We start from the raw sequence: 55,426 nt of genomic DNA, 5'->3' as shown, positions 1-55,426 counted from the left end.
CCGGGCCAGCGGACCACGCCCCGACCTCAACGGTCCGATGCCCAGGCTCACCGCCTCGTCGAGCCCGCGCTGGTCGCCCATCGTCGCGACGACAGGCAGGCCGAGGACGCTCGCCGCCTCGCCCGGAGCCACGCCGGCGACGCCACCGCGCAGGACCAGCCCCGCCGGCACGGCGGGCGGCAGCCTGCGGACCACCCGTGCGGCGGCACTGACCGCCGGCACGGTGAGGGTGGACACGACGAACAGGTGGTCGCAGCGCGCCAGCACCTCGTCGACCACGGGGTCGGGCTGGCGGGGTACGTCGACGACCAGCGTGCCGAACCCGCGCCGCCCGGCCGACAGGGCCTCGCGCAACGCATCGGCCTGCAGGCTGGCCGCGCGGTCGACCGGCCAGGTCAGGACGGAGAGGCGGTCCCGTCGCGGGAGCGCCTCGCGCAGCGACCGGGCGCTGAGCCGACCGGTCGCCTGCAGCAGGGCGTCCCAGCGGATCCCGTCGACGTCCTCGAGGCCGAGCACCCGGTCCGCTCCCGCACCGAGTGCGTCGGCATCCACGAGCAGCGTGCTGCCGTCGCGCGCGCAGGTCTGGGCGAGCGCGGCGGCGAAGACCGTCGCTCCGACCCCGCCCGCACCGCCCACGACACCCACCGTGACCCCGACCCGGCCACCACCGTCACCGACGTCGGTGAGCACCTCGACGAGCCAGGACTCCGAGGCCGGCAGGGGCACGACCGACTCCGCACCGACCTGGAGCGCGACCCGGAACAGGTCGTCGGCCAGGGGGCCACGAGCGACCACGTGCACCCGGTCGCGGCGAGGCGGGTGGCACGCGGCCAGGTCGTGCGCCCGGTCGGCGCCGACCAGGACGACGGGAGCCGCCGACCACGCGCGCAACGCCGCTCCTCCGCCGCGGGCCACCTCGGGCGCCACCCCGGCCGCCGCCGCGAGGCGCACGACGTCGGCGAGCAGGAGCTCGTCGTCGGTCACCAGCAGGGCAGCGCGCACGTCGTCCATGCCCCGAGCCTCCGCACCCCGAGCCGGTACGACGACCCGCGACCGCGACCCTGTGGGCGGACACCGGGCGCCCCGGGCTGTGGAGACGAAACGGCCTCACCAGACGCCGAGCAGTCCCCCGCCGATCCGGACCACGAAGGCCCCGACCACGACGATGAAGAACACCCGCACGAACCGGGCCCCGCGCGAGACCGCGACCCGGGCGCCGACGTACCCGCCGACGAGGTTGGCCGCGCCCATCACCAGCCCGACCCGCCACAGCACGGCGTCCTGGGGCGCGAAGACGCACAGCGCGGCCAGGTTGGTCGCCCAGTTCGCCATCCGCGCCTTCGCCGACGCCTCGAGGAAGGCGTAGCCGAGCAGGCCGACCAGGGTGAACACGAAGAAGGAACCGGTGCCCGGCCCCAGCGCCCCGTCGTAGGCGCCGACCACGAGCCCGGCGCCCATCGCCGCCGCCGTGTGCCGGTGGCCGGTGAACCGGAGCCGCGTCGCCGACCCGAGCTCGGGACGGAGCAGCACGTAGCCGCCGACGGCGACCAGCACGACCAGCACGATCGGCTGGAACGCGGCCTTCGGGATGTGCGAGGCCAGCAGCGCACCACCGAACGAGCCCACGAACGCGAACGCCATCAGCGGCACGAACGTCCCGGCGTGCGGGCGCACCCGCCGGTAGTAGGTGACCGAGCTGACCGACGTGCCGCAGATCGACCCGAGCTTGTTCGTCGCGAGCACCTGGACCGGGCTCGCGCCGGGCAGGCCCAGGACCAGGGCGGGCAGCTGGATCAGGCCACCGCCACCGACGACCGCGTCGACGAACCCCGCCGCCACCGCGGCGAGCGCGAGCAGGACGAGCGTCGTCGGGTCGGGCACCGACCGACCCTAGACTTCCCGGCATGAGCCCCGTCGCTCGGCCCACCGCGGCGTTCTTCGACCTGGACAAGACGATCATCGCCAGGTCGAGCACGTTCGCGTTCAGCAAGGAGTTCCAGGCGAGTGGGCTGATCTCGCGCGGGGCGGTGCTCCGCTCGGCGTACGCGCAGTTCGTCTACCTGGTCGGCGGCGCCGACCACGACCAGATGGAGAAGATGCGGCAGTTCATGTCGCAGCTGGTCACCGGTTGGGACGTGCAGACCGTGCGCGACATCGTCGCCGACACGCTGCACAACATCGTCGAGCCGCTCGTGTACGACGAGGCCGTCGACCTGATCGAGGAGCACCACGCGGCCGGTCGCGACGTGATCATCGTGTCGACGAGCGGCGCGGAGATGGTCGAGCCGATCGGCGAGATGCTCGGCGCCGACCACGTCGTCGCGACCCGGATGGAGGTCGCCGACGGCAAGTACACCGGCAAGATCCGCTTCTACGCGTACGCCGAGAACAAGGCCAAGGCGATCAGCGACCTGGCCCGCAAGCGCGGCTACGACCTCGACGGCTCCTACGCCTACAGCGACTCGATCACCGACGTGCACATGCTCGAGATCGTCGGCCACCCGTTCGCGGTCAACCCCGACAAGGAGCTGCGCCGGATCGCGAAGGAGCGCGGCTGGCCGGTCCTCGTCTTCGAGCGCCCCGTGGCACTCGGCAGCCGGGTCCGGCTGCCCCCGGCGAAGCCCACGCTGGCGGCCCTGGCCGTCGCCGGGATCGCCGGAGTGGGCGCGGCCGTGTGGATCAACGCACGACGCGGGCGGCGCCGTGGGTTCAGGCTGTAACGCCGAAAAGTCAACCCTCGAAGGTCCTTGAAGTGCTCCGGCACCGGGCGTAGACAGGAGTCAGGCAGAACAACTCAAGACCAGCACATGGATGCGGAACCCACGCTCCGATCTACCCTTCCTACAGGGCGCTTGCATCCGGGACACTCCCGGGGCAACAGTTGGATTCCGTGCAGCTTGGTACCCGTGCCCATGTGTTCGAGCGGCATCGAGGATCTCTTCGATGCCGCTCAGCCTTTCCGGGGTTTCGAGGCTCGCTGCGCTCGCACCTCAACCACCTGAGAGCGGTGAGTGCTCCACGCCCGCGGTGACGGCCTCGGCGGCGTACAGCAGCCAGGCGTGCAGTCCCCCTCGGCCGCCGTCGCGGTAGCCCCGGAGGTTCGACTCGTACTGCGGCCGCAGCGCCAGGTGCCCCGCCTCCGGTACGACGACCGACGCCGGGTCGACGCCGCGGGCGACCATGACGAGCCGCTCGGCCGCCCGCGCGACGATGCCGTTGTGCGAGGCGAACGGCGCGACCGTGACGATCTCGGCGTGCACGAGGGCGGCCACGATCAGGGCCGGAACCGAGGTGCCGAGCAGGGTGGTCGCGAGGGCGTTGAGCCGCTCGGCCCCCTCCGCCGAGACCGGGCGACCGAGCCGCTCGTCCTCGACGACTCCCTTGCCGGCGAGAGCGTGCAGCCGGGCGAACGCCTGCAGCGGCGACGTGCCGATCACCGGCACCAGACCGAGCACGCCGGTGCTCACCCGGACCGCCGCCTGGGCGATCTCGTCCCCGCTGCCGTCGCGCACCTCCTCGAGCGACGAGGTGGAGCCCTCGAGCACCCCCGAGGCGTGCGCACCACGCAGCAACGACTCCGTGGTCTGGTCGGGGCTGGTGCGCCGAAGGCCCCGGTCGCGCAGCAGCGCGTCGATGCCGTCGCGCGCGGCGGCGAACGCCGACGGGACCCCCTCCAGCTCGGTCAGCCAGGTCAGCGGGTCGGGCGCGGCGTCAGGCACACGGGGAAGGCTATCGGGTAGTTTCGAGCGCACGATGAGCGACGAGATGCGTGAGCACGCCCTCTCCTTCGCCACAGTGGCCGAGGCCTACGATCGTGCGCGTCCCTCGTACCCGCCCGAGGCCGCGGAATGGCTCGTCGGCACCAGCCGGTCGACCGTCGTCGAGCTCGGCGCCGGCACCGGCAAGCTCACCGAGCTGCTGGTCGCCGCCGGTCACGACGTGATCGCGACCGACCCGCTCCCGCAGATGCTCGCCCACCTGCGTGCCCGCGTGCCCCGGGCCCGCGCGGCGGTCGCCACGGCCGAGCACATCCCGGTCGCCTCCCAGTCGGTCGACGTGGTGGTGTGCGCGCAGTCGTTCCACTGGTTCGACCACGCGACCGCCCTCCCGGAGATCGCGCGCGTGCTGCGCCCCGGCGGCGTGCTCGCGCTGGTCTGGAACGCCCGCGACGAGGGCATCCCGTGGGTGCGCAAGCTCGGCGCCATCATCGGCAGCGCCGAGAACGCCACCGACCTGTCCTGGCCCGCCGCGCAGTCGGAGCACTTCGGCCCGGTCGCGCACCAGGAGTTCCGGTTCTGGCAGAGCCTGCGCCGTCCCGAGCTCTTCGACCTGGTCCGCTCCCGCTCGTACGTCGCGCTGCTCGAGGAGCAGGAGCGCGAGGAGCTGCTCGCCCGTGTCGGCGCCCTGTACGACGACTACGGCCGCGGCCCCGACGGCATGCAGCTGCCCTACCTCACCCGGTGCTACCGGGCCGAGGTCCGGCACGTCGTACCTCCCCCGCCGCCGTCGCCGGGCCGGGTGGACTGGGCCGACCTGGTCGACCCCGACTCGACCCAGCCGCTCGTCCGGGTGCCCCACCAGGCCGGTCCGCCGGAGGACTCCGGCACCCTCCTCTTCGACTTCCGGTAGCCGGTTGATGGCACCGCGGCGCTGGCGGCTTCCCGGCCTCGGACGCACGCCCCGGGCCTCGCGGCACCTCGGCACCGAGGCCGACCGGGCGACCTTCCGCACGCTGCACACCGCCGCACTGGCCTCGCCCGCCCTGCGCGAAGGGCTCAACGCCGCGTCCGTCGAGCGCAGCCTGCGGCACCTGCGGGTCCTGCTCGGCACGCCGGCGGTCGCGATCGCCGACACCGAGGGCCTGCTCGGGTACGACGGGCAGGCCGACCACCACGCCGACCAGGCCCGCGCCCTGGCACAGCGGGTCATCCGCGAGGGCGGCACCGCCGTGGCCGGTCGGGCGGAGCTGGCCTGCGAGCACCCCGGTTGTCCGGTCCGGCACGCGATCGCCAGCCCGCTGGTGATCGAGGACCGGGTCGCGGGTGCCCTGGTGGCGCTCGCCGAGGAGCGCTCCGCGGGCCTGCTGCGTGCCACCGAGGAGGTCGCCAACTGGGTCTCCGGGCAGCTCGAGCTCGCCGAGCTCGACCAGTCGCGACACCGGCTGGTGCAGGCGGAGGTGCGTGCGCTGCGCGCACAGATCAGCCCGCACTTCATCTACAACTCCCTGGGCGCGATCGCCTCCTTCGTGCGCACGGATCCCGACCGGGCCCGTGAGCTGCTGCTGGAGTTCGCCGACTTCACTCGCTACTCCTTCCGGCAGCACGGTGAGTTCACGACGCTGGCGGAGGAGCTGCGCTCCGTCGAGCGCTACCTGCTGCTCGAGCAGGCCCGGTTCGGCGACCGGCTCACGGTGACGCTGAAGATCGCTCCGGAGGTGCTCGGCGTACGGGTTCCCTTCCTGTGCCTGCAGCCGCTGGTCGAGAACGCCGTGCGCCACGGCCTGGAGCGACGTGCCGCAGGCGGCACCATCACGATCGAGGCCCGCGATCGGGACCGGGAGTGCGAGATCACCGTCGAGGACGACGGGGAGGGCGAGGACCCCGAGCGGGTTCGTCGGGTGCTGGCCGGCGACCCGAGCTCGGACTCCGTGGGCCTGGCCAACGTCGACGAGCGGCTCCGCAACACGTTCGGGGACGCGTACGGTCTGGTCGTGGAGACCGCACCCGGCGCAGGCACCAAGGTGCTCGTGCGCGTGCCGAAGTACGCGCCCGGGGTGCATCCGTGACCGGCGGGTCCGCGGCCGTCGGCGGGCTCCGGGTGCTCGTGCTCGACGACGAGACCCCCGCCCTCGACGAGCTCGGCTGGCTGTTGCGCCAGGACCCCCGCATCGCCGAGGTCCACGCGACGGACTCCCCGACCGAGGCGCTGCGGATGCTCAAGGAGCGCGAGATCGACGCGGTCTTCCTCGACATCCAGATGCCCGGACTCGACGGGATCGAGCTCGCCTCGGTGCTGGCCCGGTTCAAGAGCCCGCCGGCGGTGGTGTTCGTGACCGCGCACGAGAAGCACGCCGTCGAGGCGTTCGAGCTCGACGCCGTCGACTACGTGCTCAAGCCGGTGCGCCCGGACCGGATCGCCGAGGCGGTGCGCCGGGTGCTCGGCGGGACCCGCACCGACACCACCGTCGACCAGGTGCCGGTCGAGCGCGGCGGGGTGACCCGCTTCGTACCCATCTCGGAGATCCGGTACGTCGAGGCCGAGGGCGACTACGCGCGGCTGCACACCGACGCCGAGAGCCACCTGGTCCGGATCCCCCTCAGCCAGCTCGAGCAGCAGTGGGCCGGCGCCGGGTTCGTGCGGATCCACCGGTCGCTGCTGGTGGCCCTCCCGTACGTCGAGGAGCTGCGGGTCGACGCCGGCCGGTGCAGCGTGGTCATCGGCGGTCGGGGAGGGCAGGTCGAGCTCGCCGTCAGCCGCCGGCACACGCGGCAGCTGCGCGACCTGCTCGTCCGCGACCCGCGGCGCAGCGAGTCATGAGCGACCGGGGCGAGCCGCGGCCGGTCGGCCGGCCGGCCCGGGTCCGGGTCACCAGCCCGCACACCGAGCGTCCCCGGCGCGGCCCCCGGCCCACCGTCGCGTCCGAGATCGATGCGCAGAGCGAGCTCGGCGAGATCTATCTCGCCGCGCTGCTCCGCGCACAGCTGCGGCTCGCGGTGAGCACCGTGTCGGTGCTCGGCCTCACCATCGGCGCCCTCCCGGTCCTGTTCTGGCTCGTTCCCGGCCTCACGTCCCACCACGTGCTCGGGATGCCGGTGTCGTGGGTGGTCCTCGCCTTCGGCTGCTACCCGGTGCTGGTGCTGCTCGCCTGGCGCTACGTGCGCTCGGCCGAGCGCAACGAACGGGAGTTCACGCAGGTGGTCGAGCGCTGGTGACCGCGTGAACATCGCCTACGGCATCGGCGCGGTCGCCGTCGTCACCGTCGCGACGCTGGTGATCGGCACGTGGGGGTTGCGGTTCAGCCGCACCACGTCGGACTTCTTCGTCGCCTCCCGGTCGGTGCGCCCCGGGCTGAACGCGTGGGCGATCAGCGGCGAGTACCTCTCCGGAGCGTCGTTCCTCGGGGTCGCCGGTCTGGTGCTCGCCTACGGCGGCGAGATGCTCTGGTACCCGGTCGGCTGGACCGCCGGCTACCTGGTCCTGCTCGCACTGGTCGCCGCGCCGCTGCGCCGCTCCGGCGCCTACACGCTGCCGGACTTCGCCGAGGCGCGGCTGGACTCCCGCGTGGTCCGCACGCTCTCGTCGGTGCTGGTCGTGGCGATCGGCTGGCTCTACCTGATGCCGCAGTTCCGCGGCGCCGGGGTGGCCCTGCGCTCGGCGACCGGGATGGCGCCGTGGGCCGGTGGCGCGGTCGTGGCAGGCGTCGTCCTCGCGAACGTGCTGGCCGGCGGCATGCGCTCGATCACGTTCGTGCAGGCCTTCCAGTACTGGCTGAAGCTGACCGCACTGCTGGTGCCGCTGATGTTCCTGCTCGTGGTCTGGCTGCACGACGGGGGGACCTCCCCGGCTGCCTCGTCGACGGTCGTCGGCGGTGCCTCGGGGTTCGACTGGGCGAACCCGCTCGACGTGGCGGGCGACCACCCGCTCTACACGACGTACTCCCTGATGGTGGCGACGTTCCTCGGGACGATGGGCCTGCCGCACGTGGTCGTCCGGTACTACACCAACCCCGACGGCCGGGCCGCTCGGCAGACGACCCTGGTCGTGCTGGCCCTGCTGGGCCTCTTCTACGTGCTGCCGCCCGTGTACGGCGCCCTCGGGCGGCTCTACGCCCCGGACCTCGTGTCGCGCGGCGCGACCGACAGCGTGGTCCTCGAGCTGCCGCAGCGGATGGTCGGCGGCGTCGGCGGCGATGTCCTCACCGCACTGCTCACGGGCGGTGCGTTCGCAGCGTTCCTGGCCACGTCCTCCGGTCTCACGGTGGCCGTCGCCGGCGTCATCTCCCAGGACGTGGTGAGCCGTCGATTCGAGGGGGTCACGTCGTTCCGGATCTCCGCGGCGGTCGCCGTCGCCGTCCCGCTCGCGATGGCCCTGGTCGCCCGCGACGTCTCGGTGGCCACGGTCGTCGGCCTCGCGTTCGCGATGGCCGCGGCGACGTTCTGCCCGCTGCTAGTGCTCGGGATCTGGTGGCGCGGGCTGACCGCCGCCGGAGCGTTCGCGGGGCTCGTCCTCGGCGGTGGCCTCACCGGCTTCGCCGTCGTCGACCGGCTCGTCGTCGGCCGCGACAGCGGGTGGTTCGCCGCCCTGGTCGCCCAGCCGGCCGCGTGGGCGGTGCCGGCCAGCGTGCTGACCATGGTGATCGTCTCCCGCCTCACCCGGCATCGCGTGCCCGCCCACGTCGGCCGGTTCATGGTCCGGCTGCACACGCCGGAGGCGGTCCAGCTCGACCGCTCGTGACCGTTCGTCGTACCGAACCGACCGCTCGGCGAATGCCGACCGCCACCGACCGCACCAAGCGGTTCCAGGACTGCCTCCCCTGGGTACGAGGTTCCTAGCGTGACCGCCATCACACGCATGGCTGCCCACACACGGAGGTTGCTGACCATGTCCACACGCTCACCCGTACCGGCGGACCGCCGGGCACACGACCAGGCCGCGCGCCACGACCCGATCTACGACGAGCTCGTCCAGACCGCCGAGTTCAAGGAGGTACGCCGGCGTACCGGCATCTTCACGATCCCGGCGACGGCCGCGTTCCTCGGCTGGTACCTGCTCTTCGTCGTGATGTCGAACTGGGCACACGGCTTCATGAGCCAGAAGGTCTTCGGCCACGTGAACGTCGCGCTGATCTTCGGCCTGCTCCAGTTCGTGTCCACGTTCCTGATCGCCTGGCTCTACGCCCGGCACATGAACAACAACGTCGACGACCTCGCGCACGACCTCGACGTGCGCTACAACGAGGAGAAGACCCGATGAGTGCACACACCCTGTCGGCGGTGCTGTTCATCGTCGTCGTCGCGATCACGATCGCGATCACGTTCTGGGCCAGCCGCGCCACCGCCGGGACCACCGACTACTACGCCGGCGGACGCAGCTTCACCGGCTTCCAGAACGGCATGGCGGTCTCGGGCGACTACATGTCGGCGGCATCGTTCCTGGGCATTTCGGGGCTCATCGCGCTGAACGGCTACGACGGGTTCCTCTACTCGATCGGGTTCCTCGTGGCCTGGCTGGTCGCGCTGCTCCTGGTGGCCGAGCTGCTGAGGAACTCCGGCCGTTACACGATGGCCGACCAGCTGGCGTTCCGGATGCGACAGCGGCCCGTGCGCACCGCGGCGGCCACCTCGACGGTCGTCGTGTCGATCTTCTACCTGCTGGCGCAGATGGTCGGCGCCGGCGCCCTGGTCGCCCTGCTGCTCGACGTGCAGTCCGACTCGTTGAAGGCGCTCACGATCGCCGGCGTCGGCGCGCTGATGATCTTCTACGTGACCGTCGGGGGCATGAAGGGCACCACCTGGATCCAGATCGTCAAGGCGGTGCTGCTGATGAGCGGCACCGTGCTGATCACCGTGCTGGTGCTCGCGAAGTTCAACTTCAACATCTCCGACATGCTGCACACGGCCTCGACGAACACCGGCAAGGGTGAGGCGTTCCTCCAGCCCGGCCTGAAGTACGGCGTGAGCACCACGAGCAAGATCGACTTCCTGTCCCTGGGCCTGGCGCTGGTGCTCGGAACGGCGGGCCTGCCGCACATCCTGATCCGCTTCTACACCGTCCCGTCGGCCAAGGCCGCGCGCAAGTCGGTGCTCTGGGCGATCGGGCTGATCGGCAGCTTCTACCTGATGACGCTGGCGCTCGGGTTCGGCGCCGCAGCGCTGCTCGACACCGGCCCGGGCAGCAAGGTCGCCGCATCGGGCGGCAACCTGGCCTCACCGCTGCTGGCCGAGGAGGTCGGTGGAGGCTCCGGCACCAACGGCGGGGCGATCCTGCTGGCGCTGATCGCGGCGGTTGCGTTCGCCACGATCCTCGCGGTCGTCGCCGGCCTGACCCTCACCTCTGCGTCGTCGGTCGCCCACGACCTCTACGCCACCGTGTTCAAGCGGGGTGCTGCGACGGAGGAGAACGAGGTCAAGGTGGCGCGGATCGCGGCCCTGGTGATCGGCGCCATCGCGATCGCCCTGGCGATCCCGGCGCAGAAGCTGAACATCGCCTTCCTGGTGGCGCTGGCGTTCGCGGTCGCGGCGTCGGCGAACCTGCCGTCGCTGCTCTACAACCTCTTCTGGCGACGGTTCAACACCCGCGGGGCGGTGTGGGCGATCTACGGCGGCCTGATCTCGTCGGTGGGGCTGGTGATCTTCTCGCCGGTCGTCTCCGGCAAGGGCGTCGACCCCACCGGCAAGAACCTGTCGCTGCTGCCGACGAGCATCGACATCTCCTGGTTCCCGCTGGAGAACCCGGGCATCGTCTCGATCCCGCTCGGGTTCCTGCTCGGCTGGCTGGGCACGATCACCTCGAAGGAGCCGGAGACCGAGGACCGGTACACCGAGCTGGAGGTGCGCGCCTTCACCGGAGCCGGCGCCGAGGGGGCCATCCTGCACTGATCGGTCCTGCATGCGGGCCGGGCGCAACCCGGTCGCAACGTCCCACCCTGTTGCATCCTCCCGGCGACCCCTCGTCGCCGGGAGGATGCGCGCCTAGGCTGGCTCGAGAGGAGCCGGCCCCACCCCTGACTCACCCGTTCGAGGAGTGCAACGTGAGCGAGCAAGCCGAGACCCTGGCCAACCTGTCCTACGAGGAGCGCCGGTTCGAACCCCCGGCCGACCTCGCTGCGGACGCGAACCTGAAGGCCGACGCCTACGAGGAGGCCGCCGCCGACCGGCTGGCCTACTGGGAGAAGCAGGCCGACCGGCTCGACTGGGACACCCGCTGGGAGCGGGTGCTGGACTGGGACGACCCGCCGTTCGCGAAGTGGTTCGTGGGCGGCAAGCTGAACGCGGCGTACAACTGCGTCGACCGGCACGTCGAGGCCGGTGCGGGCGACAAGGTCGCGTTCCACTGGGTCGGCGAGCCGGAGGACGACACCCGTGACCTGACCTACGCCCAGCTCAAGGACGAGGTCTGCAAGGCGGCCAACGCTCTGACCGAGCTGGGCGTGCGCACCGGCGACCGGGTGGCGATCTACATGCCGATGATCCCCGAGACCGTGGTCACGATGCTCGCCTGCGCCCGGCTCGGCGCCCCGCACACCGTCGTGTTCGGCGGGTTCTCCGCCGAGGCGCTGGCCAGCCGGATCGAGGACTGCGACGCCCGCGTCGTGGTGACCTCCGACGGCGGCTACCGCCGCGGTGCGCCGTCGGCGCTCAAGCCCGCCGTCGACGAGGCCTGCGCGATCGCGGAGAAGACCGGGCACACCGTGACCAAGGTGCTCGTGGTGCGGCGTACCGGTCAGGACATCGACTGGACCGACGAGCGCGACGTCTGGTGGCACGACGTCGTGGACCCCGCGTCGACCGAGCACCAGTGCGAGTTCTTCGACTCCGAGCACCCGCTGTACGTGATGTACACCTCCGGCACGACCGGCAAGCCGAAGGGCATCCTGCACACCACGGGCGGCTACCTGGTCGGGGCGGCGTACACGCACTGGGGGGTCTTCGACCTCAAGCCGGAGACCGACGTGTTCTGGTGCACCGCCGACATCGGCTGGGTCACCGGCCACTCCTACGTCGTCTACGGTCCGCTGGCCAACCAGGCCACGTCGGTGATGTACGAGGGCACCCCGGACAGCCCGCACAAGGGCCGCTGGTGGGAGATCGTGGAGAAGTACGGCGTGACCATCTTCTACACCGCCCCGACGGCGATCCGCACGTTCATGAAGTGGGGCGACGACATCCCGGCGAAGTTCGACATGTCCAAGCTGCGGGTGCTCGGGTCGGTCGGTGAGCCGATCAACCCGGAGGCCTACGTCTGGTACCGCAAGGCGATCGGCGGCGACCGGACGCCGGTCGTGGACACCTGGTGGCAGACCGAGACCGGGATGATCCTGATCTCCCCGCTGCCCGGCGTGACGGCCGGCAAGCCGGGGTCGGCGATGACCCCGATCCCCGGTGTCGTGGCCGACGTGGTCAACGACGAGGGCCAGTCGGTGCCCGACGGCAGCGGCGGCTACCTCGTGCTCAAGGAGCCGTGGCCGGCGATGCTGCGCACGCTGTGGGGCGACGACCAGCGGTTCAAGGACACCTACTGGTCGCGGTTCCCCGGCATGTACTTCGCCGGCGACGGCGCCAAGAAGGACGAGGACGGCGACATCTGGCTGCTCGGTCGCGTCGACGACGTCATGAACGTCTCCGGGCACCGGCTCTCCACCACGGAGATCGAGTCGGCGCTGGTCTCGCACCCGAAGGTCGCCGAGGCCGCCGTGGTCGGCGCCACCGACCCGATGACCGGCCAGGCGCCGTGCGCGTTCGTCATCCTGCGCGAGTCGGCCGGCGACGGCGGCGAGGACATCGTCGCCGAGCTGCGCAACCACGTGGCCAAGGAGATCGGCGCGATCGCCAAGCCGCGGCAGATCATGGTCGTCGCCGAGCTGCCCAAGACCCGCTCGGGCAAGATCATGCGCCGGCTGCTGCGCGACGTCGCCGAGAAGCGCGAGATCGGCGACGTGACCACGCTGGCCGACAGCACCGTCATGGACCTCATCGGCCAGGGCATGGCCGCCTCCAGCGAGGACTGAGCCCGGCACGCGAGAGGCGCGGGACCCGGACGGGTCCCGCGCCTCTTCGTGCGGCGGATGGCGGCGCTGTCTTCGAGCGTCGTCAGACGTCGTGCCGTCCTTCGGCGGAGCGCAGCGGAGCGGACGTCGAGCGAGGACAACGCCGCCAGGTGCGGCGGATGACGGCGCTCGTCAGCCCTGGCAGAAGACGCCGCCCCAGGGGCCGTGGGACTCCTGGTGCTCGGTGACCTTGCCGTCGACGGTGACCGTGCACCACACCACGGAGGAGTCGGGGCCGACCCGGGTGTAGAGCTGGGCGTAGTCGGGCTTGCCGAAGGCCGTGGTGGAGTGGCGGAACCAGTTCTTGTAGCTGAGGTCCTTGCCCTTGCGGGGCCCGTTGGCCGTGGGGATCCGCCAGCCGACACCGAGGAGCGGGCCGTCGGAACCGGCCTCGATCACGACGCGGTGCGGCGGCAGCCCGAAGGAACCGCCGGAGCCGGCCAGCCCCGGGCCGATGTTGCCCATGCCGGCAGAGGGGAACGCCGCGATCGCCTGCTCGACGGAGGTCGGGGTCGCCGACGGCGCGGCGAGCCCGGTGAGCGCGTGGGTCGGCGACTTCGTCGGGGTGGCCAGGGCACCGGGGCTGCTGGGCAGTCCGAGCGTGGGGTCCTCGGCGGGCTTGGCCGACCCGCCGGACATGCCCCAGACGAGGATCACCAGGCACAGCACCGCCAGCGCGGACAGGCCGGCGGCCTTCTTGGGATTGCGTCGGAACCACTCCATGGTCACGTCAACGACGCAGCCCACCCCCGGTTAGGCGATTTGGCCGGAAAACTCCCGAGTACTGGATCACACCCCGCCCCGCCGGGCCTCAGTGGCCGCGTGGACCGGTGGCCTCGTCGCGTGCAGCGGGGTCCAGCCGGCGCGACGCCACCAGGCTCGCCACGGTGGTGATCGACAGGGTGCCCACGATCACCACCAGCGAGAACCAGGTGGGGATGTCCGGTGCCCAGTCGACGTGCTCGCCGCCGTTGACGAAGGGCAGCTCGTTGCCGTGGAGCGCGTGCAGGATCAGCTTGACCCCGATGAAGCCGAGCAGGACCGACAGCCCGTAGGACAGGTAGACCAGCCGCTCGAGCAGGCCGCCGATCAGGAAGTAGAGCTGGCGCAGGCCCATCAGCGCGAAGATGTTCGCGGTCATCACCAGGTACGGCTCGCTGGTGAGCCCGTAGATCGCCGGGATCGAGTCGAGCGCGAACAGCAGGTCGGTGGTGCCCAGCGCCAGCACCACGATGAACATCGGGGTGATCACCAGCCGGTCGTCGACCCGCAGCAGCATCCGGGTCGCGTGCCAGCTCGAGGTCGCCGGGAGGTGCCGCTCCACCCACTTCACCAGCGCGCTCTCCTCGTACTCGTCCTCATCCTCGGCGCCCTCGCGGGCGAGCTTGATCGCGGTGTACACGAGGAAGAGCCCGAACAGGTAGAACACCCAGCTGAAGTTGTCGATCGCGGCGGCGCCGACCGCGATGAAGACACCGCGCATCACCAGGGCGATCACGATGCCGATCAGCAGGGCGGTCTGCTGGTAGGCCCGGGGGACACCGAACTTGCTCATGATCACCAGGAAGATGAACAGGTTGTCGACCGACAGGGAGTACTCGGTCAGCCACCCGGCGAAGAACTCCGTGCCGTAGCGGTTGCCGGAGAACACGAAGACGCCGACGCCGAAGAGCACGGCCAGGCCGATGAAGCAGGCGAGGGCGATCGACACCTCCCGCCGGCTCGGCTCGTGGGGCCGGCGGCCGATCACGACGACGTCGACGAGCAGCAGGACGGTGGTGATCGAGAGCGTCAGCCACCAGACCAGCGGTGAGACGTGCATGGTGCGTACCTCCGGACGGCTGGACAGGGTCTTCGTCCGGAGGTCTCTTCCGCCCGGTACGACGGCCGTGGTGCGCCGCGTCGTACGGACCGACGGCCCCGGGGCGCCGGTGGTGCGGGCGCCCGTGATGACGATGCCGTCGCGAAGGAATACTCCCCTCCAACAGGTCGATTCTTGCACAGCGCGCCGGCGCCCGGACCGGGCAGGTCGAGTCGCGGTACGGCGCGGCCGCGTACGCCGTGCGGCGTGACGGTAAGGTGCGCAGGGTCGGCCCGGAGAGCACCGAGGGCCGCCTCGAGGGTCGCTGACTCAGGGGTCGTTGACGCACACGAAGGGAACCCGCGCATGGCGCACCGCGAGCCGGCCGACGAGCAGGAGCCGACGATCGGGAAGCTCGTCGTCGATGCCTTCGACGACTTCGGCACCCTCGTCCGGCACATGATCGAGCTGGCCAAGTCCGAGCTCCGGGTGAGCGTGCGGGCCGGCGGCATGGCGATCGTGCTGTTCCTGCTCGCCGGGTTCATCTCGCTGCTCGCGATCATCATGGTCTCGATCGCGATCGCGTTCTTCATCCACATGACCGGCCTGGGCCTGGCCTGGTGCTTCCTGATCGTGTTCGGCGCCTACCTGCTCCTCGCCGCCCTGCTCGGCCTGATCGGCTACCGCAAGATCCGCAAGGTGCGCGCTCCCGAGCGCACGATGGCGGAGGCGCGGGAGATGCGCGCACTCAAGCCCGGGGCCTGAGCGAGCGTCTGCGCGTCACTCACCAGGTTTCGGCACGCTCGGTCCCGACCTCGTTCCTCGGTCGGGCTCGCTGCTCAACCACCTTCGAGCGAGTCCGCTGACGCGTCCTCGCTCACGCACAGTTGCCGCTGGACACCCGGCCCGACGCCTGCAGGCCACGGGCGGCCGCGTCGGAGACCTGGTCGGCGGTCAGCGCGTAGCCGGTCTGCTTGTCGCTGACCGAGGCCGCGAAGATCACGCCGAGGACGTCCCCGGACCGTGAGACCAGCGGGCCGCCCGAGTTGCCGGGCCGGACCAGCCCGCGCAGCGAGAACACCTCGCGGGTGACCGTGCCGCGGCCGTAGATGTCCGGCGAGCGGAGCCGCTGCTCGGCACGGATGCGGGCCGGCTGGGCGTCGAACGGCCCGTCGTTGGGGTAGCCGAGGATCACCGCCGGGTCCTGCGCGGCACCGTCGTGGTTGAAGTGCACGACCGGACCGTTGATGTCCACGTCCAGCACGGCGATGTCGATGTCGGAGTTGTAGTAGACGACGGTCGCGTCCAGGGTGCGGGTGCCGACCCGCACCTGCGGGTTGGTGACGCCGGCGACCACGTGGGCGTTGGTCATCAGCCGGTGCGGGGAGTAGAGGAAGCCGCTGCCCTCGATCCCGTCGCCGCAGCGGTTGTTGCCCCGGATCTTGAAGACGCTCAGCTCGGCCTTCTGGACCTCGGGGTCCTTGACGACGTTGCCGGGCGCCGGGCTGACGTCGACGATCCGCTCCGGTGCGAACGGCTCGAGGTAGCGCGGGAAGAAGCTGGACCCGACCACCCGGTCGAACCCGCGCAGCAGGCCCTGCGCCTCCGCCGGCATCACGTCGTTGACCTCGGTGAGCACCTTGGAGTCGCGCACCATGGGCCCGATGCCCGGGATGCGGGAGCCGCTCACCGCGACGCCGAGCATCCAGGTCACGATCAGCACGGCGACCACGCTGAGCAGTGCTCCGCCGACCGCGTCGAGCGCGCGGACCGGCTGCCAGGTGATCTGGTCGCGCATCCGCGTGCCGGCGTACTGGAGCACGGCCTGGCCGAACGACGCGCAGACGAGTACGACGAACAGGGCGGCCAGCGACACCCACAGGGACGGGCTGGCCTCGCCGAGCAGGTGCGGCGCCAGCCAGATGCCGAGCAGGCCACCGAGCAGCAGGCCGACCGTGGCGAAGGCTCCGGTGATGAAGCCCTGCCAGTACCCCGAGAGGGCGTACGCGACGACGATGAGCACGAGGCACCAGTCGAGGAGGTTCATCGTCACCTTCGGGTCAGCGGTCGGCCGGACAGGTCGGGGCGGGTCAATCCTGACGTATCCCCAGCATGTGTGCGGGCAGCGGGCGGGTGACCGAGGGATCCCACTCCCTGGTCAGCCCGACGTAGTCGAAGAGCCGCGTGATCAGGCCCGCGGTGAACCCCCACAGGATCAGGTCCTTGTCGTCGCCGATCAGGAACCCCGGGCTGGAGTAGCCGGAGGGGTGGGTGACCGTGATCCGGTGCGCCGGGTCGAGCAGCTCCTCGATCGGGACCCGGTATACCGCGTGGACCTCGCGCGGGTCGACCACGCCGACCGGCGACTCCTCCCGCCACCAGGCCACGACCGGCGTGACGGCGAAGTTGCTGGGCGGCAGCCACAGCTCGGGCAGCGTGGCCAGGACGTCGACCCCGGCCGGGTCCAGGCCGACCTCCTCCTGGGCCTCGCGGAGCGCGGCGGCGGTCGGCGACTCGTCGGTCTCGTCCACGGAACCGCCGGGGAAGGACACCTGCCCGGGGTGGGAGCGCATGTCGTGGGCCCGCTCGGTGAGGAGCAGGTCGGGCCCGCGGTCGCCCTCGCCGAACAGCATCAGCACGGCCCCCGGGCGGGCGTCGGAGTCCTCGGGAGGCAGGAACCTGGTGAGGTCGGCGCCGCTGATCGTGCGTGCGGCGTCGCGGATCGTCGCCAGCCACTCGGGGATCTCGTGCTCGCTCACAGGCTCACCCCGAGGTGCTTCTCGACGAGCCGCTCGAGCTGGTCGAGCGAGGTGATCTCGATGTACTCGTGGAAGGCGATCCGGCCCTGGGAGTCGACCAGCAGGAGCTGGGGGAGGAACCGGTTGCGGATCGCCGGCTTGCTGTCGACCACGAGCGGGTAGGTGACACCGGAGCGTTGCGCGAGTGCGCGGGCACGGTCGGCCTGCACGTCCTGCCAGTCGACGCCGAGCACGGAGACCTGAGCGCCGTGGCGCTGGTAGAACGACTCGTAGATCGGCAGCTCGCGCTTGCACGGCTTGCACCACTGCGCCCACAGGTTCACCACGGCGGGCCCGCGCAACGAGCCGAGGTCGACGCCCGGCCCGCCGGTGAGGCTGGCGAGCGTGACGTCGGGCAGCCGGGCGGGCGCCGCCTGCTTCGGCGCGGAGCCACAACCGGTGAGCAGCAGGGCGACCAGGAGCAGCGCCGCGACTCTGCTCACGCGGGCCCCTGCGTCTTCACCAGCTTCGCGGCCAGCTCGGGATCGGTCGGACCCTCGCCGTACGACGGGCACAACCGGGCGACCGGGCACGCGCCGCAGGCCGGCTTCTTGGCGTGGCAGATGCGGCGGCCGTGCCAGATCAGGTGGTGGCTGAGCATCGTCCAGTCACGCTTCGGGAAGAGCGCGCCGACCGCGTGCTCGACATTGACCGGGTCGGTCTCGGTCGTCCAGCCCAGGCGGCGGACCAGGCGCCCGAAGTGCGTGTCGACCGTGATGCCGGGGACGCCGAACCCGTTGCCGAGGACCACGTTGGCGGTCTTGCGGCCCACGCCGGGCAGGGTGACGAGGTCGTCGAGGCGGGGCGGCACCTGGCCGTCGTACCGCTCGACGAGTGCGGCGGACAGCTTCAGCAGGGACTCGGTCTTCGCGCGGAAGAACCCGAGCGGGCCGACGATCCGCTCGAGGTCCTCGCGCGGGGCCGCGGCCATCGCCCTGGCGTCGGGGTACTTCGCGAACAGGGTCGGCCGGACGGCGTTGACGCGGCGGTCGGTGGTCTGGGCGCTCAGCACCGTGACCACGAGGAGCTGGAAGGGGTCGTCGAAGTCCAGCTCGATGGTGGCCTCGGGATAGGTCTCGGCCAGCACCCGGTCGACCTTGCGGGCCCGGCGTACCAGCGCGGTGTCCGGGGGCGCGGCGGGCGTCGCGACGGCGGTCTTGGGCACGAGGAGAAGAGTACGCGGGCGCGCGTGAACGGCCTCCGCCACAGGGCTTGCGGGTCCCCCGGACGGGCGCGAAGGCGGGGTCCCGTGACGTGGAACGCGCCGATGGGCCAGACTGTGACCTGAAACACTGGGGGTTGGCCGGTTCCGGCCGCCCTCATCGTGGATGGCCGCACCATTGGAAGGATTGGCCGTGGACAACGACGTACTGCGTCAGGCCCCGCTGTTCGGCGCCCTCGACGACGAAGCCGCCATGGCTCTGCGCTCGTCGATGACGGAGGCGCGGCTTCGTCGCGGTGAGGTGCTCTTCCACGAAGGGGACTCCGGCGACAAGCTCTACCTGGTGACCGACGGCAAGGTGAAGCTGGGGCGCACCTCCTCCGACGGCCGGGAGAACCTCCTCGCGATCCTCGGCCCGGGCCAGATGTTCGGCGAGCTGTCGCTCTTCGACCCCGGCCCGCGCTCCGCGACGGTGACCGCGGTGACCGAGACCACCCTGCTCTCCCTGGCTCACGACGACCTGATGCGCTGGCTCGAGGGCCGCCCCGCGGTGGCGCTCGGCCTGCTCTCGCAGATCGCCGGCCGGCTGCGCAAGGCCAACGACGTCAACGCCGACCTGGTCTTCTCCGACGTGCCCGGCCGCGTCGCCAAGGCGCTGCTCGACCTCGCCGACCGCTTCGGCCGCACCGCCGACGACGGCGTGCACGTGCACCACGACCTCACCCAGGAGGAGCTCGCCCAGCTGGTCGGCGCCTCCCGCGAGACCGTGAACAAGGCCCTCGCCGACTTCGCCTCCCGCGGCTGGCTCCGCCTCGAGCCCCGCTCCGTCGTGATCATGGACGTCGAACGGATGAAGCGCCGCGCTCGTTGAGTTGGGGGTTCGTGCCCGTCGAGCTGGGGGTTCGTTCCTGTTGAGTTGGGACTTCGTTGCCGGGAGGGCTCCGCTCACCAGCGCCGATTCGTGTACGTCGGCCGGAGGGCTCGCCGCAGCTCGCGCAGCCAGCGGTCGCAGCTTCCGCCGGTGAAGTCGCCCTTGCGCACGACGATCACGGTCCAGCCGTGTGCTTCGAGCCAGGCGCGGCGTTCGCGGTCGTGCCGTCTCTGTGCCTCGGTGCGGTCGTGGAAGTCCTCGCCGTCGTACTCGACCGCGACCCGATGCCGCGGATAGGCATGATCTAGCCGGTAGGTCGGGACGCCGTCGACCTCGATCCAGTACTGGAGCTCGGGCGCAGGCAGTCCGGCATCGAGGATCTCCAGCCGCGTCCACGACTCCCGGTGCGACTCCGCCCGGCCGTCGGCGAGCGGGATCAGCCTGCGCAGCTGCACCACCCCGCGCCTCCGGAAATAGCGCTGCGCAGTGCGGGCCATCTCCTCCCGAGTGAGCTCGTGCAACCGCACGAACTGATCGAGCGCGGCGAGCGCATCCCGACGGCGTAGGTTGCATCCCAGGTCGAGCGCGGTCCGGAGTGGGGTGGTGACGGACAGACCGTGCACCGTCATGACGTCCTGGGGAGCAAGATCCCGGGTGCCGCCGTCCACACCGAGGCGGTCGCTGGGTGCGCGGAAGCGCGGCACACACGTCTCTACCGGGGGAAGCAGCTCGTGCTCGGTGTGGGTGAGGACGTCGACACCATGGATCCAGGCAGCCGTGCGATCACGCACGACGGAGCCAGGAGCCACCACCAGGGACGCGCACGTCGCTCGCAGCTCGAGCGTGTCGTCCAGGTCCGCAGGCACGTAGACGCCGCGGAGCACCCGGCGGAGGACGCCCACCTGCTCAGCCGCCACGAGTCGTTTGCGCGGGATCCCCCGAGCTTGGGCGTGGCGGGTCGTGAAGGGTCGCTGCGGGAACGTGGGCACCATTCGGGCAGGTTCGACCGGGCCTCCAGGTGAGGCCATGCGTGGCTTCATTGCGGTGGACGCTGGGCGTGGTACGGGGCCTGTGGAGGCGTACCGGCCGGATCAGGGACCGTGTTCTACGGGGTCACCGGGAACGAACTCGCCACTGGTGCGGCACAAATCCCCCACTCGACGGAACCAAGGCCCAACTCGACGGGGACGAACCCCCAACTCAACGAGCTTGGAGGTAGGCCAGCTGGGCGCGGACGGAGAGCTCGGCGGCGCCCCAGAGGACGGGGTCGACGTCGGTGTAGACGATCTCGACGACGCGGCGGGGGAGCTCGTCGACGGAGATGCCCTCGGGGTGGGGGGCGGACTCGAGCTGGGCGAGGGCGGCGCGGACCTGGTCGAGGCGCTCGTGGCGGTGGGCGATGTAGTAGTCGAGGGCGCCGAGGGCCTGGTCGATCGCCGGTCCGTGGCCCGGCCAGATCCGCTCGACCTCGTGGCGCTCGGCGAGGGCGTGCAGCCGGTCGAGGGAGTCCAGGTAGGCGCCCAGCTGGCCGTCGGGGTGGGCCACCACCGTGGTGCCGCGGCCGAGCACCGTGTCGCCGGTGAGCACGGCCTGCTCGGCAGGCAGCAGGAAGGACAGCGAGTCGGCGGTGTGCCCGGGGGTGCCGACCACCCGGATCTCCAGCCCGTCGACCTCGACGACGTCGCCGTCGCCGAGCCCCTCCTCCCCCAGCCGGTACGCCGGGTCGAGCGCCCGGACCCCGCAACCCATCCGCTTGGCGAACCCGCGGGCCGACTCGGAGTGGTCGACGTGGTGGTGGGTCAGCAGCACCACCCCGACCGACCCGGCCCCCAGCTCCTCGGAGGCAGCCTCGACCGCCGCGAGGTGGCCGGGGTCGGGCGGACCGGGGTCGATCACGACGGACCGGCGCGCACCCGGCTCGTGGAGCACCCAGGTGTTGGTGCCGTCGAGCGTCATGATGTTCGCGTTCGGCGCGAGCACGCACCGGGCGCGCTCGCCGAAGGACCCGCCCGCCCACCCGGACGACGCCGGGCTCACGACCGGGAGCCCCAGGTCGCGTTCCTCGCGCGCGCCTCGAGCAGCCCGTCGGCGTGCGGCGGCCGGCTGAGCGTGAAGCCCTCGCCGTCCTCGACCACCGCGGGGCAGAACATCTCGACGGTGCGGTCGGCCGCCGCGTCGATCACGGCCTGCGGGTCGGCGTACTGGGCGACCTCGAGGCTGGTGATGTAGGTCGGCGGGAGCATCAGGATCTCGCGCGCCTCGGCCTGCTCGAGCGCGCGCAGCACCGGCAGCCAGACCACGTGGTCGGACTCCGTGGACACGTCGCGGGTGCGCTGGCCCTCGGGCAGCTCGGCGACGAAGAACCAGGTGCGGTAGCGCTTCGGCTCGAAGACCGGGGTGAGCCAGCCGGACCACGCGCCGAGGAGGTCGGTGCGCAGCACCAGGCCGCGCCGGTCCAGGAACTCGGTCAGCGCCAGCTCGCGCTTCTCCAGCGCGACCCGGTCGGCCTCCCAGTCGTCGGCCGTGGTGTCGGCGACCACCGAGTCCGCGGACTCCCCGGCCAGCAGCACTCCCGACTCCTCGAACGTCTCCCGCACGGCCGCGCAGACCAGCGCGCGGGCCTTGGCCTCGTCCACGCCGAGGCGCGCCGCCCACGCGGCGGGCGAAGGTCCGGCCCAGGCCACGGTGTGGTCGAAGTCGCGCCGGTCGACGCCGCCACCCGGGAACACGCACATCCCGCCGGCGAACTCCATCGAGACGTGGCGGCGGAGCAGGTAGACCTCGGGTCCGTCGGCGCCGCGTCGCAGAAGCACGACCGTGGCCGCGTCACGCGGCTCGGCCGGCTCCTTCGTGCCGTCGGCGAACGCGGCCGCCTGCTCGGCGAACTCCGCCGGCAGGTGCACCAGGCCGGCCATCAGCGACCGCCCATCAGATCTCGACGACCAGCTCGACCTCGACCGGCGCGTCCAGCGGCAGCACGGGTACGCCGACCGCGGACCGGGCGTGCCGACCGGCGTCGCCGAACACCTCGCCGAGCAGCTCGGAGACGCCGTTCGCCACCAGCGGCTGTCCGGTGAAGTCGGGGGTCGAGGCGACGTACGCGACCACCTTGACGACGCGCTTGATCGCGGACAGCTCACCGATCTCGGCACGGATGGCGGCGAGCGCGTTCAGCCCGCACTGCCGGGCGCACGCGACGGCCTCCTCCTGGGTGACCTCTCCGCCGACCTTGCCGGTGGCCATCAGCTGGCCCGACTGCATCGGCAGCTGGCCGGAGGTGAAGACGTGGTTGCCGCTGCGCACCGCCGGGATGTACGCCGCGACGGGGGCCGCGACCTCCGGGACGGACAGACCGAGCTCGGCCAGGCGCTCCTCGGGGGTGCTCATCAGGCGACCGGGCGCTTGAAGTAGGCGACGAGGTTCTCCGGGTTCATGCCGGGGACGACCTGCACCAGCTCCCAGCCGTCGGCGCCGAAGTTGTCGAGGATCTGCTTCGTGGCGTGCACCAGCACGGGGGCGGTCATGTACTCCCATTTCGTCATGCCGCGACTCTAGTGCGCGACCGATCGGGCGGGACACGCCCACCGGAGCGTCCTTCGCGCGCTCAGTACTGTCGGCACATGGCCGTGCCGACCGACCTGCCCGACGTCGTCCTCCGCTACGACGACCACGACGACGCCGTGCTCGACCTGCACGTGCCGGAGACGGGCAACGGCATCACCGTGCTCCTGCTGCACGGGGGGTTCTGGAAGACCGCCTACGACCGCACCCACACCCGCGAGATGGCGGTCGCGCTCGCCCGGGAGGGCTTCCTGGTGGCGACCCCGGAGTACCGCCGCGTCGGGCCCGGCAGCGCGGGCGGCTGGCCGCTCACCGGAGCCGACGTGCTCCGGGCCGCGACGCGCCTGCCGGAGCTGCTCGAGGGCGTGGGGCTCTCGACGGGCACCCTGCGGGTGACCGGCCACTCGGCCGGCGGCCACCTCGCCCTCTGGCTGGCGACCCAGGACGTGCCGGCCGACCGCGTGGTCGCGCTGGCTCCGGTGTGCGACCTGCGTGAGGCGATCCGACTGGGCCTCGGCAGCGACGCGGCCCGCGCGTTCCTCGGCGAGATCGACCCGGACACCGCCGACCCGATGGTGCTGCTCGGCGCCCGGCCCCGAGCCGAGATCCGGGTCGTGCACGGCGTGGACGACGACGTCGTACCGGTCGACCTCGCCCGCCGGCTCGTGGCCCGGCATCCCTGGGTCGTCCTCGAGGAGGTGCCGGGCGGCCACTTCGAGCCGATCGAGCCGGGTTCGGTCGCCTGGCCCACGGTGCTCGACGCGCTCGCCGGCTGACGCTTCTCAGACCAGGTCCGGCTCGGTCTTCTGCCGCACCTCGTCCTCGGTGACGTCCGGGGCCAGCTCCACGAGCGCCAGGCCGGCGGGCGTGACGTCGATGACGCAGAGGTCGGTGATGATCCGCTGGACGACGGCGCGGCCGGTGTAGGGCAGCGAGCACTCGTTGACGATCTTGTACGAGCCGTCGCGGGCGACGTGCTCCATCAGCACGATCACTCGTTTGGCGCCGTGGACGAGGTCCATGGCACCGCCCATGCCCTTGACCATCTTCCCGGGGATCATCCAGTTGGCGATGTCACCGGTCGCGGAGACCTGCATCGCCCCGAGGATCGCGGCGTCGATCTTGCCGCCGCGGATCATCCCGAAGCTGGTCGCGGAGTCGAAGAAGGACGCGCCACGGCGCACCGTGACGGTCTCCTTGCCGGCGTTGATCAAGTCGGGGTCCTCCTCCCCGGCGTACGGGTACGGGCCGACCCCGAGGATCCCGTTCTCCGACTGCAGCACCAGCTCGACGTCGTCGGCGACGTAGTTCGGCACCAACGTCGGGAGCCCGATGCCGAGGTTCACGTAGGACCCGTCGGTCAGCTCCGAGGCGGCGCGGGCAGCCATGCCCTCTCGTGTCCACCCCTTGTTCTGGGCCATCAGGCGCGCTCCCTCACCGTGTGCTTCTCGATCCGCTTCTCGGCGGCCTGCTCGGGCGTCAGGGCCACCACGCGCTGCACGAACACCCCCGGAGTGTGTACGTCGTTGGGGTCGATCTCGCCGGGCTCGACGAGGTGCTCGACCTCGGCGATGGTGAGCCGGCCGCACATCGCTGCCAGCGGGTTGAAGTTGCGGGCCGAGTCGCGGTACACGAGGTTGCCGTGCCGGTCGCCCTTCCAGGCCCGCACGAGTCCGAAGTCAGCGACGATAGCCTCCTCGAGGACGTACTCCCGGCGGTCGTCGCCCTCGCCGAACAGCCTGGTCTCCTTGGGCGGGCTCGCGACGACCACGTTGCCGGCGTCGTCGTACCGCCAGGGCAGACCGCCCTCCGCAACCTGGGTGCCGCCGCCGGTCGCGGTGAAGAACGCGGCGATCCCCGAGCCGCCGGCCCGCATCCGCTCGGCCAACGTGCCCTGCGGGGTCAGCTCGACCTCGAGCTCGCCGTGGAGGTACTGGCGGGCGAACTCGCGGTTCTCCCCGACGTAGGAAGAGATCATCCTGCGCAGCCGCTTGGCCATCAGGAGCTTGCCCAGCCCCCATTCGTCGACGCCGCAGTTGTTCGACACCGCCTGGAGATCGGTCGCCCCGGTCTCCAGGAGCGCGTCGATCAGCACCGACGGGATCCCGCAGAGCCCGAACCCACCGACCGCGATCGTCGACCCGCTCGTGATGTCGGCCACCGCCTCGGCCGCGCTCGCGACGACCTTGTCCACGCTCTGCCACCTCCCGGTCGCCCGGCGGGACCGGGCCTGCCGTGATCCTAGTCACGAGGCCGTTCGGAGAACTGCCCGAGGCGAGGACTCACGTTCTAGGCTGCCCTGCATGGCCCCGGCGAGCTCCGACTTCCCCGAGGTGCAGCTGCACGTCGTCACCGGCAAGGGTGGCACCGGGAAGTCCACGGTCGCCGCCGGTCTGGCGCTGGCGCACGCGTCCCGCGGCAAGACCGTGCTGCTCTGCGAGGTCGAGGGGCGGCAGGGCATCGCGCAGATGTTCGACGTGTCCCCGCTGCCCTACGAGGAGCGGCTCCTGGCCAAGGCCACCGAGCACGGCGCGGGCGACGTCTACGCGCTCGCGGTCGACGCCGAGGCGGCCCTGCTGGAGTACCTCTCCATGTACTACCGGCTCGGCCGCGCCGGCAAGGCGCTCGACCGGTTCGGCGTGATCGACTTCGCGACGACCATCGCTCCCGGCGTGCGCGACGTGCTCCTGACCGGCAAGGTCTACGAGGCCGCGCAGCGCAACTCCCGCAACAAGGGCGCCCGCCAGTACGACGCGATCGTGCTCGACGCGCCACCCACCGGCCGGATCGCGCAGTTCCTCAACGTGAACAGCGAGCTGGCCGGCCTCGCCCGGATGGGTCCGATCAAGGCGCAGGCAGACACGGTGATGACGCTGCTGCGGTCGCCGCGCACGGCGGTGCACCTGGTGACCGTGCTCGAGGAGATGCCCGTGCAGGAGACGATCGACGGGGTCCGGGAGCTGCGCGAGGCCGGCCTTCCGGTCGGCGGCGTCGTGGTCAACCTGGTCCGGCCCCAGGACCTCGACGCCGAGGCCCGGGCGGCGCTGCTCGAGGGCACGGTCGACGAGTCCGCCCTGGCCAAGGCGCTGGCGTCCGCCGGCATCGACGCCGACAAGGCGCTGGTGCACAGCCTGGTCGCCGAGGGCCGCGACCACGCCGAGCGCCGTCAGCTCGAGGACAGCCAGCGGGCCCTGGTCGAGAAGATCGGCGTCCCGACGTACGAGCTGGCCAAGCTGGCCGGCGGCGTCGACCTGGGCGGCCTCTACGAGCTGGCCGAGTCGCTCTGCGCGCAGGGGCTGGCCTGATGCCCACCCGGTCGAACCCCCGCGTCGGTCCGATGACCGCCTCCCACGAGCCGACCCGGCTGCTCGACGTCGACGCCCTGCTCGACGACCCGAAGCGGCGGATCATCGTCTGCTGCGGGTCGGGCGGCGTCGGCAAGACCACGACCGCGGCGTCGCTGGCGCTGCGTGCCGCCGAGCGCGGCCGCAAGGTGGTCGTGCTCACCATCGACCCGGCCCGGCGGCTCGCGCAGTCGATGGGCATCGAGGCGCTCGACAACACCCCGCGGCCGGTGCCGGGGGTTTCGGCAGGCTCAACCACCAGCGGCGGCGGCTCAACCACCGGCGGAGGCGCCGGTTCCCTCGACGCGATGATGCTCGACATGAAGCGCACCTTCGACGAGGTGGTCGAGAGCCAGGCCAGCCCCGAGAAGGCCAGGCAGATCCTCAACAACCCCTTCTACATCGCCGTCTCGAGCTCGTTCGCGGGCACGCAGGAGTACATGGCGATGGAGAAGCTCGGGCAGCTCGACAAGGACGCCCGCGCCTCGGGTCGCTGGGACCTCATCGTCGTCGACACGCCGCCCTCGCGCAGCGCGCTGGACTTCCTCGACGCGCCCGAGCGGCTCTCCAGCTTCCTCGACGGCAAGTTCATGCGCCTGCTGCTCGCGCCCGCCCGCGGTCCGGCACGGCTGATGACCGCCGGGTTCAACATGGTGACCAAGGCGGTCACCACGATCATCGGCGGCCAGGTGCTCAGCGACATGCAGGCGTTCGTCTCCGCCTTCGACACGCTGTTCGGCGGGTTCCGGCAGCGGGCGCAGCGGACCTTCGAGCTGCTCCAGGCCGACGGTACGTCGTTCCTCGTCGTCGCCGCCCCCGAGCCGGACGCCCTGCGGGAGGCGGCGTACTTCGTCGAGCGGCTGAGCGCGGAGAACATGCCGCTCGCCGGGCTGGTGGTCAACCGGGCGAGCGTCGATCCGGAGGTGGAGCTGTCCGAGGCCGCGGCGATGTCGGGCTACGAGAAGCTGCGCGACTCCTCCGACGACGCGAGCCGGATGGCCGCGGGGCTGCTCCGGCTGCACGCCGACCGCAAGCTTCTCGTCGAGCGCGAGACCCGGTTGCGGAGTCGGTTCGCGACGGCGCACCCCCACGTCGCCACCGTGGTGCTGCCGGCCCTGCCGACCGACGTCCACGACCTCGACGGCCTGCGCCGGATCGGCGCGCTGCTCGGCGGCGACGACGCGGCGTGAACCGGCGTACCCGGGACCGGGCGCACGACGGCGCGCACGACCGGCGCGCCTACCGGAAAGGGCAGGTCAGGCGGTGACGGAGGAGGTGCCGAGGTGGGCTTCCTTCGCGGCGGCCAGGAGGGCACGCCACGAGGTCACGTTCGGGCGCTTGCGGAGGACGGCCCGGCGCTCGCGCTCGGTCATGCCTCCCCAGACCCCCCACTCGATCCGGTTGTCCAGCGCCTCGGCAAGGCACTCGGCGCGCACCGGGCAACCGGCGCAGACGACCTTGGCCTTGTGCTGCTCGGCACCCCGCACGAACAGCTCGTCGGGCCGAGACTGCTTGCACGTGGCTGCTGCTGCCCACTCTTCGTTCCAGCTCATGGAAACCCCCAACTTCAAAGCAGTGGGCCGGTCCTCTAGACCAGCTCCCCCCACATACAAGAACTTAAGGTTCTGAACCGTCTCGGAAACAGGGCCGTCCGTACCAATTCAGATGGTTCGAAAGGACTACCCCGCTGGTCCCATCGGGTAGTCCAGAGGTCCCGACCTAGAATCGCTGGCATGCCGAGACCGCGCGCGAAATCCCTGACCTACGGCTCCGTGACCTCGCAGGTCGTCGTGCTGGTCGCGCTCTCCGCCGTCATGGGCGTGCTGGTCGCCGGGCTGGTGATCCCGTTCGCCGGGGCACTCGGCTTCGGCACCAAGGCGGTCTCGAAGTCCATGAAGAACTTCCCGATCAAGGTCGCTCCCGAACCGCTCGCCCAGCGGACCCGGCTGCTCGACGCGCACGGCCACCTGATCGCCACCTTCTACGACCAGAACCGCGTGTACGTGCCCCTGGACAAGATCGCGCCGATCATGCGCAAGGCCGTCGTCGACATCGAGGACGCGCGCTTCTACCAGCACGGTGCGCTCGACGTGAAGGGCACCATCCGCGCGTTCCTGAAGAACCAGGCCAGCTCCGGCGTGACGCAGGGCGGGTCGTCGATCACCCAGCAGCTGGCCAAGATGACCCAGCTCAACCAGGCCAAGAACAAGAAGGAGCAGGAGGCGGCGACCGCCGACACCTACAAGCGCAAGCTCCAGGAGCTGCGGCTCGCGGTGGCCTTCGAGAAGAACTACTCCAAGGACTGGATCCTCGAGCGCTACCTCAACATCGCCTACTTCGGCGACGGCACCTACGGCATCCAGTCCGCGTCCCGGCACTACTTCAGCAAGGACGCCAGCGAGCTGACCACGGCCGAGGCCGCGCTGCTGGGAGGGCTGGTCAAGAACCCGGTCGGCTACGACCCCACGACGTTCCCGGACCGCGCGCTCTCCCGCCGCAACACGGTGCTCAACCGGATGGCGGCCGCCGGTGACATCAGCCAGGCGGAGGCCGACCAGCTGGCCGCCACCGACCTCGGCCTCAAGGTCAGTCCGTCCCGCAACGGCTGCCTGGGCTCCAAGGCCGCGTTCTTCTGCGACTACGTGCGGCGCTACCTGCTCGCCGACCCGTCCCTGGGCAAGACCGTGCAGGACCGGCAGACGCTGCTGAACTCCGGCGGCCTCACCATCAAGACCACGCTGGACCTGCGCTTCCAGGAGGCGGCCGACCGCGCGACCGCTGCGCACGTGAAGCCCACGGACCAGGCGATCGGCGCCCTGGCGATGGTCGAGCCGGGCACGGGTGACGTGCGCGCGATCAGCCAGTCGCGACCGATGGGGCGCAAGAAGAAGAAGGGCGAGACCTTCCTCAACTACGTCGTGGACAGCAAGTACGGCGACTCCAACGGCTTCCAGGCCGGGTCGACCTTCAAGCTCTTCACGCTCGCTGCCGCGCTCGAGCAGGGGCTGCCGACGAGCACCCGGTTCAACTCGCCGCAGACCATGCACATCCCGCAGAACGAGTACCAGACCTGCGACGGCCCCTACCCCAACACCGCGCCCTGGGACGTCAACAACTCCACCGGCACGGGCAACTTCGACATGTACAAGGGCATGCAGCAGTCGGTGAACACCTACTTCGCCCAGCTCGAGAAGAAGACCGGCCTGTGCAAGCCGTTCCAGCTGGCCAAGGCGATGGGCGTGGACCTCGGCAGCCCCGCCACCGAGATGGTCCCGAGCTTCACCCTCGGCGTCGCCGACGTCAGCCCGCTGGAGATGGCCGGCGCGTACGCCACCGTCGCCGCGCGTGGACTGCACTGCGACAACCGACCGGTGACCCGGATCCTGAACGCCGACGGCCGGGTGTTCAAGACCTACGCCAAGAAGTGCCAGCAGGTGATGCAGCAGAACACCGCCGACACCATCAACGACATCCTCAAGGGCGTGATGGCCCCCGGCGGGTTCGGCGCCGGACTGGTGCTCGACAAGCCGTCGGCCGGCAAGACCGGCACCCGGTCGGAGAACAAGGCCGTGTGGTTCGACGGCTACACCCCCGCGCTCGCGACGGCCTCGATGATCGCCGGCGCGAACCAGGACGGGCAGCCGATCACGCTGAACGGGCAGACCGTGGGCGGCGCCTACATCGCCACGGCGCACGGCTCCACGACCGCCGGGCCGATGTGGGCCGACGCGATGCGCGCGATCCAGGACCTCCTGCCCGACCTCAACTTCGTGACGCCGATCAAGATCCAGTCCTCGCCGAACCTCACGGTGGTCCCGAACGTCGTCGGCATGACCCCTCAGGACGCCCAGAAGACCCTGCAGGACGCCGGCTTCACCGTGACCACGGTCGGACAGGCGTACTCCGACGTACCGGTCGGGCTGGTCGCGCAGACCAGCCCCGCCGGCGGGTCCACGACGTACGCCGGCTCGACGATCTCGCTCTACACCTCGGCAGGCCCCGCCCCGGTCGCCCCGCCGGCGACGCAGACCCCGCCGGGCGGCACGACGCAGCCGTCACCCGGCCCGGGCAACGGGAACGGCAACGGGCACGGGCCCGGTCCTGGTCACTGACCGGTCTCGGCCTCAGCCGAGCTGGCGACGGACCTCCGCGGCCACGGCACCGCCGTCCGCGCGCCCCTTCACCTTCGGCTGCAGCACGCCCATGACCTTGCCCATCGCCCGCATGCCCTCGTCGCGCGCGCCCGTCGACTCGATCGCCTCCGTCACCAGCGCGGCGATCTCGTCGTCACCGAGCTGCTCGGGCAGGTAGTCGGCGAGCACCTCGAACTCGGCCCGCTCCTTCGCCGCCTGCTCGGTGCGGCCGGCGTCGTCGAAGGCCTCGGCGGCCTCGCGGCGCTTCTTGCCCTCGCTGGTGAGGACGCCGAGGACGTCCTCGTCGGTCAGCTCGCGGGCCTGCTTGCCGGCGACCTCGGCGTTGGTGATCGCGGTGAGCACCATCCGCAGGGTCGAGGACCGGACCTCGTCGCGCGCCTTGATCGCGGTGGTCAGATCGGCACGCAGACGGTCCTTCAGGTCACCCACGTGCGTCCTCGCTCCGCTGCGGGCGCACGCGGGGCCCGATGTGCGCTGTGCCGATGATTCGCTCGCTGCGCTCGCTCATGTGGCCCATTGTGGCAGCCTTGTCGCGTGGCCCCTTCCCCCCTCGTTCGCGTGCTCGGCGCCGGCGTCCTGGCCGGTCTGGCGGGCGTCGGGTACGCCGCCGGCGTCGAGGTCCGCGCCTTCACCCTGCGTCGCGTCGAGGTGCCCGTGCTGCCGCCCGGCAGCCGACCGCTGCGGGTGCTCCACCTCAGCGACCTGCACCTGACCCCGCGGCAGGCGCACAAGCTCGCCTGGCTGGACTCCCTGTCGCGCCTCGAGCCCGACCTGGTCGTGAACACCGGCGACAACATCGCCCACCCCGACAGCATCGAGCCCCTGCTCGCCGCGCTCGGCCGGCTGCGCGACGTGCCCGGCGTGTTCGTGTTCGGGTCCAACGACTACTTCGCCCCGACGCTGCGCAACCCGGTGCGCTACCTGCTGCCGGACGACGGGAAGCGCAACGTGCACAGCCCCCAGCTTCCCTGGAAGGACCTGCGCGCCGGGTTCGTCGAGTCGGGGTGGCTCGACCTGAGCAACACCACCGACCGGCTCACGGTCGGTGGCGTCGACCTCGCCTTCACCGGTGTCGACGACCCCCACCTCGAGTACGACGACCTCGCCGCCGTCGCGGGTCCTGCTCCCCAGGACGCCGACCTGCGCGTCGGGGTGACCCACGCGCCGTACCTGCGGGTGCTCGACCAGTTCGCCCGCGACGGCCACGAGCTCGTGTTCGCCGGCCACACCCACGGCGGTCAGCTGTGCCTGCCGATCAAGGGTGCGCTGGTCACGAACTGCGACCTCGACACCGCCCGCGCGAAGGGCCTGCACCGCCACCCGGCATCGTCCAAGCCCGGCGACCCGGGCTCGTCGTGGCTGCACGTCTCGGCCGGTGCGGGGACCTCGCCGTACGCGCCGGTGCGGTTCTGCTGCCGGCCCGAGGCGACCCTCCTGACCCTCGTCCCGCGGACGCCCTGAGCCGATTTCATCCGGCCCGAACCCACCCGCTAGACTCGCGCAGGTTGCATCGGGCTGTGGCGCAGTTTGGTAGCGCGCTTCGTTCGGGACGAAGAGGCCGCAGGTTCAAATCCTGTCAGCCCGACTCGAGATGCTGCAGGTCAGAGGCCCTCTCCGGCGACGGAGGGGGCCTCTGCCGTTCAGCTCCCGATCCACCAGCGGCTGTGATGGGCGACCCCGAAACCGAGTCCGACTGCGAGCACGAGCAAGGCAACCGAGATCGGCCACACTCCATCGACCGCAGCGAGGATGCTGGCCGCAATGCACACGACGACCCAGAACCACATGAATGCCTTCAGGAACCTCGCGACAGGAGCGATGTTGCGATCGAATTGCGCACGCTCCTCCGGATTCATCCGTGCGAGCTTCCTGCGGTTGAAGACCGTGACAACGACGAACCCGGCAACCATGACCACCAGGACGATGACTCGATCTGCTGTCATCACTTGCCCCCTCCGGCGCCCGAGCACGCACGCGCGGCGCTCGTCGCGACGGTAGCGCGCTTCGTTCGGGACGAGGAGGCCGCAGGTTCGAAGCCTGTCAGCCCGACGCCGGGATTCTCGCGAAGGTCGCCGGGGTGCGCGCCCACCGCGCGCGCTTGACCGGCCAGATCAGGGCCCAGACCTTGCCGACCACGAGATCGTCGGCGACGAAGCCGCCGCCGGGCTCGCGGAGGTGGAAGCGCGAGTCCGCGGAGTCGCCGCGGTTGTCGCCCATCACCCAGAGGTGCCCCGCGGGCACGTGCACGTCGAAGCGCTGGTCGGAGGGCACCGTGCCGTTCGGCAGGTACGACGTCTCGTCGAGCGCCTTGCCGTTCACCGTGACCCGACCCTGGGCGTCGCAGCACTTCACCCGGTCGCCGCCGATCCCGATCACCCGCTTCACCAGGTGTCCACCGGAGGGGTAGAGGCCGACCGCCTCGAGGGCCTTGGTGACCGGGTTGCTCGCCGTACGGGACTCCTCCGCGGGAAGCCACCCGCCCGGGTCCTTGAAGACCACGATGTCGCCCCGGCGTGGCCCCTTGCTGCCCCAGTAGGAGACCTTCTGCACCAGGATCCGGTCGTTCTTGACGAACATCGGCTCCATCGACGGCGACGGGATGTAGAACGCCTGGACGAAGAAGTACTTGATGCCGATCGCGAGCACGAGCGCGATCGCGAGGAGGAGCAGGCTCTCCTGCCAGACCGGCAGGGATCTGTGTGCCGCCTTGTCGGAGGTGGAACCGCTCGCCCGAGAACCATCAGTCACGCGCGGAGCCTACCGACGAGCTCGAGCAGCAGCCCGCGTCCGGATCCTCGGCGAGCCGCCCCACGACCGGATGCCCGCCCGGTCGGGCCGCTAGTGGCAGAATCCGCGACATGCCCACTGACCCGGACGCACCCGGCAACGAGCCGAACCTCGAGCTGCCCAGCTTCGGGTTCGGGCGCAAGAAGAAGCGCGGCAAGAAGTCCTCGGACGCTTCCGGCGACGTGACCGCCGAGGCCGACGCGGCCGCCGCGGGCCCGGCCGAGGAGCCCCCGTCAGCCACCCCTCCCGCCACCCCTCCTGCCCCCGCACCCCCGCGCCCGGCCGCAGCACCGCCGGCCGCAGCGCGCGCCGCCGGAGCCGGTACGCCGCTCGAGGCCACGCCTGCTGCGACCCCGGCACGCCCGCCCGCCCGGCCGCCGGCGCGACCCGCTGCCCGGCCCCCGTCCCGCCCGCCCACGCCACCAGCGGCGGCGGTCCCACCGACGCCCGCGGCGGCGCAGCCCGCACCGGCCCGGCCTCCGGCCGCAAAGCCGCCCACCCGGCCCGCGACTCCCCCCGCCTCCGACACCGACCTGCCGGCGGCATCCGTCGCGCCGTCGCCCGTCGTGCAGCCGTCCGAGCCGTCGCCCACCGAGCCGAGTCCGATCGCCTGGACCGACCCGCAGGCGGACACCGAGCCGACCACGATCGACCCGCTCGACCAGGCGGCCGCCGCGCTCGACGCCCCGAGCCGCCGGGAGCGCCGCCGGGCGTCCCGCGGGGACAAGGCCCGGCGGAAGGCGGAGAAGCGCGAGGCCAGGCGCGCCGCGAACCAGGAGCGGAGCACGGCCTACACGGAGTCGAGAGCGGACGAGACCGAGCCGCTCGCTGCCGCGCCTGCCGAGGCGCTGGTCGCCCGCCTGCCCGCGATCAAGCCGCTCTACGCGGCGATCCTCAGCGGCCTGCTCGCCGGTCTCGCGACCGTGCTGCTGGCCTTCGGGGCCTCCCGAGGTTGCGAGTCGGTGCGGGGCACCGACAGCTGCGGTGGCGGGGCAGGCCTGGTCGCCCTGGTCGCGATCCTCGCGCTCGAGGTGCTCATCGGCGCCAACCTGCTCAAGGCCTGGCAGATCTCCGACCCGTACAGCACCAGCTTCCTCGGGGTCGGCCTGGTCACGACGATCGCGATGATCGGCTTCCTCGACAACATCGACTCACCGTCGATGCTCTACGTCATCCCGCTGATGACCGCGGCCGGGTTCGCGCTCTCCTGGTGGGTCACGGTGCGCTTCATCGACGAGAACCCGATGCCCAGCGAGGTCGACGCCGAGCGCGGCGAGCAGGAGTCCACAGGGGAAGCGGACACCACGCAGGAGAGCCCGACCGACCGCGACGAGGACGCCCGGGCCTGAGCCCCGGCGTGCCGACGACCGGCGCCGTCAGAGGCGCGCGGCGACCAGCTCGGCGATCTGGATGGTGTTCAGCGCCGCGCCCTTGCGCAGGTTGTCGTTGCTGATGAACAGCGCCAGCCCGCGGTGGTCCGGGACACCGGGGTCGTGCCGGATCCGGCCGACGTACGACGGGTCCTGACCGGCCGCCTGGAGCGGGTTCGGCACGTCGGTGAGCTCGACACCGGGCGCGCCGGCCAGCAGCTCGCGGGCCCGCTCGGGCGTCATGGTGCGCGCGAACTCGGCGTTGATCGCCAGCGAGTGGCCCGTGAAGACCGGCACCCGCACGCAGATGCCCGACACGGCGAGGTCGGGGATGTCGAGGATCTTGCGCGACTCGTGGCGCAGCTTCTGCTCCTCGTCGGTCTCCTCCAGGCCGTCGTCGACGATCGAGCCGGCCAGCGGCACGACGTTGTAGGCGATCGTGCGCGCGTACTTCACCGGAGCCGGGAAGGCGACCGCACTGCCGTCGTACGCGAGCTCGCGGGCCTTGTCGCCTGCGGCCTCGACCTGGCTGGCCAGCTCCTCGACGCCGGCGACGCCGGAACCGGAGACGGCCTGGTAGGTCGACGCGATCAGCCGGACCAGCCCGGCCTCGTCGTGCAGCGGCTTGAGCACCGGCATCGCGGCCATGGTGGTGCAGTTCGGGTTGGCGATGATGCCGCGCCGTGCGGCGATCACCGGCTCGAGGGCGCCCGGGTTGACCTCGGCGACGACGAGCGGGATCTCCGGGTCCTTGCGGAAGGCCGAGGAGTTGTCGACCACGATCACGCCGGCGTCCACGAACTTCTGGGCGACTGCGCGCGACGTGGTCGCGCCGGCGCTGAACAGTGCGATGTCGAGACCGGTGGGATCAGCGGTCGTCGCGTCCTCGACCACCACCTCGCGGTCGCCGAAGGGAAGCACCTTGCCCGCCGAGCGGGCCGAGGCGAAGAAGCGCACCTGGTCGGCCGGGAACGCCCGCTCCAGCAGGATCTGCCGCATCGCGACACCGACCTGCCCGGTGGCACCGACGACACCGATGTTCACCATGACCTCTACCTCCCGGTCCCGCCGTAGACCACGGCCTCGACCTCGTCGGAGCCGAGGTCGAACGCCTCGTGCGCCGCGCGTACGGCGTCCTGCACCTGCGTCTCCGCGACCACGACCGACACCCGGATCTCCGAGGTGGAGATCATCTCGATGTTCACGCCGGCGTCGGAGAGCGCCTCGAAGAACCGGGCCGAGATGCCCGGCGACGTGCTCATGCCGGCACCCACGATGGACACCTTGCCGACGCTGTCGTCGTACTGCAGGCTCTCGAACCCGATGGAGTCCTGGAGCCGGGAGAGCGCGGTCATCGCGGTCTGGCCCTCGCCCCGCGGGAGCGTGAAGGACACGTCGGTGAGGCTCGTCGCCGCGGCGGAGACGTTCTGCACGATCATGTCGATGTTGATCTGCGCCTCGGCGATCGCGCGGAAGATGGCCGCCGCCTCGCCGGGCTTGTCCGGCACGCCGACGACGGTGATCTTCGCCTGGCTGCGGTCGTGCGCGACGCCGGTGATGATGGCTGCTTCCATGGTCTGCCCTTCGGTGGTGGAGCCTCCGGTCTCGTCGGACGCGTCCGGGACGACGTCCGAGGCCTTGACCACCCAGGTGCCCTCCTTCTCGGAGAAGGAGGAGCGCACGTGGATGGCCATGCCGTAGCGGCGGGCGTACTCGACGCACCGCAGGTGCAGGATCTTCGCGCCCTGGGCCGCCATCTCCAGCGTCTCCTCGTAGGAGATGCGCGGGATCTTGCGGGCGCGGGGCTCGATCCTGGGGTCGGCGGTGAAGATCCCGTCGACGTCGGAGTAGATCTCGCAGACGTCGGCCTCCAGCGCGACGGCGAGCGCGACGGCCGTGGTGTCCGAGCCCCCGCGGCCGAGCGTGGTGATGTCCTTGGTGGTCTGCGAGACGCCCTGGAACCCGGCCACGATCGCGATCGCGCCCTGGTCGATGGCCGCCTGGATCCGGCCCGGGGTCACGTCGATGATCTTGGCCCGGCCGTGCTCGGCGTCGGTGATCACGCCGGCCTGCGAGCCGGTGAACGAGCGGGCCTCGTGGCCGAGGTTCTGGATCGCCATCGCCAGCACCGCCATCGAGATCCGCTCGCCGGCGGTGAGCAGCATGTCGAGCTCACGGGCGGGCGGCAGCGGCGAGACCTCGTTGGCGAGGTCGATCAGCTCGTCGGTGGTGTCGCCCATCGCGGAGACCACGACGACGACGTTGTTGCCGGCCTTCTTGGTCTCGACGATGCGCCGGGCGACGCGCTTGATGCTGTCGGCGTCTGCAACGGAGGAGCCGCCGTACTTCTGCACGACAATGCCCACGGCCGTTCTCCTCGTCGCTTCTTGGGCTGGTTCAAGGGTTGTGCGTCGGCCCGAGGATGCGGGCCACGCGCGAATCGTCCCGTGGTCGGGGACGCTCGCGCCAACGAGATTCTACCTATGGGGCGAGGGGGTCCCCGGCGACGTCCAAGACCGCCACGGCCGCCTCGATCTGCTCCTCCTCGCCCTCGACGTCACGGTCGAGGCGTGAGTGGGCGACGATCGAGTGCAGCGCACTGAGCACGCCGATCGCGTTGTTGCCCCACGAGGCGAGATAGGAGAACTGCCACCACCACAGCGCCTCCTCGACGTTGCCGGCGCGGAAGTGCCGCAGGCCGTTGGCGACATCGGTGGCGACGAGGGTCAGGTCGTCGGAGATGAGCGACGGGACCGTGTCGGGGTCGTAGGGCTCGATGTTGTGCGCGTAGGTGTCCAGGTCGCCGAGCTTGTCCGCCAGCCGCATCCGCATGCGGTCCAGGTCGGGGTCGGGTCCCACGTCGGGCTGGTACTGGGTCTCGGGCTCGAAGTCCTGCTGCGCCCCGAGCCGGGCTCCGGCCAGCAGCAGCTGGCTCACCTCGAGCAGCAGCAGCGGCACGGCCGCGCCGCCGTCGTCCTCGCTGGCGATGGCCTGCAGCCCGAGCAGGAACGCCTCGCAGGCGTCGGCGATCTGCTGCCCGAAGTCCTCGAACTCGCTGTCACTCATCTCGCCACTCCCCGCTCGGTCGACACTCGGGCGTCATTCTCCCGCACTCCGCCGTCCGGCGAAGGCCCGGCCCAGGGTCACCTCGTCGGCGTACTCGAGGTCACCACCGACGGGGAGGCCACTGGCCAATCGTGTCACCTGCAGGCCCATCGGCCGCAGCATCCGGGTGAGGTACGCCGCGGTGGCGTCGCCCTCGATGTTCGGGTCGGTGGCCAGGATGATCTCGGTGACGCTGCCGTCCTCGAGCCGGGCGAGCAGCTCGCGGATCCTCAGCTGCTCGGGGCCGATGCCCTCGAGCGGCGAGATCGCGCCGCCGAGCACGTGGTAGCGCCCGCGGAACTCCCGGGTGCGCTCGATCGCCACGACGTCCTTGGACTCCTCGACCACGCAGATCAGCGCGGGGTCACGACGCGGATCGCGGCAGATCCGGCACATCTCCTCCTCGGCGACGTTGCCGCACACCGAGCAGAACCGCGCCTTGGCCTTCACCTCCAGCAGCACCTCGGCGAGCCGGCGTACGTCGGCCGGGTCGGCGGCGAGCAGGTGGAAGGCGATCCGCTGGGCGCCCTTCGGACCGACACCGGGCAGCCGCCCGAGCTCGTCGATGAGGTCCTGGACGACGCCCTCATACACCGGGAGAGCCGCCCATCAATCCTCCGAGACCACCGTCGCCGCCCAGTCCGCCGCCCAGTCCGCCGGCCAGCGGCCCGAGCGCGTCGCTGGCCAGCGCGTCGGCCTTGGCCTTCGCGTCGCGGAACGCGGCGACCACCAGGTCACCGAGGTCGGCGAGGGACTCCTCGTCGTCGGCGTCGAAGCTGCCGGTCGGGAAGCGGACGCCGACCAGCTCACCGGTGCCGGACAGGGTCACCTGCACGCCGCCGGAGCTGCCGTCGACGGTGCGCGAGGCCAGCTCGGCCTGCGCGCTCATGAGCTGGGCCTGCATCTGCTGGGCCTGCTCGAGCATCGCGCCGAGGTCGAAGCCGCCGAGGGAGTTCGGGTCGTGGGTCATGGTCGCTCTCCTGGGTCTAGTCGTGGGGGATCTCGTCGATCACGGTGGCGCCGAGCTCGCGCTGGAGCAGCTCGGCGCCGTCGAGCCCGCTGTCGTCGGCATCCGGGTCGTCGGGATCGGCGTCGGCGTCGCGCTCGTCCGTGCGGGCCACCGGCGGGCCACCGGCCCGGGTCGGCTCGATCCGGCCGCGCGCCGTCGCGATCGACTCGGGCTGCGCTGCCGGGCGCTCCGGTGCGAACGACGGCTCGGGCACCGCCTCGGTGGCGGGCCTGGTCACCCGCGGCGCCGTGCCCGCACCGGGGTCGGCCGAGGGATCGACGATCGCCTCGACCCTCCAGTCGGCGCCGATCACGTCGATCGCCGCCTGGCGCAGGATCTCTTCGCTCCCCCCGCCGATGAAGGAGTCGCGAGCACCGGCGTTCTTGAACCCGACGGTCAGCACGTTGCTGTCGAGCCCGATCACCTGGGCGTTCTGGCTCAGCAGGATCCAGGTGTAGCGCCGCATCTCGCGCACCCGCTCCAGCAGGTCGGGCCAGATCCGCCGCACGTCGACCAGACCGAACCCCCCGGCTGCCGGAGGTGCCGGCGGCGCGGGGGTCTGGGCGGGCTCGACCGCCTGCGGCTGGGGTGTGGTTTCGGCAGGCTCAACCACCGCGGGTTGGGGCGCAGGCGACGACGGCACGTCCGCGCTGGGAGCGGCCGGGACCGCGTCGGTCGGCGTGGTCTGCGGCGCAACGTCGGTCTGCGGCGCGGCAGCACCGGGTGGGCGGGTGGGTGAAGAGCCTGCACCTTCCGACCCGGCCACAGGCTGGGGCTGCGGGGAGTCGCCGGGCGCGCCCCCGTGGGACCGTGGATGGGACTGGCCCCCCTGGAGCGAGGAACGAGCGGAAGGGGCGGTTGGGCCCGCGGGGGCGTGCCCGACGGCTCCCTGGGGCGGGAGCTCCGGCGACACCGACCCCGCCACTCCGACCCGCCGCTCCAGGCGGTCCATCCGCGCCGCCAGCCCGTCGGTCGCGTGGTCGGCCGCGGGCAGCAGCACCCGCGCGCAGATCAGCTCGAGCAGCAGCCGCGGCGTGGTCGCACCGCGCATCTCGGTCAGGCCGGACGCCACGCAGTCCGCGGCCCGGACCAGCTCGGCCTTGCCGAAGCGCGCGGCCTGGGCGACCAACCGCTCGCCCTGGTCCTCCGGCGCGTCGATCAGGCCCGTCGCGGGCGCGTCGGGCACGGCCGCCACGATCACGAGGTCGCGCAGGCGGCGCAACAGGTCCTCGGTGAAGCGACGAGGGTCCTGCCCGGTCTCGATCACCTTGTCGACCACGGAGAACACCGTCGCCCCGTCACCGGCCGCGAACGCGTCGACCACCTCGTCGAGCAGGGTGTCCGGGGTGTAGCCGAGCAGGCCGGCGGCCACGTCGTACGTGACGCCGGTGTCGCCGACGCCGCCGAGCAGCTGGTCGAGCACGGACAGCGAGTCGCGGGCGGACCCCGCGCCGGCGCGTACGACGAGCGGGAGCGCGGCCGGCTCGATCGGCACCCCCTCGGTCTCGCAGATCTGGGCCAGGTAGTCGGAGAGCACTCGCGGCGGGATCAACCGGAACGGGTAGTGGTGCGTGCGCGAGCGGATGGTCGGGATGACCTTCTCCGGCTCGGTCGTGGCGAAGATGAACTTGAGGTGCTCGGGCGGCTCCTCGACCAGCTTGAGCAGGGCGTTGAAGCCCTGCGTGGTGACCATGTGCGCCTCGTCGATGATGTAGATCTTGTAGCGGCTGCTGACCGGCGCGAAGAACGCGCGCTCGCGCAGGTCGCGGGCGTCGTCGACGCCGCCGTGGCTGGCCGCGTCGATCTCGATGACGTCGATCGAGCCCGGGCCGCCGCGGGCGAGGTCGCGACAGGACTGGCACTCCCCGCACGGGTCGGCGATCGGAGCCTTCTCGCAGTTGAGCGCGCGGGCCAGGATGCGGGCACTGGTGGTCTTGCCGCAGCCGCGCGGCCCGGAGAAGAGGTAGGCGTGGTTCACGCGGTTGTTCGCCAGCGCCGCGCGCAGCGGCTCGGTGACGTGGTCCTGCCCGATGACCTCGGCGAACGTCTCCGGGCGGTAGCGGCGGTACAGGGCGAGCCGGAGATCGGAACTGTGCTCCACACGTGAACCCTAGACGGCGCTGGCGACATCCGGGACGGCAGCGGTCACGGGCGCGTGCGCAGGCGGGCCACACCCGTCGGCGCGGTAGCCTCGTGGCGATGGAGCCGCGCCCACGACCGCCCCGCCCCGCGTCCCGCGCCCTCCGCTGGCTCCCCCTCCCGCACCTCGAGAACGACGTCCGGCGGACCCTCTGGACCGCCGTCCTCTGCGTCGTCGCCGCTGCGCTCGTCGCGGCACCGGTGGCCGTCGAGCGCGCCATCGAGGGAGTGCGGTTCCGGGACACGCTGGGCACGTTCCCGGTCGAGGTCGGCCTGTGCCACGACGGTCGGTCCACGCTGGACACCGGGATCCTGGGCAAGGTCTTCTGGGACCAGACCGGGGCGCTCGGGTTCGGGGCCTACGCCCGCGCGACCGGGCCGCCGGAAGCCGGCGGCACCCTGGCGTCGTACGTCGACCCGGCGTTCTTCCAGACCAACGTGGCGTTCCTGCGTCACCCGGACACGGTCGTCGCGGCGTACTCCTCCGAGATCCGCGAGGACCTGTGGACGCGGCTGCTGCGCGAGGAGCTGCTCGCGGCCGCGATCGGCGGGCTCGTGCTGTTCCTCGTGGTGCCGAGGCGACGCCTGGAGGGCGTGCCGCGGGCGCACGCGGTGGTGGCGTCGGTGCTGCTGGTCGACGCGGCCCTCGGGCTGTCGGCGTTCGCCGCGGTGAAGATGTTCGACGCCTGGCCCTGCAGCACCGCACCGACCGACGTGTTCAGCGCTCCGGGCATGCGCAACCCGACCTTCAGCAGCCCGCAGATGAGCGAGATCGTCGGCCAGGTCAAGCCGTTCATCGAGAAGAACACCCTCCGCATCGACGCCGCCGCCGACCAGTACGAGACCGCGGCGAAGACCAGCCTGGCGACGGCCCTCGCCCAGCAGGGGACGGCGCTGGCGCCCCGGCCCGGGGAGAAGATCGTGCTCGCGGAGGCCGACCCGCAGGGCAGCTACGTCGGCGTGCACGTGCGCACTGCGCTCTACGCCGACCTCCAGAACGCGGTCGGCAAGGACGCGATCGCGCTGCGGACGATCGCGGGCGACATCACCTCCAACGGCACCGTGGCGGAGTCGGCGTTCGTGAAGGCCGAGTCGAAGGTCGCGCCGGACGTGCCCGCCGTCGCCATCGCCGGCGACCACGACTCGGAGAAGACCTGGAAGCAGGTCAAGGGATCCGGGTTCCACGACCCCGACCTGACCACGACCGCCGTCGGCGACCTCCACGTCGCCGGCGCGAACGACCGTGAGCACAAGACGCTGTTCGGCGGGAGCATCACGAACCCCAGCGGCGTCAGCGAGGAGCAGCTCGGCCAGCGCCTGCGCGACAAGGTCGGTGACCACTTCGCCGATCAGGGCGGCATCGTCGTCGTCCACCAGCCCAGCGCCCTGGTCGCCTACCTCGGCCTCGACTCGCTGAGCATCCTGCGCGACCATCCCCAGACGGCGGCCCAGCGGACCACGCCGTACGACGACGGCATCGCCGACCTCCCGCCGGGCATCGCGGAGTACGGCCACCTGCACCAGGCCGCGGGGCCGTGGGTGGTCTGGAACACCGACGGCGGCCGGGTGACCTGGACGGTGGTCGACCAGCTCGGCACGGCCGGCGGGGTGGAGAACGCCCCGACGTTCAGCAGGTTCAGCACCCCGTTCTCGGCTCCGTTGAAGCCGCTCATGGTCCGCCTGCAGTACGTCGACGTGAAGTCCGGGCTGCAGACCGGCTACGTCACCGTGCAGTGCGAGCTGGACGCACGGTGCTCGATCTCCGGGCGCGTGGACGTGGGCCTGCCGGGGGGTCAGCCCGGTCAGGCGACCACGAGCCCGACGACCCCGGGCACAGGGACCCCGACTCCCTGACTCCGGGCACGGCCCCGAGCTGTCGCTCAGTACTGGTGGAACCACTGCCGCAGGTCGGGCGCGGCGCCCGGGCAGATCACGTTGCGGTCGCGACCGTCCTCGAGCCACTGCCCGATCACCGCCGCACCACCCTGGAAGGACCAGTCGGCACCGCACCGGTTCAACGCCTCGGCGAGGCCGCGCTCGCCCGCAGGCCGCCACTCCGGAGCCCCGGTACGCATCGTGCCGACCACCCGGGTCCACAGCGAGCCGATGGAGTAGTAGCCGATCCGGAACCCCGCGTCGCGGTACCCGCGCGCCATGCCCTGGACGACCGCGGCGTTCGCCTGCACGTCGGGGCTCCAGTCGAAGCCGGTCACCGGCTCGACGTCGATCCAGATCGCCGGCGTCTGCAGGCCCGCGCGACGCAGGGTGTCCACGTTGTAGAGCGCAGCCTGGTAGCCGACGTTGCGCAGCGCGCCGAGCCGGGTGCCTCCCGGGAACGGGCCCTGCGAGCCCAGCTGGGCCAGCGTGCGGTCGTCGGGGTAGCTGACGACCGAGTACGCCGCGGCGAGCAGGTGGCGCTCCTGCACCCAGCGGACCTGGTCCTCCAGGCAGGGGTTGGCCACGAACGACGGCCCGTTGGTCAGCCCGAGCACCACGAATCTCGCTGCGCCGGTCGGCATCGGTCGACCCTCGGTGCGCTTCTGGGGGATGCCCATGCCCTTCGGGCACTGCGGCCAGCTGACGTCGGCCCCGAAAACGGCCCCGGCAGGGGTCCGCTCGGCCGGTGTTCGCTGGGGGCCGGGCGGGGTCGTGCCGGTCGCCGCCGGCGTCCGGCTGAGGTTCGGCAGCGGCGGCACCAGGGAGCCGTTGCCCTCGCTGGCGGGCGGCCCGGACGCGGGCGCTCGGCTGGTCACCCCGGGACGGTCAGACACCGAGGGAGGCGCCGGGTGCTGTCCCGCGGTCGGCGCGCCGCCGCATCCCGCGGCGACCAGGAGGAGGGCAGTGAGCGTGGGGCCGGCTGCTCCCCACCGCGCTCCCCCTCGGTTCCCCCGCATGCGCCGATCGTAGGTCGGACCGCCGCGCGTAACCCGCAGGCTCCGGGAACGACAAGGCCCCCCGTGCACCCGGAAGAGCCCACCTGCCCTTGCTGCCTTCCGGCCCTGGGGGATTCAGTGAGATACCGCCGCACGGGGGGTTGGCCCGAGTCTACGGATCCCGATTCGCCCGGGCGAATCGGGGCAGGTAACCTTCGCGGCGGAGGATTCGCCTAGTGGCCTATGGCGCTCGCTTGGAAAGCGGGTTGGGTTAACGCCCTCGCGGGTTCGAATCCCGCATCCTCCGCCAGTTGACGTTCCGGGCGAGGAAGGCCCGGAACGGCGTCGCCACCACGTCGGGTTCCTCGGCCACGACCCAGTGGCCGCCGGGCACCTCCGCGACGGTGAGGTCGGCGACGTACGGCACCGGTGCCTGCATGGCGATCTCAGGGCGCACAAAGGGGTCCTCGAGAGGCACGATCACGAGCGTCGGCACGCCGACGCGAGGCGGCCGCGGCCGGCGGAGCGCGCCGAGCACGTTCGCGCGGTACAGGTTGATGCCGTTGACCTTGTCGGCCTCGCTGCGCGGGAAGCGGTCGCCGACGGACCGCTCGATCGGGGCGCGCCGTACGACGGCCTCGGGCAGCCGGGGCACCTGGAAGGCGAGCATGTACGACGACGCGAGCAGCTGGCGCAACGAGGCCGCACGATGCGAGCGCTCGCGCATCCAGACCGCCGCGTGGTCGAAGGAAGGGCCGGAGATCGAGGTGAAGGTCGCCACCCGGGCGGCGATCCGCGGCTCGGACAGGGGACGCCACAGCTGGCAGGAGCCCCAGTCGTGGCCGAGGAGGTGCACCGGTGCGTCCGGGCTGACCGCGTCGATCACGGCGGCGAGGTCGTCGGCCAGGCGCTCGTTCCGGTACGCCGCCCGCGACCGCGGCTTGTCGGAGGCACCGGCGCCGCGGACGTCGTAGGCGACGAAGCGCACCTCCGTCGCGAGCCGCGCGGCCAGGCCGTCCCAGACGGCGTGGTTGTCGGGGTAGCCGTGCACGGCCACGACCGTCGGTCCCTCAGGGTTGCCCGACTCGTGGACCGCCAGGCGGACCCCGTCGGAGGACGTCACGAAGCGCGGGGCCATGCCGACACGCTGGCGAGCGTGCCGGCCGGTGTCAACCGGCCGTGCCGACCTGTCCGGGGACGGGCTGACGGAGGGTCAGGCGGCTACGCTGACGGGGCTCGCGCCCGCGCGCTCGACGTGCCAGACCTGGCTCGCGCCGCAGGTGCACTCGTAGCGCACGTCGAAGCCCGTCGCCGTCTGCCGGAGGTTGCGGATCTGGTCGGAAAAGACCAGCTCCCGCTTGCCGCATGAAGTGCAGACGTTGGCGAACATGTGACCTCCTCAGGTCTTCGATCCATTTCTTCCGATTCCATTCTCGGACGCCGGGACCGATAGGGGTAGCCTTTCTTTCCTAGATGACCTCAAGGAGATCCCTATGGTTTCCCTGCACCAGCTGCGCTGCTTCCTGGCGGTCTACGAGCGCGGGTCGCTGACCGCCGCGGCCGAGCAGCTCGGCTACGCGCAGCCGAGCATCTCCGAGCAGATCCGCACGCTCGAGCGCTCCTTGGGCATCGAGCTGTTCGCCCGCGTCGGCCGCGGCGTCGTGCCCACCGCGGCCGGCGAGTCGCTCCGCCCGCACGCCGAGCGCACGCTGGCGGCGGCCGAGGACGCCCGCCGCGCCGTCCGGAGCGTGACCGCGCTCGAGACCGGCACCGTGCGCTTCGGCATCTTCGGCACCGCTCGCCTGTACGCCGGCGCGGCACTCGTCGCCGACATGCTCAAGGACCACCCGGGCGTGCGGGTCGAGCTGATCGGCCAGAACTCCGCCGACGTGCAGGAGGAGCTGCGGCGCGGCCGCCTCGAGGTGGCGATGATCGCGGTGACCCAGGTCAACACCGAAGGCCTCCAGGTGACCCCCGTGGCTCGCGACGAGCTCGTCTACCTCAGCGCCGACCCGTCACGGCTCCGGAGCCCGGTTACCGCCGAGCGGCTCGCCCGGGCCTCGCTGGTGATGCCCGAGACCACGTGGCGCGCGACCGACTCGACGCGGGTCGTGCTGCGCCGGATGCTCCACGAGACCGGCTACACCCCGACCACGCGGATCGAGGTCGAGGACGTCGAGACCGCGGTCGAGCTGGTCGGCATGGGCCTCGCCGACTCGGTGGTGCACCGCGGCGTCGCGGCGCAGCTGATCCCCCGCCTGGCCCCCGAGGCCGGCTACGTGTCTCTGCGCCCCAAGCAGTTCGACACGCTCGCCATCGTCCATCGCGCCGGCGCGACCCTCTCCCCCGCGGCGCGCCTGATGACCGAGCTGGCGACCCGGAGGATCCAGGCGGTCGCGGAGCCGGTCACCACCTGAGGCGGCCGGCCCCGCCGGGGTCAGCCGACGTTGTCCTCGGTGTCGAGCGGACGCCAGAACTCGATCGTCGGAGGTGTCATCACGCCGGCCGCGTCCATGATCCCCTTGATCTCGGGCGTGGAGTCGAAGAAGGCCTGGAAGGACGCCTCGTCGGGCCACTCGTCGATGACGAGCACCTCGGTGTCGTTGCCGTAGAACCGGTGCCGGATCACGCCGAACTCGCGGCCGCGGTCCGCAACCATCCTCAGCACGTCCTGGTCGGCAGCCTCGACGGCCTTGGGGTCACCCGAGACTCGCAGGGTCATCAGCACGCTCATGGTCTGTCCTCCTCGAGTCCGTGCGGCGTCTCCGCACCGATCCATGCAACGCCCGCCCCCGAGGGTTGGCAACGCTCGGACCGGAGCGGGCTAGACGCCGGAGGTCCTGGGGTGAGAGCGCTTCTTCACCGCTGATTTCGTCGCCCGTAACAGTCCCGACACGTCATCCGGCCAGATTGGAACGTGACAATCCGCCGAATCGACATTGGGGGTCTCCGATGAGCCAGTCCGACTTCGAAGCCCGTCTCCGGCTGGGCCTGAGCGAGGTGCTCAGCGAGCGTCCGGAGCTGCGTCACGTGCTGCCGCTGGCAGCGATGATGGACGACGCCGTCCGCTGGTGCGCCTGACGCGCTGCGCCTGACCTCGGGGCCAGGCGCCGCGTCGTGGGAGCGGGGGTCGACCGGAGAGGGGCGGCCCCCGCTCCGTGCGTCCGCGGGTGAGGTCAGCGCCGGCCGGTCTTGAAGATGCCGCGCACGACCTCGCGGGCCGCGGTGCGCATCACCTGGCGGAAGGCCGTCGAGGTGACCACCTCCTCGACCACCGACTTCTCCTGCTTGCGGCGCGGGGCGGGCGCGCGCGGCGCCGGCGGCTGCTGCGGCGCCGGGGCCTGCTGCTGCTCGGCCTCGGCCTTGGCAGCGCCCTGCTCGAGCCGGGCGGCGAGCTTCTCGCGGGCCGACTCGCGGTCGATCGGCTCGGCGTACCGGGCGTAGAGGGGTGAGGCCTTCACCGCCGCGGTCATCCCCGCTGGGTCGGCGGCCGCCATCAGTGACTGCGGTGCCCGCAGCCGGGTCCAGGCGACGGGGGTCGGTGCGCCCTTCTCGTTCATCACGGTCACGATCGCCTCGCCGATGCCGAGCGAGGTGATCACCTCGGCGAGGTCGGGATAGCCGCTGGTCGGGTAGGTGTCGACGGTCTGCTTCAGCGCCTTGGCGTCGTTCGGCGTGTGCGCCCGCAGCTGGTGCTGGACGCGGGAGCCGAGCTGGCCCAGCACGTCGTCGGGTACGTCGGTCGGCGACTGGGTCACGAAGAACACGCCCACGCCTTTGGACCGGATCAGCCGTACCGTCTGGGCGATCGCGTCGAGGAATGCCGACGAGGCGTCCTTGAAGAGCAGGTGCGCCTCGTCGAAGAAGAACACCAGCTTGGGCTGGTCGACGTCTCCGACCTCGGGCAGGTCGTGGAAGAGGTCGGCGAGCAGCCACATCAGGAAGGTCGAGAACACCGCGGGGCGGTCCTGCAGATCGGGCAGCTCGACGAGCGAGATCAGGCCGTACCCGTCCTTGCCGGTGGTTGAGCCTGCCGAAACCCGCAGGAAGTCGCTGGTCTCGAACTCGGGCTCCCCGAAGAACGCGTCGGCGCCCTGGTCGGAGAACGCGATCAGCTCACGCAGCAGGACGCCTGCGGTCGACGCGGACAGGCCACCGAGGTCCTTGAGGTCGGCCTTGCCCTCGTCGGAGGTGAGCCACTTGATCACCTCGCGGAGATCGGCGAGGTCGAGCAGCGGCAGGCCGGCCTTGTCGGCGTAGTGGAAGACCAGGCCCAGCGAGGACTCCTGGGTGTCGTTCAGGCCGAGCACCTTGCTGAGCAGGGTCGGGCCGAACGCCGACATCGTGACCCGCAGCGGGATGCCGGTGCCCTGGCCGCCGAGGGCGAAGAACTCGACGGGGTAGCCGGTGGCCTTCCAGTCCTGGCCGACCGAGGTCGCCCTCGCCTTGATCTTCTCGTTGTCCTCGCCCGCCACGGAGAGCCCCGAGAGGTCGCCCTTGATGTCGGCGGCGAACACGGGCACCCCCGCGGCGCTCAGCTGCTCGGCCATCAGCTGCAGCGTCTTGGTCTTGCCGGTGCCGGTGGCGCCGGCCACCAGGCCGTGCCGGTTGAGCATGGACAGCGGGATCCTGATCCGGACGTCGGAGAGCTGCGAGGCGTCGAGCATCAGCCCGCCGAGCTCGAGGGCCGGGCCCTCGAAGGCGTAGCCCGCGGCAACCTCGGCCTTGATCGACTCCTCACCCATGTCCGGAGCCTAGAACAGAGCGCCCCCGGGCGGTTGCACTCGTCTTCCTATGATGGCGGGGTGATCTTCAAGCGCGTCGGCCAGGGACGGCCCTACCCGGACCACGGTCTGGGGGCCCGCGACTGGGCCGCGCTCCCACCGCGGCCGGTGCGCCTCGACGAGCTGGTCACGACGAAGGACACGCTCCAGCTCGACCTGCTGCTGGACGAGGACTCGACCTTCTTCGGCGACCTGTTCGCCCACGTGGTGCTGTGGCGCGAGGAGATGTACCTCGAGGACGGCCTGCACCGCGCGCTGCGGGCAGCGCTGCAGCAGCGGCACGTGGTGCACGCACGGGTGCTCGAGGTGGAGGAATGACGCAGCGCAGGCTGACCACCGGCGCCACGCTGCTGGTCCTGCTCGCCGTGCTGGTGGGGATGGCGGTCTGGGGCTACCACGCAGCGACCACGCCGCTCGAGGGGTTGGGCTCGTCCACGTCGACCTCGCCGACCTGCCAGCCGACCGACCAGAAGGTGAGCCGCTTCGTCCGCCGCGCGGACGTCACCGTGAGCGTCTTCAACTCCGGCAAGCTCTCGGGCCGCGCCCAGGCGACCATGGACCTCCTCGAGCGCGCCGGGTTCAAACCCGGGCAGGTCGGCAACGCCCCGGACGGCATCCGGGCCGATCGGGCCGCGGTGTACACCACGAAGTCCGACGACCCGGCCGCCGAGCTGGTCGCCAAGGCACTCGGGAAGGCCACGCAGGTGGTGCACAGCGACCAGGAGATGGGTCCTGGTGTCGACGTCGTGATCGGCGACCGGTTCAAGCGGCTCGACCCGAAGGCGCCGACGAAGATCGAGCTGCCGCAGCCCGAGGCCACCTGCAGCTGACCCCGGTCAGGGCGCCGGCGGGTGCGGGTCGGACCCGAGCCACTGGGCCAGGCGACCGCCGAGGGAGACCGCGCGCAGGCGCTCCTCGGTCTTCTCCCGGATCTTGCGCGGCGTGACCACGAGCAGCTCGTCGCCGTGGCGCAGCACGGTGCGCGGCTGCGGCACGAAGGTGCTCCCGTCGCGCACGACCAGCGAGACCGACGCTCCCTTCGGGAGGCGGAGCTCCCCGACCTCGACGCCGTGCATCAGCGACTTCGGCGAGATCGTCACCATGAGCAGGTCGGCGGCGATCCGCTCCAGCGGCGCCGCCTCGACGTCGAGGTCGCGCGGCTCGCTGCGTCGGGCCACCCGGAGCACCCGCGCCACCGTCGGCAGGGTGGGCGCGGTCAGCACGGTGTAGATCACCACCATCACGAACACGATGTCGAACAGGCGTGTCGCACCGTGGACGCCCTCGGAGAGCGGGATCGTCGCCAGCACGATCGGTACGGCGCCCCGCAGCCCGGCCCAGCTGATGAACGCGAGCTCGGGCCAGGGCAGCGGCTGGACGAGGGCGGACGCGAGGACCGAGAGCGGTCGCGCGACGTAGGTCAGGACGAGGCCCGCCGCCACCGCCACCCCGACGTGCTCGAGCGTGATCCGGCCCGGCGAGACGAGGAGGCCGAGCATCACGAACAGGCCGATCTGCGCCAGCCAGGCCATGCCCTCGGCGAAGGAACGCGTGGCCGCCCGGTGCGGCAGCTCGGAGTTGCCCAGGACCAGCGCGGCGACGTACACGCTCGCGAAGCCGGAGCCGTGCAGCGTCGCGCTCGAGGCGTAGGCGAAGACGCTGAGCGACAGTACGGCGAGCGGGTAGAGCCCGGAGGCCGGGAGAGCCGCGCGGCGCATCAGCCAGGCGCCGGCGTACCCGACCCCGACGCCGACGAGCACGCCGACCGCGAGCTCCCAGACCACCTCGCCGGCGAAGGCGAGCACGCCGTGGTGGCCGCCCGCGCTGACCAGGGTGACCAGCACCACGGTCGGCGCGTCGTTGAGGCCGGACTCCGCCTCGAGGGTGGAGTTGAGGCGCTGGGGCAGAGGCACCCGGCGCAGCACCGAGAACACCGCCGCCGCGTCGGTCGGTGAGGTCACCGCGCCGAGCAGGACCGCGAGCTCCCAGCTCATGCCGAGCAGGAAGTGGGCGGCCAGGGCCATGACGCCCACGCTCACGGCCACGCCGAGCGTGGCCAGCGCGGCACCGAGCCGCATGACCGGCCGCATCTCGTGCCAGTGGGTGGTCAGACCGCCCTCGGCCAGGATCACGACGAGGGCGGCGAAGCCGAGCGCGTTGGCGAGCTTCGCGTCGGAGAACTCGACGCCCAGGCCGGCGTCGCCCAGACCGACGCCGATCAGGAGGTACAGCAGCAGGCTCGGGAGACCGAGGCGCACCGACCCGCGCACGGCCAGGATCGCGACCAGCAGGACGCCACAGCCCGCCAGCAGAGCCTGGTTGAGCGTGTGGACGTCGAGTGTCACAGGGCACCTCGGCGGTCGGCGGTGTGCCCGAGTCTAGTGAAGGCAGGCGACCGGCCCTGCCACCAGATCCGCGCAGAATCGTGGTCGCCGAATGTAGAACTCGTTCTAGTTTGCGCCTACCCTTGGCCCATGACCACCGAGCTCCCCGCGGTCGTCGCGGCCTCCACCCTGCCCGAGGACGTCGAGACCACCGATGTCGTCGTGATCGGCTTCGGCATCGCCGGCGGCTGCGCCGCCCTCGAGGCGGCCCGGGCCGGCGCGCGGGTGGTGCTGCTCGAGCGCGCCGCGACGTACGGCGGCACCAGCGCGATGTCGGGCGGGCACTTCTACCTCGGCGGCGGCACCGCGGTGCAGCAGGCGACCGGCCACGAGGACAGCGCCGAGGAGATGTACCAGTACCTGATGGCGGTCAGCCGCGACCCCGAGCCGGAGAAGATCCGCGCCTTCTGCGAGGACAGCGTGGAGCACTTCGACTGGATCGAGGACCTCGGCTTCGAGTTCGAGCGCTCGTTCTTCCCGGGCAAGGCGGTGATCCAGCCCAACACCGAGGGCCTGATGTACACCGGCAACGAGAAGGTCCACCCCTTCCGCGACCTCGCCAAGCCGGCCCCGCGCGGCCACAAGGTGCCCGTGCCCGGCGACACCGGCGGGACCCAGATGGTGATGGACCTGCTCTCGAAGCGGGTCGAGGAGGCCGGGGTCGAGGTCCGCTACGAGACCGGCGTGACCAACCTCGTGGTTTCGGCAGGCTCAACCACCGAGGAAACCAGGGTCGTCGGCGTCGCGTGGAGGAAGTTCAAGGAGACCGGGTTCCTGCGGGCGAAGGCGGTGATCGTCGCCGCCGGCGGCTTCGTGATGAACCCGGAGATGGTCGCCGAGAACACCCCCGCCCTCGGGTCGAAGCTGTTCGTGCTCGGCAACACCTACGACGACGGGCTCGGCATCCGGCTCGGCGAGTCCGTCGGGGCCGAGCTGAAGTTCATGGACCAGCCGTTCATCACCGCGCCCTTCTACCCGCCGTCGCAGCTGGTCACCGGGATCATCGTGAACAAGTTCGGCGACCGCTTCGTCGCCGAGGACAGCTATCACGCCCGCACGTCGGGCTTCGTGATGGACCAGCCCGACCAGGCGGCGTACCTGATCGTGGACTCGGCGCACATCGAGCACCCCTCGATGCCGCTGTGCCCGTTCATCGACGGGTGGGAGACGGTCGCGGAGATGGAGGAGGCGCTCGGCATCCCGGCCGGCCGGCTCGCCGCGACGCTCGACCGCTACAACGAGCACGCGCGCGCCCAGGAGGACCCCGACTTCCACAAGGCGCCGGAGTGGGTCGAGCCCCAGGACCAGGGCCCGTGGGGCGCCTACGACCTCACCCTCGGCAAGGCGCTGTACGCCGGCTTCACGCTGGGCGGCATGCGCACGAGCGTGGACGGCGAGGCCGAGCGCCCCGACGGATCGGTGATCCCGGGCCTGTACGCCGCCGGCGCCTGCGCCGCGAACATCGCCCAGGACGGCAAGGGCTACTCCTCGGGCACCCAGCTCGCCGAGGGTTCGTACTTCGGGCGCCGTGCGGGGCGGCACGCGGCGCACGCCTGACTAGACCAGCGGCGGCTGAATCGCGAGGTATGTCCGGTTGAGGACGTCGCGCCCTGACTAGGACTCCCTGACCCGTTGGGGCCATTCGGTCGCCCATCCGGGCACTCTCGGCGTGGCACGGTGCGCCGACCTGATGATGAACGTGCAGCACTCGTGGCCGATGGGGTTCGGCCTCCTGCGCCTTCATGGGGGACGGTTTCGCATGTTCGAGAGCAAGAGTTCGGTGCCGCGCATCGTCGCGGCCGCAGCTGCACTGTCCCTGGTCACCGTCGGCATGGCCGTGTCCGCCTCGGCGGCTCCACGCACGGACACCGTCGACCCGACCAGCTCGGAGATCGTGACCTTCGCTGCCACCACGTCCGGCGCCGAGCAGGAAGCATTGCTCTCCGACGTCGCGGCGGTCCAGCTCTCCTCGGTGCCGCAGCTGCACATGTACGCCGTCGACGTGACCGCCGCAGGGGCGGACGCCCTGCGAGCCGACCCCCGCGTCGAGAGTGTGGAAGCCGATCGCGTGCGGGCCGTGGAAGGTACGCCTGACGACCCGGCGTACGGCGACCAGTGGGCTCTGCCGAAGATCGGCTGGGACCAGGCCTTCGGCACGGTGGTCCCGGGCGGCACGGCCACGGTCGCCGTGCTCGACACCGGCGTGGACCCGAGCGACGATCTCACGGGCAAGCTCGTCCCCGGCGCCTCGATGCTGGCGGGCTCCGACACCACCGCCGACCCCAACGGTCACGGCACCGCGATGGCCACGATCGTGGCTGCGAAGACCGACAACGGAGTCGGAACAGCAGGCGTCGCGTACTCGGGCGTCTCGGTCATGCCGGTCAAGGTGCTCGGCGCTGACGGGACCGGCCAGGACTCCGACATCGTGGCGGGGGTCGTCTACGCCGCCGATCACGGTGCGGACGTGATCCTGATGTCGTTCTCCAACCCCGGTCGCAGCGACGCGCTCCAGGCTGCGGTCGACTACGCCTGGTCGAAGGGCGCCGTCCTCGTGGCCGCCACCGGCAACGACGGCAGCTCGACTGCGACGTACCCGGCCGGCGCCGCCAAGGTGGTCGGTGTCTCCGCCACGACCCGCGACGACTCGCTCTGGACGAGCTCCAACTCCGGCGACGACACCTTCCTCGGCGCTCCCGGCGTCGACATCGCCGACGGTTCCGGCTCGGTCACCGGCACGTCGGCCTCGGCCGCGATCGTCGCCGGTGCCGCGGCGCTGGTGAAGGCGAACGACGCGTCGGCCTCCAACGGTGTCGTCGTCGGGCGGCTCGCGCGCACGGCCGACCCCGCGGGTTCCGTCTCAGACACCGGCAACGGCCGGGTCAACCTGGCGCGGGCGCTGGGCGACAGCTCGACGACGGCGGTCGTCCCGCAGGGGGTTGCCGGCAGCGGTGGGCCGTTCGTGGGCCCGTACGTCGTCGCAGCAAGCGCGCTCAAGGGCGCCCTTCAGGGACAGTCCAACCCCGCCTGTGCGTCCCCGGCGCCGTGCCCGTGGCAGAGCACGAGTCTGGACGGTTGGGCCGAGCTGCAAACCATCCCGCTGCGTCTGGCGTTCGACGCCGGACAAGCGAACTCCACACCCAACACCTTCACGATCGAGATCGACCACGCCTCGGGTGCCACCGCCGGCCTCGAGAGCCTGACCGGGTTCACTCCGTCGGCGAACGTCAGCATGGGTGCGGTCACCTTCTCGACGGCCAGCGGTGGCGACATCTGGAAGTACACGTTCACGGCGTCGATCAGCAACGACAGTGCCGGCTCGATCACCTTCAACACCAAGATGCGGGCCGGGGCACACGCTTTCTCCGGCAACTCCCTGCAGATCAAGGGCGCCGGCACGCTCGGCATCTTCAAGCCGGCCGCCGCACCAGGGTCTCCCGATCTCCAGGTCACCAAGACGGGGCCGACCGCCGTGAGCCCCGGGCAGTCGATGACCTACACCGTCAACTACAGGAACCTGGCCTCCGGGAGCGGCACCACCAACCAGGCCACCGGCACGCAGCTGACCGACACCCTGCCGACCGGCGTGACCTACGTGCCCGGCAGCTGCACCGGCGGCTGCGTCTACGACTCGCTGACCAACACGCTGACCTGGAACGTGGGCACGGTGCTCGCGAACTCGGCGCTCGTCAGCAGAACCTTCCAGGTCACCGTCGGAACGGGCGTCAACAACGGCACGACCCTGACGAACACCGCGCAGATCCTGAGCGCGGAGGACGACTCGAACACGGCCAACAACACCGCATCGGCGGCCACGACGGTGTTCGCCGCGCTGATCTCCGGCCAGGTGATCCTGGACGCGAACGGCAACGGTGTCTTCGACTCCGGCGAGCTCGGCCTCGCGGGTGCCACCGTCACCCTCTACAAGGACACGAACAGCAACGGCAGCTTCGACGGAGGGGCGACCGACCTACAGGTCGGTAGCCCTGTGGTCACCCCGGCATCGGGTCAGTGGGCGTTCACGTCCGGGCTCGTGAAGAACACCCGCTACTTCGTCGTCCGGACCAACCCGTCCGGCTACACCTCGACGAACGCGGTCTCCGAGACAGTCGCGGTGGGGACCGACCACTCGACCGCGGTCAAGGACACCAACGACCGGATCAACGTCCTCTTCGACAACGTCGACGCGACGCAGTACAGCTCCGACAACGCCTTCCTCGCGCGGGTCACCCAGCAGAACCAGACCATCGACTTCCCACAGCCGACCTCGCCTGCCGTCTACGGCTCGTCGTTCAACGTCACCCCATCCGCCAGCTCGGGCCTTCCGGTCAGCCTGGTCGCCACCGGCGGCTGCTCGATCACGCCCGCCACACCGGGCTGGACCGTCACCATGACCAGCGGCACGACCAGCTGCGTGCTGACGGCGTCCCAGGCCGGAGACAGCAACTGGAACGCGGCAACAGATGTCGTCCGGACGGTGGCGGCCAGCAAGGCCGTGCTCACCGTGACCGCTGATGC

56 protein-coding genes, 2 tRNA genes and 1 other RNA gene (1 of these 59 running past the window's edge) are annotated in these 55,426 nt (G+C 71.5%); 26 read left to right on the top strand and 33 right to left on the bottom strand.

Annotated elements, in window-relative coordinates:
• A protein-coding gene (ssd, locus tag EFL26_RS10475) for a septum site-determining protein Ssd (RefSeq protein ID WP_246000135.1) crosses the window boundary here: on the bottom strand, nt 1–1,011 show its 5' portion. It extends 54 nt beyond the left edge of the window; the window shows 1,011 of its 1,065 coding nt (coding positions 1–1,011); its start codon is at nt 1,009–1,011; the stop codon falls past the left edge of the window.
• A gap of 96 nt (nt 1,012–1,107) precedes the next feature.
• Complete coding sequence (locus EFL26_RS10470) at nt 1,108–1,881, bottom strand: TSUP family transporter (RefSeq protein WP_123222843.1); 774 nt, start codon at nt 1,879–1,881, stop codon at nt 1,108–1,110.
• Nucleotides 1,882–1,904: 23 nt separating this feature from the next.
• On the opposite strand from EFL26_RS10470, the gene EFL26_RS10465 reads away from it, so the two are divergent.
• On the top strand, nt 1,905–2,720 hold the full coding sequence (locus EFL26_RS10465; RefSeq protein ID WP_123222842.1) for an HAD family hydrolase: 816 nt from the start codon (nt 1,905–1,907) through the stop codon (nt 2,718–2,720).
• A gap of 270 nt (nt 2,721–2,990) precedes the next feature.
• Here the strand turns inward: EFL26_RS10465 and EFL26_RS10460 are convergent, their stop codons facing one another.
• Nucleotides 2,991–3,719, bottom strand: coding sequence for a Fic family protein (locus tag EFL26_RS10460; RefSeq protein ID WP_123222841.1), 729 nt, complete (start codon nt 3,717–3,719; stop codon nt 2,991–2,993).
• A 34-nt stretch (nt 3,720–3,753) separates the two neighbouring features.
• Here EFL26_RS10460 and EFL26_RS10455 point away from each other — a divergent pair, with 34 nt between their 5' ends.
• The 8 genes from EFL26_RS10455 (at nt 3,754) to acs (ending at nt 12,727) form a co-directional block, all read left to right on the top strand.
• Nucleotides 3,754–4,629 carry a class I SAM-dependent methyltransferase gene (locus EFL26_RS10455; protein ID WP_123222840.1) on the top strand — a complete coding sequence of 292 codons (876 nt, stop codon included), beginning with the start codon at nt 3,754–3,756 and terminating at the stop codon, nt 4,627–4,629.
• A gap of 7 nt (nt 4,630–4,636) precedes the next feature.
• Nucleotides 4,637–5,785, top strand: a complete 1,149-nt coding sequence (locus EFL26_RS10450) for a sensor histidine kinase (RefSeq protein WP_123222839.1) — start codon at nt 4,637–4,639, stop codon at nt 5,783–5,785.
• Nucleotides 5,782–6,537, top strand: coding sequence for a LytR/AlgR family response regulator transcription factor (locus tag EFL26_RS10445; protein WP_123222838.1), 756 nt, complete (start codon nt 5,782–5,784; stop codon nt 6,535–6,537). The genes EFL26_RS10450 and EFL26_RS10445 overlap by 4 nt, the downstream gene beginning before the upstream one ends.
• Nucleotides 6,534–6,932: a hypothetical protein gene (locus tag EFL26_RS10440; protein WP_123222837.1), complete on the top strand. Its 399-nt coding sequence runs from the start codon at nt 6,534–6,536 to the stop codon at nt 6,930–6,932. The genes EFL26_RS10445 and EFL26_RS10440 overlap by 4 nt, the downstream gene beginning before the upstream one ends.
• 4 nt (nt 6,933–6,936) lie before the next feature.
• Complete coding sequence (locus EFL26_RS10435; protein ID WP_123222836.1) at nt 6,937–8,454, top strand: sodium/solute symporter; 1,518 nt, start codon at nt 6,937–6,939, stop codon at nt 8,452–8,454.
• Between the two features lie 147 nt (nt 8,455–8,601).
• On the top strand, nt 8,602–8,973 hold the full coding sequence (locus tag EFL26_RS10430; RefSeq protein WP_123222835.1) for a DUF485 domain-containing protein: 372 nt from the start codon (nt 8,602–8,604) through the stop codon (nt 8,971–8,973).
• Nucleotides 8,970–10,598: a solute symporter family protein gene (locus EFL26_RS10425; protein WP_123222834.1), complete on the top strand. Its 1,629-nt coding sequence runs from the start codon at nt 8,970–8,972 to the stop codon at nt 10,596–10,598. The genes EFL26_RS10430 and EFL26_RS10425 overlap by 4 nt, the downstream gene beginning before the upstream one ends.
• Nucleotides 10,599–10,750: 152 nt before the next feature.
• A complete protein-coding gene (acs, locus tag EFL26_RS10420; protein WP_123222833.1) occupies nt 10,751–12,727 on the top strand; it encodes an acetate--CoA ligase in 1,977 nt (658 codons plus the stop codon).
• Between the two features lie 171 nt (nt 12,728–12,898).
• On the opposite strand, the gene EFL26_RS10415 is transcribed toward acs, so the two are convergent.
• Nucleotides 12,899–13,489: an RAD23 family protein gene (locus EFL26_RS10415; protein ID WP_123222832.1), complete on the bottom strand. Its 591-nt coding sequence runs from the start codon at nt 13,487–13,489 to the stop codon at nt 12,899–12,901.
• Nucleotides 13,490–13,577: 88 nt separating this feature from the next.
• Nucleotides 13,578–14,588, bottom strand: coding sequence for a TerC family protein (locus EFL26_RS10410; RefSeq protein WP_123222831.1), 1,011 nt, complete (start codon nt 14,586–14,588; stop codon nt 13,578–13,580).
• Nucleotides 14,589–14,933: 345 nt separating this feature from the next.
• On the opposite strand from EFL26_RS10410, the gene EFL26_RS10405 reads away from it, so the two are divergent.
• The gene (locus tag EFL26_RS10405) at nt 14,934–15,332 is read left to right on the top strand and encodes a phage holin family protein (protein ID WP_123222830.1); all 399 of its coding nucleotides are present in this window, start codon (nt 14,934–14,936) and stop codon (nt 15,330–15,332) included.
• A 112-nt stretch (nt 15,333–15,444) separates the two neighbouring features.
• Here the strand turns inward: EFL26_RS10405 and EFL26_RS10400 are convergent, their stop codons facing one another.
• The 4 genes from EFL26_RS10400 to nth are packed head-to-tail and all read right to left on the bottom strand — an operon-like array spanning nt 15,445 to nt 18,530.
• Complete coding sequence (locus EFL26_RS10400) at nt 15,445–16,614, bottom strand: MarP family serine protease (RefSeq protein WP_123222829.1); 1,170 nt, start codon at nt 16,612–16,614, stop codon at nt 15,445–15,447.
• Between the two features lie 43 nt (nt 16,615–16,657).
• Entirely contained in the window at nt 16,658–17,326 is a 669-nt protein-coding gene (locus EFL26_RS10395) for an NUDIX hydrolase (protein WP_246000134.1), read from the bottom strand.
• Nucleotides 17,323–17,808, bottom strand: a complete 486-nt coding sequence (locus EFL26_RS10390; protein ID WP_183408140.1) for a TlpA family protein disulfide reductase — start codon at nt 17,806–17,808, stop codon at nt 17,323–17,325. The genes EFL26_RS10395 and EFL26_RS10390 overlap by 4 nt, the downstream gene beginning before the upstream one ends.
• Complete coding sequence (nth, locus tag EFL26_RS10385) at nt 17,805–18,530, bottom strand: endonuclease III (RefSeq protein WP_246000133.1); 726 nt, start codon at nt 18,528–18,530, stop codon at nt 17,805–17,807. The genes EFL26_RS10390 and nth overlap by 4 nt, the downstream gene beginning before the upstream one ends.
• 190 nt (nt 18,531–18,720) lie before the next feature.
• Here nth and EFL26_RS10380 point away from each other — a divergent pair, with 190 nt between their 5' ends.
• Nucleotides 18,721–19,398, top strand: a complete 678-nt coding sequence (locus EFL26_RS10380; RefSeq protein WP_123222827.1) for a Crp/Fnr family transcriptional regulator — start codon at nt 18,721–18,723, stop codon at nt 19,396–19,398.
• Nucleotides 19,399–19,472: 74 nt separating this feature from the next.
• Here EFL26_RS10380 and EFL26_RS10375 read toward each other — a convergent pair whose 3' ends face one another.
• The 5 genes from EFL26_RS10375 to sp36 form a co-directional block, all read right to left on the bottom strand.
• Nucleotides 19,473–20,390, bottom strand: coding sequence for a DUF559 domain-containing protein (locus tag EFL26_RS10375; RefSeq protein ID WP_123222826.1), 918 nt, complete (start codon nt 20,388–20,390; stop codon nt 19,473–19,475).
• A gap of 208 nt (nt 20,391–20,598) precedes the next feature.
• Nucleotides 20,599–21,435 carry an MBL fold metallo-hydrolase gene (locus EFL26_RS10370; RefSeq protein WP_342773527.1) on the bottom strand — a complete coding sequence of 279 codons (837 nt, stop codon included), beginning with the start codon at nt 21,433–21,435 and terminating at the stop codon, nt 20,599–20,601.
• Nucleotides 21,432–22,313, bottom strand: a complete 882-nt coding sequence (locus tag EFL26_RS10365) for an NUDIX hydrolase (RefSeq protein WP_123222825.1) — start codon at nt 22,311–22,313, stop codon at nt 21,432–21,434. The genes EFL26_RS10370 and EFL26_RS10365 overlap by 4 nt, the downstream gene beginning before the upstream one ends.
• 13 nt (nt 22,314–22,326) lie before the next feature.
• The gene (locus tag EFL26_RS10360) at nt 22,327–22,785 is read right to left on the bottom strand and encodes a RidA family protein (protein WP_123222824.1); all 459 of its coding nucleotides are present in this window, start codon (nt 22,783–22,785) and stop codon (nt 22,327–22,329) included.
• Nucleotides 22,785–22,940, bottom strand: coding sequence for a Sp36 family protein (sp36, locus tag EFL26_RS10355; protein WP_123222823.1), 156 nt, complete (start codon nt 22,938–22,940; stop codon nt 22,785–22,787). Before sp36 ends, EFL26_RS10360 begins: the two co-directional genes overlap by 1 nt.
• A gap of 78 nt (nt 22,941–23,018) precedes the next feature.
• Between sp36 and EFL26_RS24200 the strand changes: the two genes are divergently transcribed.
• A complete protein-coding gene (locus tag EFL26_RS24200) occupies nt 23,019–23,735 on the top strand; it encodes an alpha/beta hydrolase (RefSeq protein ID WP_183408138.1) in 717 nt (238 codons plus the stop codon).
• 6 nt (nt 23,736–23,741) lie between these two features.
• Here the strand turns inward: EFL26_RS24200 and EFL26_RS10345 are convergent, their stop codons facing one another.
• Entirely contained in the window at nt 23,742–24,380 is a 639-nt protein-coding gene (locus EFL26_RS10345; RefSeq protein ID WP_123222822.1) for a CoA transferase subunit B, read from the bottom strand.
• Nucleotides 24,380–25,153, bottom strand: coding sequence for a CoA transferase subunit A (locus tag EFL26_RS10340; protein ID WP_123222821.1), 774 nt, complete (start codon nt 25,151–25,153; stop codon nt 24,380–24,382). The genes EFL26_RS10345 and EFL26_RS10340 overlap by 1 nt, the downstream gene beginning before the upstream one ends.
• A gap of 109 nt (nt 25,154–25,262) precedes the next feature.
• Here EFL26_RS10340 and bagA point away from each other — a divergent pair, with 109 nt between their 5' ends.
• Both bagA and bagB read left to right on the top strand, forming a co-directional pair.
• Nucleotides 25,263–26,264, top strand: a complete 1,002-nt coding sequence (gene bagA, locus EFL26_RS10335) for an ATPase BagA (protein ID WP_123222820.1) — start codon at nt 25,263–25,265, stop codon at nt 26,262–26,264.
• Nucleotides 26,265–26,296: 32 nt separating this feature from the next.
• On the top strand, nt 26,297–27,493 hold the full coding sequence (gene bagB / locus EFL26_RS10330) for an ArsA family ATPase (protein ID WP_123222867.1): 1,197 nt from the start codon (nt 26,297–26,299) through the stop codon (nt 27,491–27,493).
• Between the two features lie 66 nt (nt 27,494–27,559).
• Here bagB and EFL26_RS10325 read toward each other — a convergent pair whose 3' ends face one another.
• Nucleotides 27,560–27,856, bottom strand: coding sequence for a WhiB family transcriptional regulator (locus EFL26_RS10325; RefSeq protein WP_123222819.1), 297 nt, complete (start codon nt 27,854–27,856; stop codon nt 27,560–27,562).
• A gap of 180 nt (nt 27,857–28,036) precedes the next feature.
• On the opposite strand from EFL26_RS10325, the gene EFL26_RS10320 reads away from it, so the two are divergent.
• Entirely contained in the window at nt 28,037–30,415 is a 2,379-nt protein-coding gene (locus EFL26_RS10320) for a penicillin-binding protein (RefSeq protein WP_123222818.1), read from the top strand.
• A 12-nt stretch (nt 30,416–30,427) separates the two neighbouring features.
• Here the strand turns inward: EFL26_RS10320 and EFL26_RS10315 are convergent, their stop codons facing one another.
• Nucleotides 30,428–30,886 carry a GatB/YqeY domain-containing protein gene (locus EFL26_RS10315; protein ID WP_123222817.1) on the bottom strand — a complete coding sequence of 153 codons (459 nt, stop codon included), beginning with the start codon at nt 30,884–30,886 and terminating at the stop codon, nt 30,428–30,430.
• 105 nt (nt 30,887–30,991) lie between these two features.
• On the opposite strand from EFL26_RS10315, the gene EFL26_RS10310 reads away from it, so the two are divergent.
• The gene (locus EFL26_RS10310) at nt 30,992–31,918 is read left to right on the top strand and encodes a metallophosphoesterase (RefSeq protein WP_123222816.1); all 927 of its coding nucleotides are present in this window, start codon (nt 30,992–30,994) and stop codon (nt 31,916–31,918) included.
• 50 nt (nt 31,919–31,968) lie between these two features.
• Nucleotides 31,969–32,042, top strand: a tRNA-Pro gene (locus tag EFL26_RS10305).
• Between the two features lie 55 nt (nt 32,043–32,097).
• Here EFL26_RS10305 and EFL26_RS10300 read toward each other — a convergent pair.
• Both EFL26_RS10300 and lepB read right to left on the bottom strand, forming a co-directional pair.
• On the bottom strand, nt 32,098–32,400 hold the full coding sequence (locus EFL26_RS10300) for a hypothetical protein (protein ID WP_148046683.1): 303 nt from the start codon (nt 32,398–32,400) through the stop codon (nt 32,098–32,100).
• 97 nt (nt 32,401–32,497) lie between these two features.
• Entirely contained in the window at nt 32,498–33,205 is a 708-nt protein-coding gene (gene lepB, locus EFL26_RS10295; protein ID WP_246000131.1) for a signal peptidase I, read from the bottom strand.
• Between the two features lie 110 nt (nt 33,206–33,315).
• Between lepB and EFL26_RS23875 the strand changes: the two genes are divergently transcribed.
• Nucleotides 33,316–34,593 carry a hypothetical protein gene (locus EFL26_RS23875; RefSeq protein ID WP_148046682.1) on the top strand — a complete coding sequence of 426 codons (1,278 nt, stop codon included), beginning with the start codon at nt 33,316–33,318 and terminating at the stop codon, nt 34,591–34,593.
• Between the two features lie 27 nt (nt 34,594–34,620).
• Here EFL26_RS23875 and EFL26_RS10280 read toward each other — a convergent pair whose 3' ends face one another.
• The 6 genes from EFL26_RS10280 to EFL26_RS10255 form a co-directional block, all read right to left on the bottom strand.
• Complete coding sequence (locus EFL26_RS10280; RefSeq protein ID WP_123222812.1) at nt 34,621–35,661, bottom strand: aspartate-semialdehyde dehydrogenase; 1,041 nt, start codon at nt 35,659–35,661, stop codon at nt 34,621–34,623.
• A 5-nt stretch (nt 35,662–35,666) separates the two neighbouring features.
• Nucleotides 35,667–36,980 (bottom strand): aspartate kinase, encoded by a 1,314-nt coding sequence (locus tag EFL26_RS10275; protein ID WP_123222811.1) that lies wholly within the window; start codon nt 36,978–36,980, stop codon nt 35,667–35,669.
• A 115-nt stretch (nt 36,981–37,095) separates the two neighbouring features.
• Nucleotides 37,096–37,680: a DUF5063 domain-containing protein gene (locus EFL26_RS10270; protein WP_123222810.1), complete on the bottom strand. Its 585-nt coding sequence runs from the start codon at nt 37,678–37,680 to the stop codon at nt 37,096–37,098.
• Nucleotides 37,681–37,713: 33 nt separating this feature from the next.
• Complete coding sequence (gene recR, locus EFL26_RS10265) at nt 37,714–38,313, bottom strand: recombination mediator RecR (protein WP_123222809.1); 600 nt, start codon at nt 38,311–38,313, stop codon at nt 37,714–37,716.
• The gene (locus EFL26_RS10260; RefSeq protein WP_123222808.1) at nt 38,306–38,689 is read right to left on the bottom strand and encodes a YbaB/EbfC family nucleoid-associated protein; all 384 of its coding nucleotides are present in this window, start codon (nt 38,687–38,689) and stop codon (nt 38,306–38,308) included. The genes recR and EFL26_RS10260 overlap by 8 nt, the downstream gene beginning before the upstream one ends.
• A 16-nt stretch (nt 38,690–38,705) precedes the next feature.
• Nucleotides 38,706–40,829: a DNA polymerase III subunit gamma and tau gene (locus tag EFL26_RS10255; protein ID WP_123222807.1), complete on the bottom strand. Its 2,124-nt coding sequence runs from the start codon at nt 40,827–40,829 to the stop codon at nt 38,706–38,708.
• Nucleotides 40,830–40,927: 98 nt separating this feature from the next.
• On the opposite strand from EFL26_RS10255, the gene EFL26_RS10250 reads away from it, so the two are divergent.
• Entirely contained in the window at nt 40,928–42,721 is a 1,794-nt protein-coding gene (locus EFL26_RS10250) for a hypothetical protein (protein ID WP_148046681.1), read from the top strand.
• A gap of 26 nt (nt 42,722–42,747) precedes the next feature.
• Here the strand turns inward: EFL26_RS10250 and EFL26_RS10245 are convergent, their stop codons facing one another.
• On the bottom strand, nt 42,748–43,620 hold the full coding sequence (locus EFL26_RS10245) for a glycoside hydrolase family 25 domain-containing protein (RefSeq protein ID WP_123222805.1): 873 nt from the start codon (nt 43,618–43,620) through the stop codon (nt 42,748–42,750).
• Between the two features lie 192 nt (nt 43,621–43,812).
• An RNA gene (ffs, locus tag EFL26_RS10240) (signal recognition particle sRNA small type) lies at nt 43,813–43,904 on the bottom strand.
• 58 nt (nt 43,905–43,962) lie between these two features.
• On the opposite strand from ffs, the gene EFL26_RS10235 reads away from it, so the two are divergent.
• Nucleotides 43,963–44,050, top strand: a tRNA-Ser gene (locus EFL26_RS10235).
• Here the strand turns inward: EFL26_RS10235 and EFL26_RS10230 are convergent.
• Both EFL26_RS10230 and EFL26_RS24195 read right to left on the bottom strand, forming a co-directional pair.
• The gene (locus EFL26_RS10230; RefSeq protein ID WP_123222804.1) at nt 44,012–44,878 is read right to left on the bottom strand and encodes an alpha/beta fold hydrolase; all 867 of its coding nucleotides are present in this window, start codon (nt 44,876–44,878) and stop codon (nt 44,012–44,014) included. The genes EFL26_RS10235 and EFL26_RS10230 overlap by 39 nt on opposite strands.
• Nucleotides 44,879–44,953: 75 nt before the next feature.
• Nucleotides 44,954–45,130, bottom strand: coding sequence for a hypothetical protein (locus EFL26_RS24195; RefSeq protein ID WP_183408136.1), 177 nt, complete (start codon nt 45,128–45,130; stop codon nt 44,954–44,956).
• A 103-nt stretch (nt 45,131–45,233) separates the two neighbouring features.
• Between EFL26_RS24195 and EFL26_RS10225 the strand changes: the two genes are divergently transcribed.
• Nucleotides 45,234–46,157 carry a LysR family transcriptional regulator gene (locus EFL26_RS10225; RefSeq protein WP_123222803.1) on the top strand — a complete coding sequence of 308 codons (924 nt, stop codon included), beginning with the start codon at nt 45,234–45,236 and terminating at the stop codon, nt 46,155–46,157.
• Nucleotides 46,158–46,177: 20 nt separating this feature from the next.
• Here the strand turns inward: EFL26_RS10225 and EFL26_RS10220 are convergent, their stop codons facing one another.
• Entirely contained in the window at nt 46,178–46,474 is a 297-nt protein-coding gene (locus tag EFL26_RS10220) for a hypothetical protein (RefSeq protein ID WP_123222802.1), read from the bottom strand.
• A gap of 218 nt (nt 46,475–46,692) precedes the next feature.
• On the opposite strand from EFL26_RS10220, the gene EFL26_RS24900 reads away from it, so the two are divergent.
• Complete coding sequence (locus EFL26_RS24900) at nt 46,693–46,821, top strand: hypothetical protein (protein WP_281273719.1); 129 nt, start codon at nt 46,693–46,695, stop codon at nt 46,819–46,821.
• Between the two features lie 95 nt (nt 46,822–46,916).
• Here EFL26_RS24900 and EFL26_RS10215 read toward each other — a convergent pair whose 3' ends face one another.
• Nucleotides 46,917–48,485, bottom strand: a complete 1,569-nt coding sequence (locus EFL26_RS10215) for a helicase HerA-like domain-containing protein (RefSeq protein WP_123222801.1) — start codon at nt 48,483–48,485, stop codon at nt 46,917–46,919.
• A gap of 60 nt (nt 48,486–48,545) precedes the next feature.
• On the opposite strand from EFL26_RS10215, the gene EFL26_RS10210 reads away from it, so the two are divergent.
• The gene (locus EFL26_RS10210) at nt 48,546–48,842 is read left to right on the top strand and encodes a type II toxin-antitoxin system VapB family antitoxin (protein WP_123222800.1); all 297 of its coding nucleotides are present in this window, start codon (nt 48,546–48,548) and stop codon (nt 48,840–48,842) included.
• Complete coding sequence (locus EFL26_RS10205) at nt 48,839–49,354, top strand: LytR C-terminal domain-containing protein (protein WP_123222799.1); 516 nt, start codon at nt 48,839–48,841, stop codon at nt 49,352–49,354. The genes EFL26_RS10210 and EFL26_RS10205 overlap by 4 nt, the downstream gene beginning before the upstream one ends.
• Before the next feature lie 6 nt (nt 49,355–49,360).
• On the opposite strand, the gene EFL26_RS10200 is transcribed toward EFL26_RS10205, so the two are convergent.
• Nucleotides 49,361–50,869 (bottom strand): potassium/proton antiporter, encoded by a 1,509-nt coding sequence (locus EFL26_RS10200; protein WP_123222798.1) that lies wholly within the window; start codon nt 50,867–50,869, stop codon nt 49,361–49,363.
• A gap of 129 nt (nt 50,870–50,998) precedes the next feature.
• Between EFL26_RS10200 and EFL26_RS10195 the strand changes: the two genes are divergently transcribed.
• Together EFL26_RS10195 and EFL26_RS10190 are read left to right on the top strand one after the other, a co-directional pair.
• On the top strand, nt 50,999–52,465 hold the full coding sequence (locus tag EFL26_RS10195; protein WP_123222797.1) for an FAD-binding protein: 1,467 nt from the start codon (nt 50,999–51,001) through the stop codon (nt 52,463–52,465).
• 202 nt (nt 52,466–52,667) lie between these two features.
• A partial coding sequence (locus EFL26_RS10190) for a S8 family serine peptidase (protein ID WP_183408135.1) occupies nt 52,668–55,426 on the top strand: 2,759 nt, incomplete at its 3' end.

It is taken from the genome of Nocardioides pocheonensis, from assembly GCF_003725535.1.
Taxonomy (GTDB): domain Bacteria; phylum Actinomycetota; class Actinomycetes; order Propionibacteriales; family Nocardioidaceae; genus Marmoricola; species Marmoricola pocheonensis.
This window is presented reverse-complemented; position numbering and strand designations above follow the sequence as displayed.

Excerpts from the sequence above, each read along its gene's own strand:
- EFL26_RS10465 (WP_123222842.1), top strand. The coding sequence starts at position 1,905 with ATGAGCCCCGTCGCTCGGCCCACCGCGGCGTTCTTCGACCTGGACAAG.
- EFL26_RS10455 (WP_123222840.1), top strand. The coding sequence starts at position 3,754 with ATGAGCGACGAGATGCGTGAGCACGCCCTCTCCTTCGCCACAGTGGCC.
- EFL26_RS10450 (WP_123222839.1), top strand. The coding sequence starts at position 4,637 with ATGGCACCGCGGCGCTGGCGGCTTCCCGGCCTCGGACGCACGCCCCGG.
- EFL26_RS10440 (WP_123222837.1), top strand. The coding sequence starts at position 6,534 with ATGAGCGACCGGGGCGAGCCGCGGCCGGTCGGCCGGCCGGCCCGGGTC.
- EFL26_RS10430 (WP_123222835.1), top strand. The coding sequence starts at position 8,602 with ATGTCCACACGCTCACCCGTACCGGCGGACCGCCGGGCACACGACCAG.
- EFL26_RS10425 (WP_123222834.1), top strand. The coding sequence starts at position 8,970 with ATGAGTGCACACACCCTGTCGGCGGTGCTGTTCATCGTCGTCGTCGCG.
- EFL26_RS10415 (WP_123222832.1), bottom strand. The coding sequence starts at position 13,489 with ATGGAGTGGTTCCGACGCAATCCCAAGAAGGCCGCCGGCCTGTCCGCG.
- EFL26_RS10410 (WP_123222831.1), bottom strand. The coding sequence starts at position 14,588 with ATGCACGTCTCACCGCTGGTCTGGTGGCTGACGCTCTCGATCACCACC.
- EFL26_RS10405 (WP_123222830.1), top strand. The coding sequence starts at position 14,934 with ATGGCGCACCGCGAGCCGGCCGACGAGCAGGAGCCGACGATCGGGAAG.
- EFL26_RS10400 (WP_123222829.1), bottom strand. The coding sequence starts at position 16,614 with ATGAACCTCCTCGACTGGTGCCTCGTGCTCATCGTCGTCGCGTACGCC.
- EFL26_RS10375 (WP_123222826.1), bottom strand. The coding sequence starts at position 20,390 with ATGGTGCCCACGTTCCCGCAGCGACCCTTCACGACCCGCCACGCCCAA.
- EFL26_RS10365 (WP_123222825.1), bottom strand. The coding sequence starts at position 22,313 with ATGGCCGGCCTGGTGCACCTGCCGGCGGAGTTCGCCGAGCAGGCGGCC.
- EFL26_RS10360 (WP_123222824.1), bottom strand. The coding sequence starts at position 22,785 with ATGAGCACCCCCGAGGAGCGCCTGGCCGAGCTCGGTCTGTCCGTCCCG.
- sp36 (WP_123222823.1), bottom strand. The coding sequence starts at position 22,940 with ATGACGAAATGGGAGTACATGACCGCCCCCGTGCTGGTGCACGCCACG.
- EFL26_RS24200 (WP_183408138.1), top strand. The coding sequence starts at position 23,019 with ATGGCCGTGCCGACCGACCTGCCCGACGTCGTCCTCCGCTACGACGAC.
- EFL26_RS10345 (WP_123222822.1), bottom strand. The coding sequence starts at position 24,380 with ATGGCCCAGAACAAGGGGTGGACACGAGAGGGCATGGCTGCCCGCGCC.
- bagA (WP_123222820.1), top strand. The coding sequence starts at position 25,263 with ATGGCCCCGGCGAGCTCCGACTTCCCCGAGGTGCAGCTGCACGTCGTC.
- bagB (WP_123222867.1), top strand. The coding sequence starts at position 26,297 with ATGACCGCCTCCCACGAGCCGACCCGGCTGCTCGACGTCGACGCCCTG.
- EFL26_RS10325 (WP_123222819.1), bottom strand. The coding sequence starts at position 27,856 with ATGAGCTGGAACGAAGAGTGGGCAGCAGCAGCCACGTGCAAGCAGTCT.
- EFL26_RS10320 (WP_123222818.1), top strand. The coding sequence starts at position 28,037 with ATGCCGAGACCGCGCGCGAAATCCCTGACCTACGGCTCCGTGACCTCG.
- EFL26_RS10300 (WP_148046683.1), bottom strand. The coding sequence starts at position 32,400 with ATGACAGCAGATCGAGTCATCGTCCTGGTGGTCATGGTTGCCGGGTTC.
- EFL26_RS23875 (WP_148046682.1), top strand. The coding sequence starts at position 33,316 with ATGCCCACTGACCCGGACGCACCCGGCAACGAGCCGAACCTCGAGCTG.
- EFL26_RS10280 (WP_123222812.1), bottom strand. The coding sequence starts at position 35,661 with ATGGTGAACATCGGTGTCGTCGGTGCCACCGGGCAGGTCGGTGTCGCG.
- EFL26_RS10270 (WP_123222810.1), bottom strand. The coding sequence starts at position 37,680 with ATGAGTGACAGCGAGTTCGAGGACTTCGGGCAGCAGATCGCCGACGCC.
- EFL26_RS10260 (WP_123222808.1), bottom strand. The coding sequence starts at position 38,689 with ATGACCCACGACCCGAACTCCCTCGGCGGCTTCGACCTCGGCGCGATG.
- EFL26_RS10250 (WP_148046681.1), top strand. The coding sequence starts at position 40,928 with ATGGAGCCGCGCCCACGACCGCCCCGCCCCGCGTCCCGCGCCCTCCGC.
- EFL26_RS10230 (WP_123222804.1), bottom strand. The coding sequence starts at position 44,878 with ATGGCCCCGCGCTTCGTGACGTCCTCCGACGGGGTCCGCCTGGCGGTC.
- EFL26_RS24195 (WP_183408136.1), bottom strand. The coding sequence starts at position 45,130 with ATGTTCGCCAACGTCTGCACTTCATGCGGCAAGCGGGAGCTGGTCTTT.
- EFL26_RS10225 (WP_123222803.1), top strand. The coding sequence starts at position 45,234 with ATGGTTTCCCTGCACCAGCTGCGCTGCTTCCTGGCGGTCTACGAGCGC.
- EFL26_RS10220 (WP_123222802.1), bottom strand. The coding sequence starts at position 46,474 with ATGAGCGTGCTGATGACCCTGCGAGTCTCGGGTGACCCCAAGGCCGTC.
- EFL26_RS24900 (WP_281273719.1), top strand. The coding sequence starts at position 46,693 with ATGAGCCAGTCCGACTTCGAAGCCCGTCTCCGGCTGGGCCTGAGCGAG.
- EFL26_RS10215 (WP_123222801.1), bottom strand. The coding sequence starts at position 48,485 with ATGGGTGAGGAGTCGATCAAGGCCGAGGTTGCCGCGGGCTACGCCTTC.
- EFL26_RS10205 (WP_123222799.1), top strand. The coding sequence starts at position 48,839 with ATGACGCAGCGCAGGCTGACCACCGGCGCCACGCTGCTGGTCCTGCTC.
- EFL26_RS10195 (WP_123222797.1), top strand. The coding sequence starts at position 50,999 with ATGACCACCGAGCTCCCCGCGGTCGTCGCGGCCTCCACCCTGCCCGAG.